Origin of the sequence: Teredinibacter purpureus, assembly GCF_014217335.1 — a bacterium.
In the GTDB taxonomy this organism is placed as follows: Bacteria; Pseudomonadota; Gammaproteobacteria; order Pseudomonadales; family Cellvibrionaceae; genus Teredinibacter; species Teredinibacter purpureus.
Genome location: NZ_CP060092.1, coordinates 4,478,186 through 4,535,856 on the forward strand (window position 1 = coordinate 4,478,186; position 57,671 = coordinate 4,535,856).

Sequence of the window (57,671 nt, forward strand, 5' to 3'; positions counted from 1 at the left end):
ACAACACTCATGGTAACCCACGATCAGGCTGAAGCGTTTTGTATGGCAGACAATTTAGGAGTCATTATGGACGGCGTACTACAACAGTGGGATAAGCCCGAAAAAGTCTATGCACAACCGGTGAGCCGAAAAATTGCCAATTTTGTTGGTGAAGGCACTTATATCCCAGGCCATGTCACTGAAGATGGACATGTGGAAACCTGTTTAGGCAAGCACGCGTGCTTCAAACATACATTTACTACTGCTGAAAACGTGCACGTACTGATTCGCCCAGAAATGATTTCGTTCAATCCTCACAGCAGTAATGAAGCCCGAATAGTAGAAAAAGAATTTCGCGGCGCCGATAGTCGGTACACCGTCGAACTCTCGAGTGGCCTAACACTTAGAACCGTAAGCGCCAACCACCTAGATTTTGCCATTGGCGAATCTCACGGTATTAGCTTGCACAAACAGCCCGTTACGTTACTCCGCTAACCAGCGCTACTCTCTTTTATTTAAGAATGTATTAATTTCACATTGATACATGCGCACAGTTAAAACAAAAAAGGGCCTATTCTGGGCCCTTGTACTCACTAATCAAATTGCCACTTAACGCCAATTTTAATCATTCTCGGTGCATTAGGTCGTGCGGCGTAAGGTCGTCGAGACACGATTTCTTGTTCGTCCGATAAATTCTGGCCAACAAGCCGTACACTCACATCAGAACTCAGCGCATAACTCACCGATACATCCATTGTGGTAAGTGCTTTTGTATAAGCACCGGCCTCCATCTCACCGCTACCGGCAATTTCTCGCATTTCTCCGCTATAATTTACGGCGAAACTCGTCACTATTTTGTCTGACTCTAAACCCACCGAAATACGGCCTTGATGCTCCGGTAAATACGGCAATTGATCGCCTGCGTTTACGGTTCCCCAAATATCGAAACCAGATTCGAAACCCGTCGCAAAGCTAGCATCGGTAAACGTGTAAACAACGCTCACCGGAAGCTGCCATCCACCGCTCAAGGCATGATTAAAGTGCGCGCTAAATTCAAGGCCCGACACATCAACTTCGCCGCCGTTAAATTCTTCTCCTGCACAAGGATCTGATGCCCGGCAGCGCCCAAGTAAATTACTGTAATCACTGAAAAACCCAATAGCATCAACGCTTACGCTATCCGTTCTATAACGTAAGCCGTATTCGTAATTGATACTTTCTTCTGGTTCAACTTCGGGGCTCGCGGATGCTGACTTTGCGGAAAAGCCTTTGTTAATACCCAACAGAACCCCAAAGCCCTCAGTCACGCTATAGAACAAGCCGCCTCCAGGCATAACGACCTCTTGCGTATGACTAAACGCGTCGCCGGCACCGGCCTGCTCTACAAACGTTGACTCAATACTCTCGTAACGTACACCTGCATTTAATTCCCAGCGGCCAATGTTTATTTCATCACGAATAAAAAGGGCATGCGCCGTTGCTTCACCACGGTTTAAGGTTTTGGGTAAGCGTGATAAGTCGCCATCAAATTCGAGTTCGCCAGCCGTCATAAAATAACCACGCGGCCTGTGGTCCCGTTCAACCCAATCACTATGAAGGCGAATACCGCTATTAATTTTGTGGTTCCAGCCTCCAAGCGTTAGCTCATACGCCCCTTCAACTTGAACACCATCCACACCGTAAACGCGGCTATTATTGGTAATATCCAAACGTTGGCTACTGGCACGGTTACTGTCCACCGTGCCGCTTAACAATTGCATTTGTGTCGCAAAAATTTCTGGGCTTTCCAATATAGTACGCAAATCAACGCCGTTAATAATCCCGTCAAACTTATTCCACGCACGATCATATTCATGATGATAAGCTCGCGTAACCACTTTTAAACCACTATTAAATTCTGCGCTGTGTAAAAACTGTAACTGCTGGTGTTCAGAATCAAACTGATCGAGTTGGCTGGCAGAATAACGGCGCAGTGGCGTTTGTACAAAATCCGATTCTGTTAACCCCAAATAAGTTTCATGAGACATCTCATCGGCGTAGCCGGCCTTTATAAGCAGCTCCTGATAAACATTTGCACTAACAGACGACTGCCAACTTAACTTAGCATTAATATCATTACGTACAAAACCTGTATCGCCACCGTTATCAAGTTCTTTAAAACCATCCGACCCGTAACGCAACGCATCAACAGAAAAGCCCCATTGATCAACGCGATTACCGTAATAGGCACGGTATTTTTCCGAGCCATAACTGCCAAGTGTCGCGCTTAATTCGCCGTGCTGAGATTCAGGCACCGAGCGCGTTACAAAGTTAATAGCGCCACCGACAGTATGCGGGCCGTACTCAATTGCTGCAGGGCCTTTATAGGCTTCCACTGCCGCCATCCTCGCGATATTGGGAACATAATAAGCTGCAGGTGCCGAGTAAGGTGCTGGGCCAATAAGAATGCCGTCTTCCATCATGGTGATTTTGGAACTACGCTCACTGGACGTTCCCCGCAACCCTATATTAGGACGAAGGCCAAAACCATCCTCTTGGCGAATATACACGCCCGGCACATCTCGCATTAATGCGTTGATGTCAGTAATTTCAAATTTCGCGATTGCATCTTCGTCAATAAAAGTTGCGGACCCGCTTAGGGAGTAAATTGCCTCCGCTCCACCAGTGACCAGCATTTCTTCCACCAAGCCTGAAGGCGCAGCATTTTGCTCATCCACAATTGTTTCAGCAATACTCACTTGCGATAACACACACGCAAACGGCAAGATGGCCCCAACATACAATTTTATTTTCATAATGATCTTTTTATAAAATTTTTAATAAAGTTTCCGCATTGGCTAACATTTTAGCTAACGGCAATTAAATGGTTATCCCAACGCAAACCACTATGGATCTGCAAAGGTGTAAAGAATAGTCGGTTTTTATCAATGCGTATGGTTCCCACGGTGCCATCACCACTACTGTAAATAAGTGTATCGCTTGACCTCAATCGCGCGAGACCCGCAACGTCTCGTACAGCTGCAGACTGTAGTAATGTGTTTTTGTCCCACAAACTGACTCTATTCGCTTTTGGGCATGACACAAGTGCGCCCCCCTCTCGAAGCGAACAAACACTTGCCGTATATTTCGCGTGGGCAGCATTAAAATTATTATTCACCGCTAACGCTTTCATGTCAGAATGTTCGGATGCACTAAATACAAGCGGAACATCGTCGAGAGCAGCACCTTGATATTGTGCCCCAATCGTTGCCACACCCTTTTCAACCGATAAGTGACGTAAACTTAATTGATTATTTGGAGGCTCCCACTGACTCAGCAAACGGTCTTCTTGCCATTGAATAAAACTAATATTGGGCTGCATCGAATCGATATTTTTTGGCACACGCGATAATTGCGGATGCGTGAGCAAACCACCGTTCGCGACAACGAGTTTATCGGTAGCTCCGCTATCATCCGAGACAAAGGCCAATTCATGTGGACCAATACCATGGCTGGGAATTTCGTTAATTAACCGATAACCCGCTTTTGCATCCCGAATAGAAATAACGCCTCGACCCGCTTGATAGTCATTTTCAGTTGCCAATAAATAGCGGTTATCCGCCGACAATATACCGTGCCCATAGAAATGACGTCCCGGCTCACTATTAACCGTTGCAACCCCTTTTTTACCCAACCCCACCACATAAAGCTCTGTGCCTGGCCTGCGGCTAAAAAATAGCGCCTGCTGCTTATCCGGATTGTAGACAGCCGCGTGTGCGCGCGAAGGTAATGCTGTCTGCTGTAGTATTCGCCCTTTCGCATCGAGCAATACGCCGTAGTGCTTATCGCCAATTGAGGCAGCGCTGAGTAACGCAACCTCTTGGCGGCGATAAAATACTCCCGCACCACCAACAGAAATTAAAGCCCCCGCACCTAAACCCCAACCAATTAATTGCCGGCGATTCATGGATTAGTCTCCATCGGCACCGTTAAAGCCAATATAGATGCCGAGACCGTCCGCAATATCACTAGCGAAATATTCCAATACTTGGTGAGTGGCTTCGGCAATGGAATCTATTTCGACTACGCCGTTCTCCGTTGCAGAAAGAGCGGCCAAGGTGGTGTCGCTACTCCCTGCCGCGGTGTAAAACTGAGAAAGCCGAGATGAAAAATCGACACTCAACGATGCAAGATCGCTACTCACTAATAAATAGTCCAAACCACTGGTGTCACCCATGGTGTAGATTGACGATAAGCTATCAATATTTTGAATAATATTATCACGCGAGACCATGGCAAACGGCGACTCAAGATTATCCGTATTACCTGCCGAAACTTGCCGCAGCTTACTGTCTTCTACCACCTGCAATTGCTCTGTTATACCACCAAACCAACTTTCTAATGAGGTTTGAGCATTCGCCACAGATGAAAAATTATCGCCATAGCTACCCACCCATTCAGAATGAATGGGTGTAACCAACGACACAAGATTTTGGCTGACAGCTTCGATAAACCCACAATAACGAACGTTGTCGGAGGGAACATTAATTAGCTCTAATGCATTTTCCCGAAACAAAACATACTCTAATGCCGGAAAGCCTTGCAGCTCAGCCGCACTCGCCGGAATTGCCTCTGCAATATTTTGTGACCCCAAAATAAGGGAAGCCACCCGCTCACTTAGACTCGCGTCATCAATAGGATAGAACGCAATAAGGTAACGACGATTACTGTCATTCGCGGGGCCAAAATTAATACCCTGCACGCTCTGCCAACTGCGTTGCGCGGCGACCCAACGTTGTTTCACATCATCAAACAAGGTCGCGCTGCTGGAATCGGTACAAAACTCTGATGCGGCAGTATTTAGCGCCGCAACATCGGTATTCAATTGTAAATAATTTTCTCGAATAGAAGCGGTTAAATCTGAAGAGAAATCAGCAAGAGTATAGGCGGTTGTACTAACCGATGAAGCACTACTCGAGGAGCTGCTACTAGTGGCCGTGGTTCCACCACTCCCTCCACTACTACCGCCACAAGCAACGAGCGCTAAACTCGCGCATAACGATAAACTCTTTACCACTATTGATACTGTATTTAAGTGTTTCAAAACTGCGTCCTCTTTTTGGTCGCTATGAATATGTGCTTATAATGTAGTTAAAAATTGAATGAATGCTTTTTTATTCGGCGGCGTTAACTGCAAATAGCGCTGCCTAGCTTTTGCTGCCTCACCACCATGCCAGAGAATTGCCTCTTCGAGCGTTCCTGCACGACCATCATGAAGCAGCTGCACTGGCGTATGCTGAAGCTTGCGCCCCAAACCTCTCAACGGCATGGTTCGCCATTCGCGCGCGGTAGCCTGCCCTACTGTTCTACCATCGCTAAGGCCTTCTCCCATATCGTGCAATAACAAATCACTTCTTATAGCTGCCGCTTCAAAATTACGATGGCAGCCATCACAACCACTACCTACAAACAGCTGGTAACCCGCCATTTTTTTATTTTCTCCACCCGACGAGGCTTTCAGCCAACGAGAAAAATCTTCAACTAACGCTAATTTTTCACGGCTAATTTCAGTATTTTCGTCTTCCGAATTGCCGTTCACCCTTGCCCTGCATTGGGTTTGCACAACGGAACAATTTTGCGCGGGATAGAGCCACGAACTAATACCAACATCTTGAAAAAATGCCGCTGCAATTTGTTGACGTAAATTTGGCTGCTCTGCTTTATGGCCAAAACGGCCTACCGCTAACTTCCCCGTCGCTCGATCTAAAACGCGGTTAGCCTTGCCGGAAAGACCATCGCCATCTCCATCAGCAATATCTTCGTTGGCCACTATAGCCGCTTCACTTAACGCTTCGAGTTCACCCAAACCAAACAAGGACGGCGCCAACCGTAGCGATTGCGGCAAACTTTTACTTATTGCCCCGTGTGACCAGTACGTATAATTAAGCACGGGTTTTTTTAACGAATAGATTTGCCCTGCCAACGGCAGGCTAATGGGCTGCCATTGCACCCCCCACAAAACTTCTGGTGGTATTTGTTTGCCGCCCGTTACGCTATCGATAGACAACGGCTGGAGCTGTTCACCGTATACGCTGCTGTTGTTGCCACCCATTTTGTCGACATGGCCTAGGCGAATAACGGCACCAAAGCCATGCTCGGGTAAATCACCTTGCGCCCCATTGTGATGGCAAGCATCGCAAGAACGCGCATTAAATAATGGCCCTAACCCATCGCGACCTGTCGTTGAGGCGGGAGCGGCTACCCAAGGGCTACGAAACAGTGAAAATCCTGTCCAAAAACGTTGTTGTTCGGCAACGCTTAAACCGTCGATAGGTTTCACCCATTGAGGCGATGCGTACGCAATAACATTAACGCTACACAGTACCGCCCCCCAGACTAAACGCTGCAACAACCCCAACATTAAAGAGAACGCAAATACGCTAATAACTTGTTACGGTCTGCAACAGGCATAGCAATAAAGGCTTGCTGCGAAGCCTGCGCTTCGCCACCGTGCCAAAGAATGGCCTCTTCAATGGTGCGCGCTCGGCCGTCATGTAGAAAACCGGCTTTTGGGTTCACGGTTTGGGTTAAGCCCAGCCCCCATAACGGTGTGGTACGCCATTCGGTGCCGGTGGCCTCGCCGTCTGGACGACCATCCGCCAAACCCTCACAGCGCTTTACCCAAAGACAGCTTTCGCCTTCGGTGCAGTTCTCGCCTTGCAAAGTTTCACGCACAACCGTATTACAGTGTCCTCCCATATCATGAAGGAGTAGATCGGTGTGTGGCCAAATATGCTGCTGGCTAAGCACCTCAATAGGCTCTTCAGATGGAACCAACACCGAAAGCCCCTCAATAACACCCAAAATACTTGGCTGTGCATTGCCCGTTTGATGATGGCGAACGTGGCAACTATTACAGCCGCTCGCATCAAATAAATGTTGACCTGCCGCTACATCGGGCTCCCATAACTGGGCAGCCGCATCATAGCCACGCCGTTCCGGTACCGCCAAAAGCCGTGAATAGAACTCTACAAACGCTAGCTCCAACTCGCTGATATCAACATCTTCTCCGCGTTGGTTTTCAGTGTCAGACGCATGAACACAAGAGAGCTGTACGGCAGTACAGGATTCACTCACATTGAACTGATTGGTTAAACCAATATCACCTAAGTAAGCGCCTGAAGATTGCTGCAACACACTACCCGTTGACGCTTTCCAACCAAAACGGCCTAGCTCTGTTGCTCCGGTCGTATTGTTGGTAATCATGCGAGCACGCCCCGAAATACCATCATTATCCCGATCATCAGGATCGGCCAAGGCCATTACCACAGACGCGGGAATAGCCTCGAGTAACCCCAAACCAATCATCGGTGAAGCCACACGCGGAGACATCAACAAACCCTCCGCAAAACCGCCATAAGCGGGGTTTTTCACATAATAAAGCGGTTTTTGAAGTGCATAGAGGCTGCCATCAGCAAACGTCCCGGCGACAGTCTCATACGAAATAAACGCATAAGCTTCGCCAGTTAAGCTTTGGCCATCTAACGCGCCTTGATAACTCGCTTCAACTAGCTCGCCACTGGGTAATGCCCCAAATGTTTGTAGCTGTGTTCCGTAAATGGGGTCGGGTATTGGATTTCCTTGCGCGTCGTTACCCAAACTTAATCGCACCAGCATGGAAGTAAAAGCCTCATCCGAACTTGCCGGTGGATGGCCTCTGCCATCTTTGACATGACAGCCTTGGCACGTTTGATTATTGAGTAAGGGCCCTTCGCCAGCATGCGCATTACGAAAAAGAAAGTTGCCTTGCTTAAAAACAGCATCGTCGTTAAGGTTTTGCGTAACGCTATCGGGGCTTTGGCTAAACGCATCCTCATCAAACCGGTCAATACTCGCATCGCCACCCGATTTGTATTCATAACGCAGGTATTCCGGCTCCGATGTAGGCGTTGGTTCAAGAGTAGGCGTTGGCTCAAGAGTGGGCGCGAGCGTGGGAGCCAACGTAGGCGCAGTAACGTTTGAAGCACCAGAACCTCCACCACCACAAGCGGCGAACACTATGGAGGTAAAGCAAATTAGAATACGAGCAATTTTCATTTGTTTTCTCATAACGGTAAAAACCGTTACTTTACGCTAAGTGTAAAAACACAAAAAGCCCGAGGCTAAAAGCGTCGGGCTTAAGTGTCAATTTATTGATTTAGACTAAATGTCTTCTTCAGTATCTTGCCTCAAATCTTCTGTTGTTAGGTTCAACACTTGAATAACATCTTCAATTACGGCTGTCTGGGCAGCTAAACCAGCAATCGCAGCCGATATAGCAGCACGTGCAGACGCGGTCTGAATTTGATTATCAAAGGGCAAACCCGCTTGAGCGGTTTGATCAATAACATCCACTTTAATCATGGTGTCTTCTAATGCTGCACGAAGCTGATTTTCTAACTCAATCTCGCCACTTGCGAGCAATAAAGTACCAATACCTGCACCACTGACAACGTCACCATCAACTTGGGTGTATTCCCCATGGAAGCTGTTATCAATACCTTTAGCGTTGAGGTAAATATCACGATGAGTGTTGTCACTAAAACAAGAATGCTCATCCTCTTGAGAATCTTGCAATAACGCGATATTCATGCGCTCACCGGCAAGTTCACCAAAGCCCAACCGACCCATGCTCTCTAGAATCGCAGCAAGGCTCGCATTACCACCGGCAACAAAATCGGCATAGTGGTTGTCAGCAATACTGGGGTTCCAAGCTTCTACGAGCGCCTGTAAATCATCTATAAGCAAATCGCCTGCGGCCAACAAGTAGTCACCGCGTCTCTCACAAATACTGGCATCTGCGCTATCTGCACCACTGGTACAGGAAATACCGGTAACATAATCGGTATAAGGACGCTGCCCCGCTGACGTATCACGTTCACCCGTACCGGCAAGATCTTCATTTAAATCCTGACCCCACAGTAAAAACTCAATGGCGTGATAACCGGTCGTCACGTTGCGTTCGTCGCCACCCAGCTCGAAATTAGCGGTGAGCGTGTCGGCGGTAATGGAAGGAAAAGAATCAACATCGGCAATAATATTAAAACTAATATCTGCAGAAGAGCTGGAGCTTTCTGGACGCGAATCACCATCGACTTGGTTAGCAACATAATCGATAAGGGCTTCGCCTAGCGGCCACGCATTGATACGACCTTCTGGACCATCGCCGTCGCTTCCCATAGAACCGTCACCATTAAGGGCATCGATAGGGCCTTCACGAAAACGGTAAACCTCCGTCTGGCCATAAGGCTCTCGTGCCGCCAGCCAAGCTGTTTTTGCGTCCATCAATGTCTCAGCAGACGGAGCATCCACTAAAGCTTCTAGTTTTTGCTGCAATGCTACAGCGGTAATGAATGAGTCACTGTAACTTGCATACGCAATATTGGCGTTGGTTCGTACAACATCCGCTGTGGTTACAAGCGAAGGTATGCCGTTTGCGCCATCGTTTCCGTCAACGCCATTTACACCATTAGTACCGGCAACGCCGTCTTTGCCGTCGTCTCCACCACAGGCTAGCAACCCAAATGACAGGCTAGCTGCCAACGCAATCTTATAAAAACTCATCAAAGCCCCCAAAAAGCCAGTTATCATAAACAATAACTGCGAATGATATAGGTTATCATTTAGATTGACAACTTAAGAATCATAACCGGAAGTTTGAGCCTAAGAAAGGCGTAGAGGTTAGTGCGTTGCGGTGTGGGGAAAGAGGTGGATAGGTGGGGCGCAGCCAAACGCCCTTACTCTGCTAGATCAGGCGCCAGTATTGAGCTTATGCATTTTTAAACGCACTTTTTTAACGTAATTTTGCGTTTCGGAGTACGGTGGAATTTGATTGCCATAACGCTTAACCGCAGCCTCACCTGCATTATAAGCGGCCAACACCAACTCTAAGTCGTTATCAAACATTACCATCAAGTCACGCAAATACTGCACGCCACCTTCTATATTTTTTATCGCATTTCGGCGATTAAAAACGCCGTAACGGCGTGCCGTAGCAGGCATTAACTGCATGAGACCCATAGCGCCCGCGCGTGATACGGCTTCTGGGTCGAAGTAACTTTCTACATGAATAACCGCTTCGGTAAGAACCGGTGAAACCTGATATCGCTCTGAAATACTCACAATAAACGGGCGATAAATATCACGATGCTTTTCGTAATCATGTGCGCGAATGGGCGTTTGCCAACCTCTCACTGTCTTCACGAGTTTTACATATCCATCGTGCATCGCACGATCGGAATAATGGGTTCGCCCCTGCGGGTCAACATACTTATGCATTTCCACAGAAACGAGCGTTTGAGAATACGTATTAACCGACAAAAGCAGTGCGCCCGCGGCAAAGAATGGCGCCACAAACACGCGGTGGCGAGAAGATATAAGCATGAAAAAAACAACCCCAATCGAGGACAGAACCCAGCGTGAACCAAGCATAGCAGGCAAAACATACAACAGGCGATTTTGTGACGCCCATCACAGCAAGGGGCATAATACAGCATTCTCATTAAGATTCTAGCCGCTATACCCTGCCTGCCAATCACGCGCCTAAAACGCCCTCTATGCTCTATATTTACCTCTTAAGTTAAGCCGCTCACCACCGAAAACATGGGGATCGAATAATGAAAGGAAGCTGTCTGTGCGGTAATGTTCACTACGAAATAACCCCGCCTTTTAAAATGTTTCAATATTGTCATTGCAGCCGTTGCCGAAAATTCACGGGCAGCGCGCACGCCGCAAACATTTTTGTTGCGCCTAGCCAATTTCGTTGGCTGAAAGGCCAATCTTCTATCCAGCGGTTTCAAAAACCCGATGCGAAATACTTTGCTACGTGCTTTTGTACAAGGTGTGGCTCATCTTTACCCTGGCAAGCTCAAGGCGTACCCAATATTGTTGTACCTGCCGGCACGTTGGATGAGGAATTAATGGAACAACCTCAACAGTGCATTTTTTGGGGGTCTCGCCCAGCGTGGTTTGTGGAAACACATAACCTTAAAAAACATAACGCATTACCCCTCAAAACATAAAGTATTACTCGGCGTTTCCTCTAGTTCGCGCATTTTAAAAAAACTCTTCTAAACTCAACGTATCGTCAATTAATTTGACCTTCCTTTAAAGTAGAATCGATGTGAAGCAAACGGACCAAAGCCTTTTAGAGCAAATGCGTATAGGAGAGTTCGAAGTCGAACACAGGAAGCGATTATTCGCTCTTTCCGAGGAAGATATAACCGCATTAAAATCCGTTAGGCCTATTCTTGACGCGAATATCGACATTCTTGTATCGCAGTTTTACGAATCTCAAACCAACATTCCAGAAATATCCCTTCTTATTGGTGACAGCGACACGCTAATGCGATTGCGCATTGCACAACGAAAATATGTTGTCGATTTGTTCAGTGGTTTTTACGATCTTGAGTACGTCAACAATCGATTACGGATTGGCTTGGTACACAAACGTATTGGAGTAGAACCCAAACTATACCTTTCAGCTATATTCACCTTAAAAACACTCCTAAACGATATGTTAAAAAACGCCATATCGGATACGGAGCATTTAACAAAGGTATTGCTCGCCCTCGAAAAAATCCTGCAATTTGACGTTACACTAGTGTTTGATACCTACATACGGAGCCTATTGACGGAGATAGAAATTTCCAAAGAAAAATCTGATCAATACGCTAGAGATTTGGAAGATAAAGTGCGGGAGAGAACAGCACAGTTAGAGCGCCTTTCACGAACAGACCCGTTAACAGGTTTGTTAAACGTACGTCATTTACACGACACGCTCACCGGCACTTTGCGCGCGGCCCAGCGCCGCAATGAACCCATCTGTTTTGTTTACTTTGATATTAATGATTTTAAGCACATTAACGATACTCATGGCCATATGAAAGGCGATGAAATATTGCGTGCCGTAAGTGATACGATTAAGTTAGTCTCACGCTGTGAAGACAGTGCCTTCCGATACGGAGGCGACGAGTTTTGCGTAATTTTACCCAATTGTACTGAAGAGCACGCTAAAACCATTTACTCTACTCGTTTTGCGGAAGAACTTAAGCAGTACCCTGAGAATGTTTCGGTGAGTATCGGTATTATTCAAACAGGGCCCGAAAGTTTTTTAGATGCTGACAACTTAATCCAGCAGGCGGACCATCGAATGTACGTCGAAAAACAAAAAATGAAGTTAACCGTGGTAGGGAAATAGAGCGCAAAGGCCGACCCCCTGCGCTCTATTCATTACTATCAACTTTAGGTTTTAAAACAAATAAACCGCTCCAGAATCTTGCGCTGCATTACTATTTAACACTGCATCCACCCCTACGTGATGGCTATCTTCGCCTTCAGCCCCCACCACAAGAGTGTTGCCCGAGGCATCGATAACAAGAGATTCACCAAAACGGTCTCCGGCTCCAGCGTTCGGTGATTTTACATATTTTACTTGCTGCCATTGCTCTGCCAACTCAAAAGCATACACCGCGCCGGCATCAACAGCAGCGTTATCGCCGTCATGGCTATCGACTTCGGTGTTCCCACTGTCCTCGTTCGGCGCGCCCACCATTAACAATGTTCCCGTTGCGTTTAACGCTAAGGCATCACCAAATTTATCGCCAATATCCGTGTTCGAGGCTTTCACATAGGCTTGTTGCTGCCATGCCATTTCGTTGCCACGCGTAAAGACATACACCGCACCACTGCTTTCAGCCGAAAAATCTGCTTGGTCGCCGTTAAGGCCAACACTACTACTCGATTCGCCCGGCGCACCCAATGCAATTGTATTTCCAAGCGCGCTTATTGAAACGGCCGCACCCAGTAATTGATTTCTGTCGGTATTGGAGGCTTTTAGATATGTATCAAACACCCAATTTGAACCTTGCCGAGCGTACACATAAGCAGCCCCCGCAAACGGCGTATTATTGTCGGTCTGATCAAGGTTGACACCCACGCTGTTGGACGACTCTCCTGGCGCACCGACAACAAGCATATCGCCTGCCGCGCTTAAGGATATTGATGCTCCGTAACGATCCCCACTTTCCCCTTGCGGTGCCCTTAAAGCTGCTTCCACTTGCCAGCTTTCACCGTTAACGGTATACACGTACAAAGCGCCTAACTCATTAGAGTGCTTTGGTGCACCAACGGCAATAGTGCCGCCATAAGCGCTTATGGCAACCGATGAACCAAATAAAGCCTGCGCCGTGGTGTCCGAGGCTTTTAAGTAACTACGCTGCAACCACACATCACCCAAGCGTTGATACACATACGCCGCTCCCGCATGTTCCGCAGAATTATCGCCACCATTTCCACCAACGCCCATCGCAGAACTTGATTCATATGGCGCGCCTACCACCAACACATTGCCATCACCACTTAAACTTAACGCTGTACCAAAGCCATCACCCGCGCCAACATTATTGGCCTTAAGATACGCTTGAAAATACCAATCCATTCCACTCTTTTTATAGACATAAACAGCACCGGAGCCACTGCTGTCATTGCTGCCCCTGTCACCATTAATCTGTGCAGTACTATCTTCACCTGCTGCGCCAACCGCAAGGGTATTGCCATCGGCACTGATTGCGACAACGCCAAGCCCGTCAAAGGCTTCCGTATTATCCGCTTTAATATACCCAACCGCTTGCGCACGCAAACTGGCTACATCTATAGCCTGCGTAAAAAAACAATCGTCGTCTATGCAGGCTTCGAGTTTAAACTGAGCATTGAACCAATCAAATCGGTGTAATGGTATCTCGACTCGCGTGGAGTGAATGGTGCCATCAAAATCTCGACCAACTTGCTCGTATTCAGCATCTCGCTGCAACTGCCCCCACAAACGATAATGTGTGGCAGTGCTGACGCTATTCCAATAGAAGGTCAACCCTTTAAAACTGTGCCGCGCATAGAGCGACAACGAGGCGGTTCGGCCACTAAACGTATCAGCGACCTCCCCAATTGTGAGTGTCGCCGACACTGAGGTGTACAATTCATTTGACGTGAATACACGCACCGTGACATTTTGTCCGTCAACAATGGTGCCGTCTTCACTCGTAAATTCACCTCCATTAATCGAATACTCTCCCCCTTCAATGCTAACGGCGATTTCAACATCAAAACCCGATACTTCAATAATATTAGACTCGGCATACACGCCTAATCCAAGCCCGTACTGGTCGGTGAAATAAAAGGTGTCAGGCGTTGAATCGTCTTCGGATTCACTCTCCGTGTTGTCACTGCCACCACATCCTTGTACCAGAAACACCATAAGTACACTCGCTATCACTCGCCACGCATTCTTCATTCAAACCCCTTTAGTTAATCATTGATGAGATACCGCTTGTCAGCGGTAAGACGCGACTAGTGTGGGAGATGTATTCGATAAGTTGGGTTAAGCCAGCGTAAAGAACCGTTAATTCGCGTTAAGTTCTGTAAAGCATACCTTCGGGAGCAACGGCTCAATTAGTGACGCCATCCCCTCTGCCATTGACCTCTATCAACGGCCCAAATGCACAACCATAATAAAGTGCCGGTAAACAGACCCTCTTCAACAACTGACAATATAGGATTAGAGCAATGAAAAACCGCTGGCTTATCGCGCTATCCGGGGTAGGCATTCACGTGTCTATTGGCTCCGTGTATTCATGGAGTGTCTTTAATTTGCCACTAGCCTCTACATATTCGTGGGAAAACACATGGGCTGGGCAAACTTTTGGGGAAAGCTCCGCTATCGCGATGACGTTCAGCCTTGCCATTTTCTTTCTCGGCATGTCGGCCGCTATCATGGGCCGCTTTGTAGAACGCAGGGGGCCGCGCGTATCAGGTTCGGTTGCCGCCTTATTTTTTGGCTTAGGCATGATTACAGCAGGCATAGGCACATGGGCTGAAAATATTTACCTTTTATGGCTGGGGTATGGCGTACTAGGCGGTATAGGTTTGGGAATTGGTTATATCACGCCGGTATCGACGCTCGTTAAATGGTTCCCAGACCGCCGTGGCTTGGCAACGGGCTTGGCCATTATGGGCTTCGGCTTCGGCTCAACAATCGCCAGCGTAAGCTTCAACAGCATTATTGAAGCAATCAGTATTCCCGCCGCATTTATCATAATGGGAGCCGTTTATTTGGCCGTCATGTTAATGTCCGCATCCTACCTGCAACGCCCTCCCGAAGGCTGGATGCCCGACGGCATGAAAGAAGCCATTAGCGCCGGAAAGAAAACACTCACAGAAGATCTCTCCCAGCAAACCGCTAACGAAGCCGTTAAAACAGGCCCTTTCTGGGGGTTATGGACAATGATGTTCATAAATATCAGCTGCGGTATTGGCGTTATTTATTCAGCTTCACCACTCGCACAAGAAAGTATTGGTTTAACCGCCGCCGAAGCTGCCGCAGTAGTAGGGGCTATGGCGCTGTTTAACGGTTTAGGTCGAATTGGATGGGCATCGTTTTCGGATTATCTCGGTCGAGGCAACACCTATCTCGCGTTCTTTATTCTACAAATCGCACTGTTTTGGGCGCTCCCCAATATTACCAGCGTCGTACTCTTCCAGATCGTGCTGTACACCATTTTGACCTGCTATGGCGGTGGTTTTGCAACGCTTCCCGCATTTATTGGCGATTTATTCGGTACTAAAGAGCTCGGCGCAATACACGGTTATGTACTCACTGCATGGGCGCTTGCCGGTATTGTTGGCCCACAGCTTACCGCACAATTACACACCATGACCGGCAGTTACGAAACAACGCTCTACATTTTTGCGGGTGCGTTTGTTGTTGCCTTAGCCGTCTCCCTTTTAATGAAAGCGTATATTGCGCGAGCAACCGGCTCGGCACAACCAAAACACTCGCCGCTGGCCAACCAGCCTACCGGCTAACATTCTCTACACTCTAAAAAAGGCGTCTATTACAGACGCCTTTTTTAGCTGTCCACGCTTAAATACCTACCGACCTTGACCTCGACCTCGACCTCACTCTCACGCCCCTTCACCCGCGCAATAACCAGCGCTCATCCGGCCAACTCAGCACCGTGTGCTATGCTAAACCTACAGCTCTAAAAGAGGGCTCCAGCGACCGCCGTTCCAAGCTAGCAGCCACATTCTATGAGACCATTCCGCCCCAACAGCTTTCGTTTAGCGGCCTTTATCCTAACTTTGGTGGTATTGTTTGGGCACAGCTATTTACCCCAACGCATGCTGCAGATACACCCCAACACCAACAACATTATTGAAACCTACACAGATTCACCCGCTGGCGGGAAAAGCGTTATTGAGTGGCTGGATAAAAGCAACTTCCGCTGGAAATGCACCATCACACAAAGTGATACCTATCCCGTTTGCGGGCTTTCGATTATCTTTTCCCAAAAGCCCTACAAAAGCGTAGATTTCTCACGTTATTCCTCGGTATTTTACCGTATTGAATATGAAGGCAGCGCGTCAAAACTTCGTTTCTTCCTGCGTAATTATAATGCTGCCTACGCAACCAGAGTGGAGCTAGAACCCGCTAAATTTCAGTCCGTTGCAGTACGCACCACCGACTTTGACTCCAGCTTAAAACTCGACATTGCAGAGTTTTCTGTGGCCGACTGGTGGAAAGATGAATTTGATATTCCGCGAGAACTGTCACGGCCAGAATCAAATGCCATTGTCGCCTTTGGTATAGATCAAGCCTCGCCTATAGCGTATGGCGAACATACTTATCAACTCAAGTCAGTAGAGCTGATTGGAGAATGGATTTCCCGAGAAACACTTTATCTTGCGATTATTGTTAGCTGGACAATTCTACTGGGGTGGGAAACAAAAACACGACTCGTGTATTGGTACCAATACGTGAAGCGCTCTTCTATCAATTTAGACGAAGCCCGAGCCGAATCTGAAAAATATAAAGAGTTGATGAACACCGACTCACTCACAGGCGTTCTGAATCGTAATGGCTTGATACAAATGCTAAGCCAACTTAACAACAGCCCTAAAAACCTTTCGGATTACAGTGTGCTTGTCGCCGATATTGATTTTTTTAAGCAAGTAAATGATCTTCATGGCCATGTGATTGGTGATGCCGTTTTAACACAATTCACCACGCTTTTATCAGACAATATCAGAGCCGATGATGTAGTTGTACGGTGGGGAGGAGAAGAATTCGTTCTACTCCTTCAAACCTCCGTTGTGGAAGAGGCGAAAAGTGCAGCAGAAGTGATTCGCCGAAAAATTGCGCAACACGAATTTATGGGCAATGGCCCGTTACACATTACTGTCAGTATTGGCGTTAGCTTTCCTGCACCACACGAAGACTTCGAAGCGGCCTTTATTCGTGCAGACAAAGCGCTATACACCGCCAAAATTAAAGGTCGTAATCAAGTCATTCTCCATCAATAACACCATGCCTCTAAGGTACCCCGCAAGCAACACGTTAACCAATCTGCCGCATTAGACATAGAGACTATGGCACTCGCAATCACTTAACATTCCGCCAAAATTTGCCATACTCCTTGTAGATTCGTATCATTCAACTTCTTTTAGTCATAGAGACCATAACAAATGAAAGCTTTTCTTCTCATCGTCTCAAGCCTATTGCTCTTTATTACTGGCTGCTCAGAAAACAACCAAACCGCTTCGGGCGCGCCGCCAGCGTATACAAACACTTCGCTACCCGTGAACGAACGTGTTAACGACTTGGTGTCGCGCATGACGCTGTCCGAGAAAATAGGGCAGCTTTATAACGATGCTCCTGCAATTAAACGCTTAAACGTTCCTGCTTACGACTGGTGGAATGAAGCCTTACACGGCGTTGCCCGCGCAGGTAAAGCGACCGTGTTCCCGCAAGCAATAGGCCTTGCCGCCAGTTTTGATGAACAGCTTATAGGGGCGGTTGCGACCGCTATATCCGATGAGGCTCGCGCCAAGCATCATTACTTTGCTGCAAACGATATACAAGCGCGTTACACCGGCCTCACGTTTTGGTCCCCAAACGTGAACATTTTTCGAGATCCCCGATGGGGACGCGGCCAAGAAACCTACGGTGAAGACCCTTACCTCACCTCTGCGCTCGCCATTCAATTTATTCAAGGGCTACAAGGTGACGACCCCCGTTACCTAAAATCCGCCGCTATGGCAAAACACTTCGCCGTACACAGCGGGCCCGAAAAATCGCGGCACTCCGACAATTACCACTCCACCGCAAAAGACCTTCATGAAACTTACTTACCCGCGTTTAAAGCGGCCGTACAAGACGCCAATGTGGAATCTATCATGTGTGCCTACAACCGGGTCAACGATCTACCCGCTTGTGGCAGCGACCCCTTGTTAAAAGAAATTCTACGCGGCGACTGGGGGTTTGAAGGCCATGTTGTCTCGGATTGTGGTGCTCTCGCTGACTTTTATGGCCCCAATGATCATGCACTCGTCTGGGCCCCCGCCGAAGCCGCTGCGTGGGCACTAAAAAGTGGTACCGATCTTAACTGTGGAACAGGTCGTTTAAGCACCTTTGCTAATCTTAATTTTGCCCTTCAAAAAGATATGGTTAGCATCAATGATATTGATACCGCCGTAAAACGACTCTTCACTACTCGTTTCAAACTAGGTTTTTTCGACCCCGCCGAACATGTGTCTTACACACAAATCCCCAAAGAGGTTATAGGCTCGGATAAACATCAAGCGCTTACATTAAAAGCCGCCGAGCAATCGCTGGTGCTACTAAAAAATGATGGTGTGCTGCCACTTAAAGAAGGCACGCGTATCGCGGTGATTGGCCCCAACGCCACTAACCCATCAATATTGGTCGGCAACTACCATGGCACCCCCATTCAACCCGTACTGCCTTTAGACGGCATTCGCGCTCGCGCCGGCGATGACCTCGTCTACTACGCACCAGGCTCGCCGCTCATTGCCGACCAATATGGCCATTACCGCGTGATCTCCGCCAAACACTTATTTCATTACGACTCCAATAATGCTTTAACACCAGGCCTTAAAGCCCACTACTACAAAGCCGATTTACAAAAAGGAAAGCTTCCCAACAGCGCGCAGGTCGACCAAATTGCCGCGCGTGTCGGCGAGCCGGTTATTAGCCGTATTGATGACAAAATTGATTTTTATTGGGAGCGCTCACCGGTCGACAATCAGGTTCGTGGTGAATTCGGCATCACCTGGGACGGTATTTTGGTGCCCCAAAAATCGGGCGTTTACCTCTTTAAAACCGATTCAAATGCCACACTCCAAATTGCCGGTGAAACCATTACAGGCCCGATAGAGCTCTCAGCAGGCGAACGCTACACACTACATTTGCATCGCACTTATTTGCGTACAACATGGGGAAATCCCGTAGAACCGTCACTCCAGCTTAGCTGGGTAAACAGCTCTGAAAGCTACACCGCAGACGCGGTAACCGCCGCTCAGAAAGCCGACGTGATTATTTTTGCCGGCGGAATTTCCGCCGAACTTGAAGGCGAAGAAATGGACGTGGAGCTCGAAGGTTTCGACCATGGCGATCGTACAGACTTACGTTTGCCCACCGAGCAACGACAGCTACTCAAGATACTGCACGCACTCGGCAAACCGATTGTGATGGTTAATTTTAGCGGAAGTGCCGTTGCGCTTAACTGGGAAGATAAAAACCTTAATGCCATTGTTCAGGCGTTTTATCCTGGAGAAGGTACCGGCACAGCATTAGCGCGCTTACTCTGGGGAGATTTCAACCCCAGTGGCCGATTACCCGTAACCTTTTATCGCAGCGTAAAGGATTTACCAGACTTCAAAGACTACTCCTTTGCTAACCGTACTTACCGCTATTTTGACGGCGATGTTCTATACCCGTTTGGTCACGGGCTGAGCTATACCCCTTTTAGCTATAGCGACCTAAATACACCAAACACACTAAAAAGTGGCAATGACCTCTCCCTTGATGTGAGTATCACGAACAACGGGGCCATGAGTGGTGGCGAAATAGCGCAACTCTATATCGCCATGCCTGACGCGCCAGTCAAAACCCCCATTCAAGAACTGAAAGGCTTTCGCTATGTCAGCATTACGGCAGGAGAAACCACTCAAGTCGCCTTTACCTTAACCGCCAAACAACTTCAGTTCGTAGACAACGATGGTAATTTCCGCCCCTATAAAGGCCGCCTAGAATTGAGCGTGGGCTCTGGCCAACCGAATTACGCAACAAACGAAAGCATTCTAAAAACCAGCATTCAAATCGACTGAACACAAAAAAACAAGCGATTAAAATTGAATGATTAGATCTAGATAAGTGAGAGATAAGATGATGTTCACCTCCTATATGCGCACCGCTGTAGCGATTGTGTTATTGGCACTAGTCGCCAATAACACAATCGCGCAATTTCATTTCAACGACGAAGATGGCTATCGCCTTTGGCTAAAATACGACGCCCTTAGTGATACTCCTATCGCCAACACTTATGCCAAAAAAATCACCACGGTTAATGTAACAATGCCCTCAGCCACAGGCACGGTTATTCAGCAGGAGCTACGCTATGCTCTTGGCGCCATGCTTCCTGGCACGCTTCATTTTAGGGACAGCATTAACGACAACCAGCTACTTATCGGCACCCCGGCATCATCCTCTGCCATTAAAAAATCACTGTCCAAAAAAGACCTAAAACACGTTGGTGATGAAGGTTTTATCATTCGCAGCCAAACTGTCGCAGGGAAAAATGTAACTCTCATTGCGGCAAACAGTGACATAGGCGCCCTTTACGGCACCTTTCATTTTTTGCGCTTACTACAAACCCATCAGTCCATCGCTCGTCTCGATATAAGCGAATCGCCCAAAGTTGATGTTCGCATGCTTAACCATTGGGACAACTTGTCTCGATACGCCGAACGCGGTTACGCAGGCCAATCCATTTGGAACTGGCATAAGCTCCCCGACTATCTCGACCAACGCTACTATGACTATGCTCGCGCTAATGCATCTATCGGCCTTAACGGCGTGTCGCTAAATAATGTCAACGCCACGCCCGAGATACTGACACCACAATACCTCGAGAAAGTTGCGGCGCTTGCCGACCTATTCCGGCCGTACGGCATTAAAGTTTATCTATCCATTAACTTTAGCTCGCCCCATATTATTGGTGGTTTAGATAACTCCGACCCCGCCAACCCCAAAGTGGGACAATGGTGGAAAAACAAAGCGAACGAAATATACCAACGCATCCCCAATTTTGGTGGATTTCTCGTAAAAGCAAATTCAGAAGGGGAGCCAGGCCCAGGAGACTATGGCCGCTCTCATGACATGGGGGCTAACATGCTAGCCGATGCGCTCGCGCCGCACGGCGGTATTGTAATGTGGCGAGCCTTCGTTTACGCCCATGAAAGTGGTGAAGAGCGATCCAAACAGGCCTACTCTGAATTCAAACCACTGGACGGAAAGTTTCGCGATAACGTTCTTATCCAAGTTAAAAACGGCCCTATCGATTTTCAACCTCGCGAACCCTTCAGCCCGCTTTTTGGCGCAACGCCCAAAACCCCCATGATGATGGAGTTTCAAGTTACGCAAGAATATTTAGGGTTTAGTACCCACCTTGTGTACCTCGGCACGCTCTACGAAGAAGTCCTTAAAACCGACACATGGGCGAAAGGACAAGGCTCAACGGTAGGCCGAGTCGTGGATGGTTCATTATTCAACAACAGTATTTCCGGTATGGCGGGCGTGTCTAATATTGGCGCCGACCGCAACTGGACCGGCCATATCATGCTTCAATCTAACTGGTATGTGTTTGGTCGCATGGCATGGGATCACGAACTCACCGCACAAGCCGTTGCAGAAGAATGGGCCCGCATGACGCTTTCAAATGACTGGGAAGTGGTCAATACAGTTACCCAAATCATGATGAATTCACGCGAAATTGCGGTGAACTACATGACCCCTCTCGGCCTCGCCCACATGATGGGCACTGGCCACCATTACGGCCCAGCGCCTTGGGTTAGCGAATTGGGTCGTCCAGAATGGAACCCTGTGTATTATCACCGCGCCGACAAAAACGGTATTGGTGTAAACCGCACACCCACAGGCGAAAGCGCTATCGAACAGTACCACGAGCCTGTGCGTAAACTTTATTCCTCTACTGAAACAATTCCCGAAGAGTTTTTATTGTGGTTCCACCACGTACCTTGGGACCACACCATGCGCTCGGGTCGTCCACTGTGGGACGAATTGGTTCACCATTATTACCAAGGTGCAGAAGATGCCGCAAAAATGAAAACCACATGGGATGGTCTTGAAGGCAAAATAGACCCATACCAGTTTAAACAAGTACAAATGGCGCTGGGTATTCAAGCCAAAGAAGCCGATTGGTGGAGAAATGCGTGCGTTCTATACTTCCAAACATTTTCCGACATGCCCATTCCCGAAGGGTTAAAAGCACCGAAAGGAACACTCGAAGACTATAAAGCCATGCGTTTTCCGTTTGCACCGGGAAATACGGAACCTAGACGGCATTAAACGACTTTGTACTTAAAAAAATAAACCCCTCTCGCAAACAACCTAATCGTTTGCGAGAGGGGTTTTCTTTTTACGCTCAAGCATACGCCGCAGCCGAAGAACACACCCCTTTACACCAAGCCCGCCCAAATAATCCAGCATACGCTTTTAGTTTTTTTCCGCTTCCGGCGCTAGCACCATAATGCTGATTAAAGTGTCGGACGTGATCAATCCACTTGTCGGGGTTAATCCCTAATTGCGGTATTAAAGGGGGGACATCGGCCTTTATAAAGCCGCGTTTACCGTCACATATTAATCGGCCTGTTGCATCAACCAATTCAAAATAATCTTCGCGCGTAAACGGTAAAGCCGTATGAATAACGGTATGGGAAGAGCCACTAAAAGGCATAAGCGGTGCTTCTGATTGTTTATCTAAAACCAACTCGGCTTTTAATTCTCGCTGCTGCTTAACACGCTCAACCACGGTATGTTCAACACTTGATTGTGTGTGTTTATACTTTGCGTAATCAAAAATACGCTGGTGTATAGAGGTGAAATCACTACTGGCAAGATCGGGCTCCATAGCTGCACGTATAGGGTTTAAATCGACATAGGCCATACAACTGAGTAACGCCGCTTCATCCAACAAGGCTTGGCTTTTAAAACGCCCTTCCCAAAAACGGCCTTTGCAATTTTCTTCTTCGTTTGCCATACGGGCAATGGTTTCATTTACGCCACGCATAAACCAACTAATACAACTTAAGCGTGTGCGCCACATTTTAATAATTTCGTTAACCTTTTCAAGCACCGCCACATCAAGGCTTTCGGGGTTTTCTAGCCAACGATCCACTGCTTACGGTGATCGAAATTTTCACCCGTCGAATAATCATCACCACACAAAAATGCACGCCGAACGCAGCGCACATAACAGTGATAAAACGGTGTGGCCTCAAGGGAGACCTGTTCAATTCTGGCTTGGGTCATGGTTTTGCCTTTTGGACGAAAGGGGAAGAGATGTCAAGTTTATGGATGTCCTTTATTGTTTCACTTGCACTTGTACTATTGGCGAAACACGGTTTCTCGGACACGGTTTCTCGGACACCCACACCACCGCTTGATCCAAGAAAAACAACACTGTATATTAAAGGGTCTTCCCCTATTCAGGTGGCTTTCTAGCCTTTCCTAATAAACTCCCCTAGAATCCCAGCCTTTTATTTCTTGGTTTTCAGTGATGGACGAGCTTTCTCTTTACGAAAAAATATTATCAATCTCTTCTCCTTGGTTTGTCGAATCAGTTCAGCTAGATGAGCGTGACAACACCGTTCACGTCCACGTTGAATACGATTGCGACAAACATTTAACCTGCCCTTTGTGTGAATCCAGATGTAGTCGCCATGACACCAGAACAAGAACATGGCGCCATCTCGATAGCTGTCAATTTCGCACTCTCGTTCACGCGAATATCCCTCGCTCTAAATGTCGCACGCACGGTGTATTGCAAGCTGATATCCCCTGGGCTGATAAGCGATCAAGTTTCACCTTGATGTTTGAGGCTTATGTAATCTCCTGGCTTCAAGAGGCGAGTATTAATGCCGTCAGTAAGAAGCTGGCGCTTAGCTGGAATGCTGCCGATGGAATAATGAAGCGGGCTGTAGAGCGAGGCCTAAAAAGACGGTCTCATCTACATATTCAAAACCTAGCTGTCGATGAGGTCTGCAGCAAAAAGGGACATGAATATGTGACCATTGTTTCTAATGATCATGGGCATGTAATAGATGTCCAAGAAGATCGCAAAAAATCGAGTTTAAACGCATTTTTTACAGGATTAAGTGACAAGCAAATCCAATCAGTTGAAACGATTAGTATGGATATGAGTCCGTCCTATATTTATGCCACCAAAGAGTATATTCCTCACTGGGAAAGAGCGATATGTTTTGATAGGTTCCATGTTGCGATGGACTTAAATAAGGCTCTAAATAGTGTTCGTAAAAGTGAAGCCAATATGGTCGCGCAACAACACAAGCTAGAGCTCCATAGATCGAAATTTGCATGGCTGAGATCACGTGAAAATCTAAAGGATATTCATTCTGTACAGATTTCAACATTAAGCGTTGTAGCAAAGAAGACTGCACGCGCATGGGCGATAAAGGAGTATGCCATGGAGCTCTGGAATTATGATGATCGTATATGGGCTGAAGAAGCTTGGAAGCAATGGTACAGCTGGGCGATAAGAAGCCGCCTCAATCCTATAAAATCGGTAGCTAAAAGCATAAAGAAGAATCTATGGGGGATAATAAACGCCATCGTAAATAAAAAGAATAATGCTGGTGCAGAAAGTATAAATAGCAGAATAAAAATGCTAAAAGTAAAAGCGAAAGGTTTTAGGAATAAGGCCCGTTTTAAGGCTGCAATTTTATTTCATCTCGGCGGGCTGGACCTGATGCCAGAAATCTAGCCACCCGAATAGGGGAAGGCCCATATTAAAACAGCAAAAGTTAACTCAAGGAATGAGCCATGCCCCGCCCAAGGAAGCAACAAATCTCACTAGATGCCACACCCTACTATCACTGCACATCTCGCTGTGTGCGCCGCGCGTTTCTTTGCGGCCTAGATGCGTTAACCGGTAACGACTACGAACACCGCCGACAGTGGGTTGAAGACCGTATTGTATTCCTGGGGGAAGTGTTTTGCATTGACATCTGTGCTTACGCCGTAATGAGTAATCACCACCATCTGGTATTGCATATTAATGCCGCAGAGGCTCACACGTTAAGCGATTTAGAGGTGGCCAAACGCTGGCACACCCTTTACAAAGGTACCCCCTTAACGCAAGCGTTTGTAAAAGGTGGGCCGTTAGATGACGCCCAGCGGCAGGCCGTGAAAGAAAAGCTGGACCAATGGCGCTTGGAACTCGCCAGCATAAGTCGTTTCATGTGGGCTTTAAACGAACCCATTGCCCGCAGGGCAAATGCAGAAGACCACTGCACAGGTCGCTTTTGGGAAAGCCGGTTTAAATCACAGGCGTTACTGGATGAAAAAGCACTCGCCGCTTGCATGGCTTATGTCGATTTAAATCCTGTTCGAGCCAAAATGGCGACAACCCCAGAAAGCTCGGAACATAACTCTATAAAACGGCGTATTGAGGCCCTTAAAGTGGCTCACACTCACCCCTCAACCCAACCTTTAAAACTGGCTGAATTTGTAGGCAACCCAAGAGAACCCATGCCCCAAGGCTTACCCTTTCACCTGAAGGATTACATTCAGCTCGTGGACATAACAGGCAGAGCGATTCGAGAAAACAAACGTGGTTTTATCGACAACAACTTGCCACCCATTCTAGAGCGATTGAATATAACCAGCCGCGAATGGCTCACACTCACCACCCAATTCGAATCCACATTCAAAAGCTTAGTCGGCTGCAAAGCAAAACTCATGCTCGCTGCCAAAGTTCTAGGATTGAAAAGAAGACCGGCCTTCGCGAATTGCGAAGCCATTTTCCACTAACACCCCATCCTGCAATAAACCCTACCTTTCTCGAACCTAGAGAGCGGCTAGACTCGTCTGAAATTCAGAAAAATCAAATATTTCACGCCAAAAACAAACAGTAATGAAATAGCGCCTATGGCGTGATGGGTTTAATAAAAACCACAACTAAACTGATTGTTTTTCACTTAACGTGGCTGTCCGATTATTTGGGTTATCTTCAAACTCATATCACCGCCACTTAACGTGGCTGTCCGATTATTTGGGTTATCTTCAAACTCATATCACCGCCACTTAACGTGGCTGTCCGATTATTTGGGTTATCTTCAAACTCATATCACCGCCACTTAACGTGGCTGTCCGATTATTTGGTAATTCAACAAGCGTCTTAGCGACTAAGGAGAAAACAAAAAGCCCCAGTCATTGACTAGGGCTTGGGGTGGAAGGCTCGGTTATTTCTTTAAAACAAAACCCTAACCACCTCGGCTTCATTAAGTATATATAAATTTTTCCCTACGCTTTCAGTCGAGCGTATAAACTCCATCAAAGCCTCTCCTTCACCAGAGTCTCTCTTCACAAACTCCAGCGTTCTGCTAATGCTACATTTTTTTATAATGCCATTAGCCACAGTAACCAAATGATCCTTCGAGTATTTAGAGCTACTTAATTCAATATATCCAACCAAAAATGGGTGGCTCTGCAGTGTCCTATCAAAATCCAAAAACACAGCTTCTATACCTACTTTTTTCGGCAAACTAATCAACCGTTCTCTCACATCGACTTCACATGTCTGTAGAACGGGAACTCTCACAACAACATCTTTAGTTGCGCATGCAGCTGAAGAAAAAACAACTGCAAATAAAGTCAATATGTGAAATTTAATGTTATTATTTTTCATAAATATGTCTCTCAATTGCTATCGCTGATCAAAAGGCACGCTGTCAGAGCGTACGACAACACCAACATCATCGACTGAAAATACTCTTTCACTATAAGTATTTACATATTCCGTACCACTCCTACAACAGATCGTCTCAATAGTCCTAACAAAGCTTCCATCCGCAGTAGTTAAATTAACATTTAATTCATATGACGCATGATACTCAGTGCTTGTAGTCGTCAACTCCATGACATCAGTATATTTAATATAAGCGGCATCATTGGCAATGACTGAGCCTGCGTCTACCAAATAAGATAACGGCGATAATTTTTTAACTATTTTTCCCGCAGTCAGAAGGGTAGGAGCCCCTTCATTTATCAATCGTCCATATCTAACTCGCTCCGCGTACTCAGTCTCAGTACGTTTATTTCCAGTGGGATCACCTAAAGATCGTCTTGTAGTAACAAGCTGTCTCTTATGTGCAGGAGGCTACTTAAGGTTAACAAGTACATCGGGGTTAGATTTAGCCATGAAAGCAGACAAACCCAAAAAACAATAGCTTGGATAGAGTCCAAAATTTAAGGAACCTCCCCCCTTTTTGTATACCATAATTCGGTAATCACTATTTGCTTTGCCAAAACTTAGGGTATTGATATTTTTGTATGGAAGCACAGTATTAACAAAACCATCGCCAACCCTAACTCCATCGCCACCAAATGAAAATTCTTTTTCACTGCGCAATCTGAGAGAAGACAAAATACCGGATGTGTTTTCTCTGGTTAAAACATAATAGTTTTCTGTTCCATTACACTGAATTTCTGAGTAATTAGAGTCGCGGTATTCGTGAGTCAACAAAATAGCCGGAGTAACAAGTAGTAATACCGCAAAAATAATTATTATTGTTTTAAGTTTCACTGTTTTATGCCCTGTAACTTAGATGCGATTTCATCTGGGCTAAACTGGCCATGACTACCACGTACATCAATCACTCCACCATAATTCAATGAATTAAATACAGAGCCACTTAACGTGGCTGTCCGATTATTTGACGTGGCTGTCCGATTATTTCGTCGCGCCTATGGCGTGATGGGTTTAATAAAAACCACAACTAAACTGATTTTTTTTCACTTAACGTGGCTGTCCGATTATTTCGTTCCCACCACTTAACGTGGCTGTCCGATTATTTCTTCGGTCCGATTATTTAGGTTGCTGGCAGGCCGTGAAAGAAAAGCTGGACCAATGGCGCTTGGAACTCGCCAACATAAGTCGTTTCATGTGGGCTTTAAACGAACCCATTGCCCGCAGGGCAAATGCAGAAGACCACTGCACAGGTCGCTTTTGGGAAAGCCGGTTTAAATCACAGGCGTTACTGGATGAAAAAGCACTCGCCGCTTGCATGGCTTATGTCGATTTAAATCCTGTTCGAGCCAAAATGGCGACAACCCCAGAAAGCTCGGAACATACCTCTATAAAACGGCGTATTGAGGCCCTTAAAGCGGCTAACACTCAACCTTTAAAACTGGCTGAATTTGTAGGCAACCCAAGAGAACCCATGCCCCAAGGCTTACCCTTTCACCTGAAGGATTACATTCAGCTCGTGGACATAACAGGCAGAGCGATTCGAGAAAACAAACGTGGTTTTATCGACAACAACTTGCCACCCATTCTAGAGCGATTGAATATAACCAGCCGCGAATGGCTCACACTCACCACCCAATTCGAATCCACATTCAAAAGCTTAGTCGGCTGCAAAGCAAAACTCATGCTCGCTGCCAAAGTTCTAGGATTGAAAAGAAGACCGGCCTTCGCGAATTGCGAAGCCATTTTCCACTAACACCCCATCCGGCAATAAACCCTACCTTTCTCGAACCTAGAGAGCGGCTAGACTCGTCTGAAATTCAGAAAAATCAAATATTTCACGCCAAAAACAAACAGTAATGAAATAGCGCCTATGGCGTGATGGGTTTAATAAAAACCACAACTAAACTGATTGTTTTTCACTTAACGTGGCTGTCCGATTATTTGGTGCTGCTCGCCTTCGGTCAGGTAACGCCACTCACCGCTGACAGTCCCCTTTTGTGCAGAAGAAAGTTAGTGGTTAAGTCCAAGCTGCTGAACAATACTCTTAGAAAGAAAATCATTTCTATCAACAATCTTCAAGTACTTATTATCATCAAACACAACCACAATCGGACGAGAATTCGGGATATAGTGAGTCCAAACATGAAAGCCATCACCCAGAGTTAATTTATCAATTTTCATTTTAAACCCTCCTTTCTCATCCCTGCACAGCATACAATCCTCAACCTTCCCAGCATCTATAGATCCGTATAAAAACTGTCCACCTTTAAAATCACAATTAAAATATGACTCTAATCCAGTGGAATGGGTCACTAACGAAACCCCTTCTCGACCTTTCCTCATGCGAACCATGAAGCGGTTTGGTAGATAAATTGTTTTATCCCAAATACTTAATGGAATTAACTTTTCTAAATCCTCAGGTCCAATGTTTTTAAGGCGAACATTCTCTTCTTTAAACAAAGTATCAGATTCACAAGTATCAGAAAATGCTGCACTAGAAAATGCAAACATCAGTAACGTAGTCAATATTGTCATTGTTTTCATAACAACTAACCTATACAAAATTAAAATGGATCTCTGGCAAGCCATTGATCGCCATAGAATTGCAATACAGTCATATTCTTTGTAGATGCTCCATCACTTAAACCTTTCGCGGCACCTGCCAATCCTCCCGCCCGCTTTAACCAATTGTCTGCTTTAAACGCTCGATAAACTTTTAGATTAAGAGGGGCATACTCTTTGATAGCTTCAACGCTAGCATCACCGCCCATTAGCCCCATTAAAGATTTGCTATCAACATATGAATCACCCATAACTTTTATGTAGGCTTCCATATATGGTGCTGGCATAGAAGCCATTTCAGGAAACATATTTTTTAAAATTGCTATCCCCTCAGGAGAACTCAACAAGTCCGCAGCAAGAGCCATAGAGTTTTGGATATCAACACCATCTGCCCCAATACTCTTTATAAATTCCATTCGCTCAGACCGAGAAAGTAAGGGGGTATCCTTATGTGCAACCTCACCCTCCACAACCTCCAACGCCGACTTCAGCGTCGGATCTTCTACCAAATTTCCACTTGGCCCATTATCCGAAGCCAATAAGGGCTCGCCCTGTTCGTTAAAATACCCCGTAACGTTTCTACCAAACCTCCCCCCAGAAGCATCAACCACCGCATCGGCCCAGCCCTGGTCCACTTCACCAGTAGCCGAATCAACAAATGAATCAGACAAAAAGAAGGTTTGTGGAGAACCATCGTCATAAGTCAGGGTGACATCATACCCGCTTGAAGATTCGCTATACACGTCATATATCGGCATCGCCCGTTGCATATCCGGTGGCACACGACACCCCATATATCCACTCGGGTCGGTCATGTTTAGCGGATTGTTCCACACATACGAATAACGGTTCAAGCTGCCCAGTACTTCTGGCGCCTGTATGATCGGGTCGGCCTGAACAAACCTTGCCAGGTGGCTGTCGTAGATGCGCCCGTTCATGTGAATAATGTCGGCGCCATCAATCATTTCATGCCCAGTAAACCCGCGGGAGGTGATGGGCTTGGCGGCCTTGGCAAAACTGTTCAGTCCCCCTTCTTCTAACGCTGCCCAGTCGCTTGCATTTCTGCGCTAAAGTTTCTCGGACACCCACACCACCGCTTGATCCAAGAAAAACAACGCTGTATATTAAAACAGCAAAAGTTAACTCAAGGAATGAGCCATGCCCCGCCCAAGGAAGCAACAAATCTCACTAGATGCCACACCCTACTATCACTGCACATCTCGCTGTGTGCGCCGCGCGTTTCTTTGCGGCCTAGATGCGTTAACCGGTAACGACTACGAACACCGCCGACAGTGGGTTGAAGACCGTATTGTATTCCTGGGGGAAGTGTTTTGCATTGACATCTGTGCTTACGCCGTAATGAGTAATCACCACCATCTGGTATTGCATATTAATGCCGCAGAGGCTCACACGTTAAGCGATTTAGAGGTAGCCAAACGCTGGCACACCCTTTACAAAGGTACCCCCTTAACGCAAGCGTTTGTAAAAGGTGGGCCGTTAGATGACGCCCAGCGGCAGGCCGTGAAAGAAAAGCTGGACCAATGGCGCTTGGAACTCGCCAGCATAAGTCGTTTCATGTGGGCTTTAAACGAACCCATTGCCCGCAGGGCAAATGCAGAAGACCACTGCACAGGTCGTTTTTGGGAAAGCCGGTTTAAATCACAGGCGTTACTGGATGAAAAAGCACTCGCCGCTTGCATGGCTTATGTCGATTTAAATCCTGTTCGAGCCAAAATGGCGACAACCCCAGAAAGCTCGGAACATACCTCTATAAAACGGCGTATTGAGGCCCTTAAAGCGGCTAACACTCAACCTTTAAAACTGGCTAAATTTGTAGGCAACCCAAGAGAACCCATGCCCCAAGGCTTACCCTTTCACCTGAAGGATTACATTCAGCTCGTGGACATAACAGGCAGAGCGATTCGAGAAAACAAACGTGGTTTTATCGACAACAACTTGCCACCCATTCTAGAGCGATTGAATATAACCAGCCGCGAATGGCTCACACTCACCACCCAATTCGAATCCACATTCAAAAGCTTAGTCGGCTGCAAAGCAAAACTCATGCTCGCTGCCAAAGTTCTAGGATTGAAAAGAAGACCGGCCTTCGCGAATTGCGAAGCCATTTTCCACTAACACCCCATCCGGCAATAAACCCTACCTTTCTCGAACCTAGAGAGCGGCTAGACTCGTCTGAAATTCAGAAAAATCAAATATTTCACGCCAAAAACAAACAGTAATGAAATAGCGCCTATGGCGTGATGGGTTTAATAAAAACCACAACTAAACTGATTGTTTTTCACTTAACGTGGCTGTCCGATTATTTGGTTTTATCGACAACAACTTGCCACCCATTCTAGAGCGATTGAATATAACCAGCCGCGAATGGCTCACACTCACCACCCAATTCGAATCCACATTCAAAAGCTTAGTCGGCTGCAAAGCAAAACTCATGCTCGCTGCCAAAGTTCTAGGATTGAAAAGAAGACCGGCCTTCGCGAATTGCGAAGCCATTTTCCACTAACACCCCATCCGGCAATAAACCCTACCTTTCTCGAACCTAGAGAGCGGCTAGACTCGTCTGAAATTCAGAAAAATCAAATATTTCACGCCAAAAACAAACAGTAATGAAATAGCGCCTATGGCGTGATGGGTTTAATAAAAACCACAACTAAACTGATTGTTTTTCACTTAACGTGGCTGTCCGATTATTTGGTGATGAAATAGCGCCTATGGCGTGATGGGTTTAATAAAAACCACAACTAAACTGATTGTTTTTCACTTAACGTGGCTGTCCGATTATTTGGTGCTGCTGCAAGCTCAACAGGGTTACTTTCGGCGAGGTGCTCATAAAAGCCTTCTAAATCTTTGAACTCGCCGTAAAGGGAGGTCTCCTTATGTGCACAAAGTTGTCCTTTACTATTATTGTTGTCTCAGGTGTGGCTATCTGGTAATTCCAACTTATGCTTTACATCACAATCCGGTAATTTTTCACGTAGTTGCTTTATTCGCTGCAATTCCTTATAAATCCACTCTTTTCGGTCCTTTGTTGTTTCTAAACGAACACTGTCTTTCTCCATTGTTTGGACAAAATCGTTTACGTATTTCGCACACGCGTCAGGCAATGAAAACGATGGAGAAGAATACAAAATAAAAACAGTAAAAAAATAGATCACGAAAATTTTCATAAATTATCCACAATAAAATTACACCAATTGCTCAATTGGGCAAGTCCATGTACAGGCTTTTTAATAACACTTATATTTTTCACAAGACTGACCACGTGACGAGCCCGGCTGAACACCCAAGGACTGCGCCCGCGTTCTGCTTAAAGTTTTCATTCCCGCCCCGGATTGATAAAATCGAAGTTCATTTTGATACCTTAAAGTTACTCTCATATTGGGGAAAGCCCGAAGATAGATAGGATCACCAGAAACACTTATGTCAGCGGGTGAAAATATTGCAGTCGCCGTGTGGTGATGATGAATTACCTCAACGGTATAACCCGCTTGATAAACTTTGGTCGGATTAAACGTTACCCCATACGCATCATTAGTTGTCCCTACATCAGTCATAAAATATTGCCCATCACTATTTTTAACAACAAATCCCATATATTCGTATTGGCCGTTTGTTTTATTGTATTCGTTTTGAACTACAGTATCTAACGCCCTCATTGCGCCTTCTTCCGTAGCAAACGGTATACTTGTATCAACAACTGGTTCAAATTTTCCCTTTTGTGCAACCTCACCCTCCACAACCTCCAACGCCGACTTCAGCGTCGGATCTTCCACCAAATTTCCACTTGGCCCATTATCCGAAGCCAATAAGGGCTCGCCCTGTTCGTTAAAATACCCCGTAACGTTTCTACCAAACCTCCCCCCAGAAGCATCAACCACCGCATCGGCCCAGCCCAGGTCCACTTCACCAGTAGCCGAATCAACAAATGAATCAGACAAAAAGAAGGTTTGTGGAGAACCATCGTCATAAGTCAGGGTGACATCATACCCGCTTGAAGATTCGCTATACACGTCATATATCGGCATCGCCCGTTGCATATCCGGTGGCACACGACACCCCATATATCCACTCGGGTCGGTCATGTTTAGCGGATTGTTCCACACATACGAATAACGGTTCAAGCTGCCCAGTACTTCTGGCGCCTGTATGATCGGGTCGGCCTGAACAAACCTTGCCAGGTGGCTGTCGTAGATGCGCCCGTTCATGTGAATAATGTCGGCGCCATCAATCATTTCATGCCCAGTAAACCCGCGGGAGGTGATGGGCTTGGCGGCCTTGGCAAAACTGTTCAGTCCCCCTTCTTCTAACGCTGCCCAGTCGCTTGCATTTCTGCGCTTACCCCAGGGGTCGAAGGCCATGCTCTGCACCGGCAGCCCGAACTGATCAACAATATGGGTGATAGACCCGAGGTGATCACGCAGCAGGAAGTGGAGCTGCTGGTCTTGTTCGGAGGTTTCGGTAAGATCCAGCGTGTGGGTGACTTGTGCAATGCCACCTATTGTCCGCTTCCACTCAACCGCATCGCTGTAATAGATTTTTTCTGTACCTCCCAGGTACAGGGTGGTGGTGGTTTTATTACCCGCAGTGGTATCGACCCGCTTAAAGCGCTGCCTGTCCGGACCATAGCTGAATTGCACCCTTCCGGCAGAGGTGCTGATTTGGCTTATCTGGTCTGCAAGGGTGTAGCTAAAGCTACGTTTAACTTCGTTATTTTCCCTTTCATATAGCAGATTACCGTTGTTGTCCTACCGGTAGCTAACATTGCCTATCGCCGTGACAGCATGGGGGCCGGCATCGTTGGCGGCGCTAGTGTTGCCTGTTCCGTAGCTGTATTGCGCGCCCCCGGCAACGTCTGTTTTGCTGAGGATGTTGCCAATGGCATTGTAGGTAACTTCCTGAGTTCCGCTCGCATCGCCGCTTAGTGTGTAGTACCGGAGACGATTGAGGTTATCGTATTGGAACTGCTCCTTAATGTTTTGCGGCCTGTCTACGCGTTCTCCCCAGCCGGTTTCCTCCCGGTATACCACATTGCCCACTGTGCTCCAGCGCACATTCAGGTTTTGTATGGGATTGCCAACGGCTGTGCCATAGAGGTTGCTGGCCGTTATATTTTCCACCCTGCCCGTTCGCGCATTGTAGGTGGCGTTGGTGGTTATCACGCCTTCACGTAACACGGCTTGCGTTACATTACCACGGGCGTCGGTTTCCTGAATTTCATAGTAATGGCGAACGCCGTTTTTACCGGAAAATACGGAACCTAGACGGCATTAAAGCTTTAGGTTTTTTGCTATAAAAAAAGCGGCTTAATTGCCGCTTTTTTTATTTTGAATTTCCTACATTATTGTTTGTTTTTACCGACCCAAAAATCAGCATTTTTGATCCCCAACTGTTCAGGGTCAAACGAATATTTTTCTACACCACTTTTCTTCTGTTCTTCATAATCTTTCAGCGCTTTTAATGCAGGCTTGGCCATAAAAAATATAATAATAATGCCAACAATATTCAGCCAAGCCATTAATCCAACGCCAATATCACCCAGCCCCCACGCAAGATTAGCCGTCTTGATAGCGCCATAAAACGTTGCACCCATTAACAATAACTTAAGCGCAAACGTTAACCCCGGAATATGAAACACGCGGTTAACATAGGCAACGTTTGTCTCTGCAATGTAGTAGTACGCCAATATTGTGGTAAACGAGAAGAAAAATAAGGCTATAGCAACAAACGGATTGCCAACACCGGGCATCACACTCTCAATCGCCATTTGAGTAAACGCAGGGCCGTTCGCCGGTATATCCGCGCCTATATTTTGAATAAGAAGTGCGCCGTCACCGTGTACATTGTAAGCACCCGTAATAAGAATCATAAAAGCCGTAGCGGTGCAGATAAAAAGCGTATCAAAGTACACTGAAAAAGCCTGTACCAAACCCTGCTGCGCTGGGTGTTGCACTTCTGCCGCTGCAGCCGCATGTGGCCCTGTACCTTGTCCGGCCTCATTGGAGTAGACACCCCGTTTTACCCCCCACCCAATCGCGGCACCAACACCCGCCATGGGAGTAAAGGCATCTCCCAATATCATTCCTATAATACGCGGTAACTCACTTATATTTAAAAATACGACCACTAACGCAATTAAAATATAGGCAAGTGCCATAAAGGGAACAACCACCTGCGCAAAATGCGCAATGCGTTTAACTCCACCGAAAATAATAAACCCTAATGCCAACACAACAACGGTACCGCTAATAATTTGCGCTTGGCTTAACGCACCAAAACTGGTTTGAATGATATCACCTGAGCCAAAGGCCATTGCTGCCGCTTTACTAATGCTGTTCGCTTGTACGCCGGGCAATAGAAACCCACAGGCAATGATTGTCGACACCGCGAATATCCATGCGTACCATTTTTGTCCCATGGCTTTTTCGATATAAAATGCAGGGCCGCCACGATACTGGCCGCCATGCTCCTCTTTATAAATTTGGGCAAGCGTCGATTCTGCGAAAGCAGTAGCAGCCCCCAAAAACGCCACAACCCACATCCAAAAAATGGCTCCTGGGCCACCAAACCCAATAGCGGCCGCAACACCGGCGATATTACCGGTACCCACTCTCCCCGAAAGCGATACAGTTAAGGCCTGAAAAGACGAAATGCCCTGCGCCGAGCTTTTGCCCGACAGTAGTAATGCCCACATTTCAGAAAATAGTCGTACTTGCACGAAGCGCGTAAGGATGGAGTAAAACAGGCCTGCGCCTAAGCATAAATAAATTAAAGCCCGGCTCCAAATGATCGAATTAATAACGTTAACCGCTGCTTCCACAAAGCACTCCCTACAAGAATTAAGGTGTTTACCTGTCTCAAAAACGACGGGCAAAAGGATTGGGACACTATAAACGGGGATAACGGGAAAATTCAATGCCGGTGCAAGCAGAACAGAATAAAGTGAGCGGGGAGCGAATGGCTACGTACTCTTAAAAAGCAGTAGCCCAACACCTAAAACGTAGAAGAGACGTATGGAAGAGTGTCTTACACGTCGGCTGCGTTGATCACACGAACACGACGCCATCCATTTTCAAAGGCCTCATCAATTTTAACTGGGGTCCCCTTCCTTAAACGATCAACAATATTGTTATCCGTAGAAGAGTCAGTTGTTCTGCGTAGTTTGAAGCCGCTGTCTAGAGTGACTATTTCACCCACACGTCCTTTTTCGAGATAGATCCAACCGCCTTGCTCAGCGATTATTATTTCTATTTTGGCTCCCATGGTAAGCGTGCTGCCGCTCTCAGGGCTCATACTAAAGACATGCCCCACCTCAACATCAGCATTCGCTTCGCGACTAAGGCTCACCACTAACCCTAGCGCTTCTAACTGTTCCACCGCTTGCGCTTCCGTTTGACTCATAACATTGGGCACTTCAATTTTATTGGCCACGACATGCAAAGCTACATCACTAAAACGCTTAATCGATGTGTTTGCCGCAGGCGTCAGTTTAAACACAGTACCGGCTTTACCCGCGACATGCTCAATATAAATCATGTCTACGGACACAAACTGATCGCTGAGTTTAGACTCAACAATTTCGCGCGGCTGACCTATCAACGCTTCATCTAACACAACGTGAGACCAATGGTTTTGATAGGTAGTGTACCCGCCATAACCTCCACCCAGCACTATCGCTATGAGCGCAGCAACTTTGGCCAACGCCAATACCTTGTGTGGCTGAAATGAACGACGTCGTTTCTCTGCTTTGCGTGCCACGGTCTTGTCATCGAGAATAGATTCAACCAAACGCCCTATTCCCTTTTCAAAACTATCCGTAAACTCAATGCGCTGTAAACTCGCAATACGCATGGGGACATTACATTCATGCAACAACACGGGAATAATATGCTTATCGTTTTCTATCGCAAAACTCCATTCGTCTCCAACATTTGAGGACGCGACGGAAGCGTCAGACAAAATAACAACAACAACTCGACTTTTCTGAATACCCTCTTCGATTTGAACGTCCCAACGAGAACCGGTACCAATATCATCTTGGTCAATCCATACATCGATTCCGCGTCGCTCCAAAGCTTGGCGTATCCTTAAAACGTCTTCTAAATTCTTACGAGAATAACTGAGAAATACCTGCGACATATCCACCTCCTTATTGACGCAAAGAGAATAAACGGACATTCAAATATTGTCTAGCATGCTAACTGGCGCACATCATTTTTCATTCAATAGCGCTAGTTAATTCTAAACAAAGACATACCGCGTGGCCGCGCCGCCCACAAAGAATGCACACGTTAACCGTGATGCTCGGCCACATAAAAGCCTACTAAAATAGCGGCCAAAAAAAACCGGAGAAAAAGACTGCTCCGGTTTGGCGACTATTCTTGTAAATACATTAACGCGTTAAAAAGGTGTGTTCACCCTTGTTTTAATGCAGCGACGGCGTTATAACAGGCTTTACGCTTGTATTCTCGGTCAAATAGCAACGGGTAGTTAGTACGGCCAATAACAGGGAAATCATTTTTCCATGATTCTCCATCGCCAGTGCCCCAAAGCGTAATTCGCTCAATTTTGTCCCGATGCTTGAGAAATAATTTAAAAAACTCAACATATCGGTCGTTAAGTTGCTGTTCTATTGCGGCGGGCATGCCTTTCGCATAAGGGTTTAACTCATCTGAGTATTCAAAATTTGTGGATATTTCGGCACCCATAAATTCCCATGCCACAGGCAATACGTCAACATCAAACTCCGTAACATGAACACGCATACCCTCTGCCGCATAGGCCTCAATACTCGCTTCAAACTCCTTGATATCGGGAAAACCTAACCCCACATGCCCCTGCAACCCAATGCCCTGTATTGGTACGCCCCGTTTTTTAGCCTTGCGGATATAGTCCACTACAAACTCACGTTTCGCAGGGTTTTGCATATTGTAATCGTTGTAAAGTAAATGCGCTTTAGGATCCGTCTCGTGCGCAAAATTAAAGGCGTAGTCCATAAAATCTTCGCCGATAATGTTGAACCAAGGGCTCTTACGCCACCCCTTGTCTTCATCAACGGCCTCGTTAACGACATCCCAGGCATTCATTTGGCCGGCATAACGCCCTGCGAGGGTATTGATGTGGTTTTTCATCCGCGCCAACAATTCCTTTCGACTTGCGGGTTTTCCTTTGCCGTTTTCAAACACCCAGCTCGGCACCTGAGAATGCCAAACCAATACATGGCCCAGCCGATACATTTCGTGTTGTTCACCGAACGCCATAAACTTATCGGGAAGATCCCACTCCCACTGCCCCGGGGTAGGATTAACACGCTCCCATTTCATGTCGTTTTCCATCGTAATCGCGTTAAATTCTCGGCTCACCAATTTTAAGAAGTCAGGCGATCCGGCCTTGAGCTTACTTGCTCCAATCGCCGTCCCTAGATAGAAATCGTCTTTATATAAATCCTTCAACCCCGTTTCAGCCAACGCGGTAGACAACGCATTCGCTTTAATGGAGTGGAGTGCAGCGTACGCCGCCGTAGCCTGAAGAAAAAATTGTCGTCGAGAAATCGCCATGATGATTAGTATTACCTCAATTTAACGGGAAAATATTGCAAAAAGTATAGCGCAGAGAAAGGGAAGGAACAGAGAATGAGCCTGCGCAGATAGCACAGGCTGAACAATGAGCAACTAAGGCTACAGCCGCATATTTCGATTAATATTTATGAATGAATACGGCGTACCTTGAAGAACCGTTAAGATTCGGCGTCGTCTTCTGGATCGGGCGCTGCGGCTTCGATAATGGGTTTTAATTCACCCGTTTCGTGCATTTCGAGAATAATATCGCAGCCGCCAACGAGTTCGCCCTTCACCCACAACTGCGGGAATGTCGGCCAATTGGCATATTTAGGGAGGTTTTGGCGAATTTCTGGATTCGAGAGGATATCGACATAAGCAAATCGCTTACCACAAGCCATTACCGCCTGAGAGGCTTTCATCGAAAAACCACACTGCGGTGCATTCGGAGAGCCTTTCATATATAAAATGATATCGTTTGATTCAATCTGACCTTTGATGGTTTCCATGACGTCCATGGGTGTGTGACCTCTATTACATTAACCGACGAAATTAGTCAGGTATTGTACCTCAGGCTCCGAGCGGTTCCCACTGCTAATTGGCCGGCTAAGCGGCTCGTCGCATAGGCACAACCTCGACTCACTCCAGCCTATCAACGCTATTCGGTTAGTTTCTTTTTATGCTCACCATGCTTACACTCCATTAATATGGCGCAAGGCTAATCGGTTACATTAGGCCGAGTATTTCCCACTATGCTCTCACCATACGGACCCAACCCGATGAAGCGCCTTTGAACAAAAAACACGCGCAACTTATCGATTAAACCTCTCCCCTTTGTGTTGCCTTTTTGTTTAACGTGCATCTAACCCTAAACACGTAAAAATACACTGTCATCATCATTTTACAAATGGCGTGTTTGTTTATAGAATGATCGTTTACTCAGGCAGCTTTCGCTGCCTGTTTTGTTTTTGGAGAGTATCAAAATGTCGGCGTCCGCACTTATGAACACATATGGTGAAAGAACAACCACCCTCATCAAAGGAGAGGGTGCTTATTTGTGGGACAGTGAGGGCAACCGCTATTTGGACGCACTTTCTGGAATCGCTGTTTGCGGCCTCGGCTATAATCACCCAGCCGTAACCAAGGCTATTACAGAACAAGCCGAAAAATTGGTGCACTGCTCCAATCTATTCTTAATTGAGCCACAACAAGCACTTGGCCAATTATTGGTGACGCTATCCGGCATGGAAAAAGTATTTTTCTCCAACTCGGGTGCAGAAGCCAATGAAGCGGCGTTAAAAATTGCTCGTAAATTTGGCCAACAAAAAGGTATTGGGGAACCGGAAGTCATTACCGCTGAAAACAGTTTCCATGGCCGCACAATGGCGACACTATCCGCGACCGGAAACCCCAAAATCAAAGCCGGCTTCGAACCTTTAGTCAGCGGTTTTACTCACGTGGTTTATAATGATATTGATGCAATTAAGTGCGCAGCAACCGCCAACACTGTCGCGATTATGGTTGAGCCAGTTCAAGGAGAAGGCGGCGTTAATGTGCCCGCCGATGATTATTTGAATCAATTAAGAACGTTGTGTGACGATAATGACTGGCTCTTAATTTTGGATGAAATCCAAACGGGTAATGGTCGCACCGGAAAATTTTTCGCCTATCAACATAACGGTATATTGCCCGATGTTGTCACGACGGCAAAAGGACTGGGGAATGGCGTGCCCATAGGGGCCTGCATAGCAAAAGGAAAAGCGGCTGAGATTTTACAACCGGGCAATCACGGCTCTACTTTTGGTGGTAACCCTCTCGTGTGCAACGCCGCCTTAGCGGCAACACAAACTCTCGTTAACGAAAACCTTATTGAGCGCGCAGCGGCGCTCGGCATTTTCTTTTTGGAAGCATTTAACGCTAAATTAGCGTCGTCTGAAAAAGTCAAAAACATTCGCGGTAAAGGCCTCATGATAGGCATTGAACTCCATCGTGATTGCGCCGAACTCGTTGAGCTTGCCAAAGCACAGAACGTACTCTTAAACGTTACCGCCGGCAACACCATTCGCCTCTTACCTCCACTTATTATATCCAATGAGCAAGCTCAGACCATTGTAGATACAGTGGCCAAACTCATTGAAGAGTTTTAATCATTATGGCTATTCGACATTTTTTAACGTTACTCGATTTATCGTCAGACGAACTTTCTTCCATCATAGACACCGCTATTCAACAAAAAGCCGCGCTAAAAGAAGGAACTCTCTACGAACCCTTTAAAAACCAAGTGCTAGGTATGATTTTTGAAAAATCCTCTACGCGCACCCGAGTATCCTTTGAGGCGGGCATGACCCAATTCGGCGGCAGCGCTATTTTCTTATCACCACGCGATACGCAACTGGGCCGAGGAGAACCTATCGAAGACTCTGCGCGCGTGCTCTCGCGAATGGTCGATATGATTATGATTCGAACTTTCGAACACGAAAAAATAGAGCGCTTTGCTCAGTACTCTAAAGTCCCAGTTATTAATGCGCTCACCGATAGCTATCACCCTTGTCAGCTATTAGCCGATATCCAAACTTACGTTGAGCACCGTGGCAGCCCAAAAGGCAAAATTGTGACGTGGATTGGCGATGGCAATAATATGTGTCACTCGTATATAAACGCGGCGCGCCTATGCGATTTTGAACTGCGCATTGCATGCCCCGAAGGTTATGAGCCCTCCCCTGAACTCGTACAAGCAAATGCCGATCGCGTTACGATAATACAAGACCCTAAAGAGGCCGTTAAAGATGCGGACTGGGTGGTAACCGATGTGTGGGCGAGCATGGGGCAAGAAGAAGAGCAGCAAGCTCGAGAAGGTGAGTTTACGGGCTACCAAGTCAACCATGAGCTTATGTCCTTGGCCAAGTCAGATGCTGTATTCATGCATTGCTTACCGGCCCATCGCGGTGAAGAGGTTAGCCATGAACTGATGGAGGATACCTCTATTTCCGTGGTATGGGATGAAGCCGAAAACCGGTTACACGCTCAAAAAGCCCTTATGTGCTTCTTACGCGAGAACAGCCAATAGGCTGCTCTCGCAGTCATTTTTTAAAGGCCACCGTTATTCAAACTGCACCAGCTGTGCTCTACCGTCGCAAAAAGTGTAATCGAGAGAACAAACCTGGACAAAGACATGCAACGTTTGTGGAATAACATAAATAAGAGGCGCAACATCCGCGACATAACTTTCGCCTGTTTCACAGGCAACATAGAAATCTGACGTGTACTGGCAAAACTGCATGCCATCCGTATCGCACGCCAATCCTTCCCCGCAAAGTTCAGAACCCACATACGTTGCATCGTCAATTAGCGCGCTTTCACCAATATAAAATTCTACCCAATAATCGGTGTAGGCCTGTGCGTACCAATAAATTTCGAACCACCCTTCATCGATAAAGGGGTTTATCGCAAGAAACGGCATGGTCATTAGCGCTGAATCGTTGCCGTAGCTATCCACCACATCAAACGTTTCTAATAGGGGAATATCGACCGTATCGGTTATCACAATGGGAGCCGGCTCAATCGGCTCCGAAACCACAATGACGGTTTGCTCTATCACGACGGTGCTCGGCGCCTCCACTGCGGTATAAGAAACTGAGTGGGCGGCATGATCGCTACCGTAAACATCGATATGTTCACCCCCGCATGCCGATAACGCCAGCGCTACCCCACCACAAATACTGACTCTTGAAACCGTGTTCATATCCTCATCCCCTTAAAGGTAAATTCAAACGTTCTTCATTCCGTTGCCAAACAGTGTGCGCTTGCGCAGATGAACGCGTGCTGAACTCATTTTTCAGCACTTTCTGCGAGACCACTAAAGGTGACCTATCTCACAGTTGCCCAGAAAGTCGCCACACCGCTATAAGCGAATCCACCTTTAAGAGGAAAATATTATAAATTTAAGTCAACTTTATGACGGAACATTTCAAGGTAACACAGCCTTTATACCGCTTGGCATGGACGGTTAGCGCTCACTTATCCACACCTTTACACACGTGTTACCCACGGATTACCCACAGGAAAACACTCGCGTTTCAATCTTGCAAAATAGTCAAAACCGCATTATCTTGTATTGAATTCTTTCACAACCCCAACATATGGTGTTTTTAGCTAAATCAAACCCAACACGCGCTTAACGGATACTTAGCGCACACGGTTAAAATTTAGCTGATTTGAAACGCCAGCCAAGCAATGACGCGGAATGGCCCGTCAGCTAGAGCTTGGGGTAACGGTGAATTAGCAAGGAGCAGTCCGATACAACCATCGTCTCGTGGATACAGGGCGAATAACACAGGACTGCAGCGCAGTACTCAGCACACAAATTTCACACGTCGCTTAACAGTAGTTCGCCTGCGTTAAGCGACGTAGCAATGATGCAGTACTGTAGACACAGCTGAAACAATACACATTTAATTACTACAACTAACTGTTTTCCTTAAAAGGAAAGCTGGGCTTATTTTATATGCAAAGCACTGAAAACCAGATCCCTGCAACACCGCAAAGCTCTCCTGCGATCAGTACAAGTACTGCCGACACCGGCGTAAACTCAACTGCACCTGGGCAACTGCGCGTCATAAAACGAAATGGGACTCTGGTGAGTTATACCGACGATAAAATTGCCATTGCTGTTACGAAGGCATTTCTCGCCGTTGAAGGTGGTACCGCCGCGGCGTCTAGCCGAATACATGAAACCGTCGCGAACCTCACCGCGCAAATTACGGCTACATTTAAGCGACGCATGCCCTCTGGGGGCACTATCCATATTGAAGAAATTCAAGATCAAGTCGAACTCACAATGATGCGTGCCGGCGAGCACAAGGTTGCGCGCGATTACGTGCTATACCGTGCAGAACGCGCCAAATTACGTGAATCGAAAGAAATTCTATCGCAGTCAAACATTAATTATCCCGCAATCAATATCACTCTCGCTGACGGCTCTAGTGCGCCGCTGGATGTATTGCGTATTCAAACCGTTGTCACTGAAGCCTGTGCAGGCCTTAAAGGTGTCGACTCAGAAGCGATTCTGAACGAAGCCATGCGTAACCTTTATGACGGAGTTTCACTCGACGACGTCAATGTGTCATTGGTTATTTCAGCACGAACGCTCGTAGAAAAAGAACCCAATTACAGCCAAGCAACCGCCCGCTTGCTGCTCGATAAATTGCGTGCAGAAGCACTCAATTTTTTGAACATAGCACCGCAAGCAACGCTCGCCGAAATGGCCGTATTTTACCCGCAAGCGCTGTCGGCCTACATTAAACGCGGGGTTGAACTTGAGCTACTCGCGCCAGGCTTACTCGATTACGATTTAGACTTACTTGGTAAAGCCCTTATCCCTGAACGCGATGCGCAGTTCACGTACCTTGGCCTTCAAACGCTTTACGATCGCTATTTTATTCACAGCGACGACACCCGGATTGAGTTGCCACAAATATTCTTTATGCGTATTGCGATGGGCCTTGCTGAACGAGAAGATGACAAAAACGCACGTGCGGTTGAGTTTTATCGCCTACTGTCCTCCTTTGATTATATGAGCTCCACACCAACGCTATTCAACGCAGGCACCTTACGCCCACAACTTAGCTCCTGTTACCTCACTACCGTTCCCGATGACTTACATGGCATCTACGGTGCCGTTCAAGATAATGCCATGCTGTCGAAATGGGCAGGAGGTTTAGGCAACGACTGGACTCCCGTGCGAGCACTGGGATCATACATCAAAGGTACCAATGGAAAATCACAGGGTGTGGTGCCCTTTTTGAAAGTTGCCAACGACACCGCTGTAGCCGTTAACCAAGGCGGTAAGCGCAAAGGTGCCGTCTGCGCTTACTTAGAAACATGGCATTTAGATATAGAAGAATTTCTCGACCTGCGTAAAAATACCGGTGACGATCGCCGCCGAACGCACGATATGAACACGGCTAATTGGGTGCCCGATCTATTCATGAAGCGTGTTTTCGAAGACAAAGACTGGACACTGTTTACACCCTGTACCGTACCAGACCTACACGATTTATTTGGCCAGGCATTTGAAGAACGCTACAACCATTACGAGAAGGAAGCCGAAGCGGGCAACATCAAACCTTTCAAAAAAGTGCGCGCCTTAGACTTGTGGCGAAAAATGCTCGGCATGCTATTCGAAACGGGACACCCGTGGATCACCTTTAAAGACCCTTGCAATATACGCAGCCCGCAGCAACATGCCGGCGTCGTTCACTCTTCCAACCTGTGTACCGAAATCACACTCAACACAAAAGCCAATGAAGAAATCGCGGTGTGTAACTTGGGTTCCATTAACGTTGCGCAACACATAGAAGACGGCCAATTAAACCAAGAAAAACTGCAACAATCCGTTAACACCGCCGTACGTATGCTAGACAATGTCATCGATATAAATTACTACTCGGTGGAATCTGCGCGCACCTCCAATATGCGCCATCGGCCCGTCGGTTTAGGCATAATGGGCTTTCAGGATGCCCTCTACAAAATGCGCATTCCCTACAGTAGCGATGCCGCGGTGGAATTCGCCGATAGATCTATGGAAGCTGTAAGCTACTACGCCATTTCGGCCTCGAATCAGCTCGCCCAAGAACGAGGCGCCTACTCAACATTTGACGGTTCCCTGTGGAGCCAAGGCATACTCCCTATCGATTCTATTGCGCTATTAGCGAAAAACCGAGGCGAACAATTTATTGACCAAGATCGCTCGACAACCTTAGATTGGAACAGCTTGCGAGCAAAGGTTCAGAGCCAAGGCATGCGAAACTCCAATGTCATGGCCATAGCGCCCACAGCGACCATTGCCAATATTACCGGCGTATCTCAATCTATTGAGCCTACCTACCAAAATCTTTACGTAAAATCGAACCTCTCTGGTGAATTTACCGTTGTAAACCCCTACCTTGTGCACGATTTAAAAGATCGTGGCCTTTGGGATTCCGTAATGGTTAACGATCTTAAATATTATGAAGGTTCTGTACAAAAAATTGATCGTATACCCGATGATTTAAAGCTTCTTTATGCCACAGCCTTTGAAGTTGAACCCCGCTGGATAGTGGACGCCGCTAGCCGTCGTCAAAAATGGATCGACCAGGCGCAAAGCCTTAACCTTTATATCGCCGGTGCAAACGGCAAAAAACTTGATATCACCTACCGAATGGCGTGGTTCAGGGGGTTAAAAACGACCTATTACTTGCGTGCACTCGCCGCCACTACAACTGAAAAATCCACCATCGATACCAACTCGCTTAACGCGGTGTCATCTGGTTCTGCAGAACCAGCCGCAGCGGCAGCTGTACCGCAAGCTTGCTCGCTGGACGACCCTGACTGCGAAGCTTGCCAGTAACGCAGAGACCCGAATGGACCATTGGGAATGTCTGACAGGCGGGGGCTATGACCCCCGCCGCAGACTCCTTCCAATCACGCACACCCTATTAAAAAATTAAACCATTAACGAGATCATTACACATGTTAAGTTGGGACGACTACACAGACGATACCGCACCACTCACACAAACACTTAACCAGTCTGCCCTCGACTCGTTACGTACTAGCGCTAGCGACATCACCCCCGAACCATCCCCCCACAAGGACGTTGCACAAGAAACGGGCGCAGTAAACGAACCCTTGGCAACTTATAACGCCGAAAAAAATAACGCTCCTGTATCGGCGGCGCCCGAAGCACTCGCTACGGTACCAGCCACGTTTAAGCCAGAAGGCAACCCTGTAGAAAAAGCCCAACAGGCCATCGCCAACTTAGACCCTGCACCCGGTTTAGAAGAACTTGAAATGGGCGCTAATCGTATTGAAGTTGACGATAAGCGTATGATCAATTGCCGAGCAGATTTAAATCAACTTGTACCTTTTAAATATGAGTGGGCATGGCAAAAATATTTGGATGGCTGTGCAAACCATTGGATGCCTCAAGAAGTCAATATGACGGCCGACGTTGCCTTATGGAAAAGCCCTGAAGGACTGACTGACGACGAACGCACCATTATTATGCGCTCGCTTGGTTACTTTTCAACGGCTGATTCGCTCGTTGCCAATAACCTCGTCCTCGCTATCTATCGTCATATTACCAACCCAGAAGCTCGCCAATATTTATTGCGTCAAGCCTTTGAAGAGGCCATTCATACACATGCGTATCAATATTGTATTGAGTCACTCGGCATGGACGAAGGCGAAGTATTTAACATGTATCGCGAAGTACCCTCTGTAGCAAAAAAAGCAGCATGGAGTATTGCGCACACACAAGACATTGGCAAAGCTAGCTTTAACACGGGAACGCCAGAAACTGATCAAGAGTTATTGCGAAACCTCATTGGTTTTTATGTCATCACTGAAGGTATATTCTTTTACTGTGGCTTTACCCAAATACTCTCCATGGGGCGCCGCAACAAAATGACCGGTGTCGCTGAGCAGTTCCAATATATTTTGCGCGATGAATCCATGCACCTTAATTTTGGCATCGATGTTATCAACCAAATTAAACTCGAAAACCCGCACCTTTGGACCGAGAGCTTCCAGCAGGAAGTTAACCAAATGGTGCTCGAAGGTACCGAGCTGGAAATAGCTTACGCTCGCGACACCATGCCTCGAGGCGTGCTAGGTATGAACGCCGCCACAATGGAAGAGTACCTGCACTTTATTGCCAATCGCCGATTAGCGCAGCTGGGCCTGCCAGAAGCCTATACCGGCGCGCAAAATCCATTCCCATGGATGAGTGAAATAATGGATTTACGCAAAGAGAAAAATTTTTTCGAAACGCGAGTAATTGAATACCAAACAGGTGGTGCGCTGAACTGGTAATTGCGCTCTCGGCGCCCATTTAGATGGGCGCCGAGACGTTAAAAACCTCAAGACACAGAAAGCCCCTGCTCCAGCTTCACCCTTTTGCACTCTAACTCATAAGGTACCGGTCATGGCCCGACGTTCTTATTGCAATGACAATAATAAAATTGATTCAACCTCAGATGAACCGACTTCGGTCAAAGAGATAAATGCAGCAATCAGTGAACTTAATCATTCAATGTCAACGTTAAATCGTGCAATGCTGAAACTTCAGCAACACGTAACTCGACTGAACGCCGCCAACACCAACGATTCGATCTCTATCCCCAAAACATTGCATTAAGGGGAGCACCCCATGAGTTTTCAGCCACGAAGAATAATTGAACCACTCAATAACACAATGCAGGCAGCCATTGAGTTACGTGTCGGGCGAGCACACCCCCCTCAGGCCCCATCATCAACGTCGCAACACGAGATTCTCACACAAAATAACACGCGTAGCCGAGCACACAAAAATTTCGTCAACACATTGCGCATATTAGGTGCAGACTTAACCGCAAAACACCCACAACTCTCTTCCCCACCCAGCTGGTTGTTAAAGTCATGGGTAGATTTATACTTCATTCAGTTGGGTCACTCACCGCACCCGTTCGAATGCGCTTCGGTTCAGCACCTAACCCATTTTTTTAGAAAAATAGTTTTTCTAGCGGCGCCGGCCTCAACGTCTTCGGTGGGTATTCATAACGCGAAGCTTGTTCCGCTGCACGCACCTTTTTCTCTAGCCAATGCCCACGCGTTTGCGTGTATAGCGCTAGATTACTTACATTCTATTCGTCATTAATCCAGTTTCTGTAGAACAACTGGGCCCACAACGAGGAACAATTTTCCGTTGACACTCGTATCCGTCAGCAATTGTGCTCGCATATCCTATACTTGGGTCAAATCGTCGTAATAGCTCCTATCCCCCATGACAAAAGTACTCGTCGTTGACGATGTTGAAGATAATATCGTATTGCTCACATTCGAACTTGAAGACGAAGGTTTTGAAGTCGTGTCTGCGAGCAGCGGGCGCGAATGCCTGGAGTTAGTACCCAAAACCGAGCCCGATATCATTCTGCTCGATATCCGTATGCCCGGCATTAGCGGCCTCGAAACCTTAGAACAATTAAAAGCCAACGAGCTTACCCGAGAAATACCGGTCATCATGGTGTCGGCGAATACATCAGACAATAGTATTGTGCGCGCGCTAGATCTCGGCGCCCATGATTTTGTCCCCAAGCCCATTGAATACCCTGTACTGTCAGCCCGTATGCGCTCAGCCTTGCGCTTAGTGAATGCTCGCCGAGCCTTGGTAAAGGCAAACGAAGAGCTTGAACGCCTAGCCACACAAGACCCTCTAACCGATAGCTATAACCGACGACATTTCTTTACGTTATCTGAGGCGGAGTTTTCCAAGTCTTTGCGTTACGGACGACCGCTGTCGGTTTTAATGATTGATGTCGACCTCTTCAAAGCCATTAACGACACCTATGGCCATGCTGCTGGTGACCACGCCTTGCGCGTATTAACGGACTGCTGTAGAGAAGCAACCCGCGAATCCGATATTCTCGGGCGCTTGGGAGGTGAGGAATTTGCCCTCACCTGTCCCGATGCAGATCTCGAAGGCGCCTTCGCATTAGCAGAGCGCATTCGTCAAAATTGCGAACAACAAAAAATTTCTACCGAAGCGGGGGAAGCCTTTTCGATCACCCTCAGTATTGGGGTTACAACCATAGCGGAGACCGACACACGGTTTGACAACACATTACAACGTGCCGACAACTTGTTATACCAAGCAAAGGCTCTTGGGCGAAATCGCTCTGTAGCCTGCTAGCCACAAGGGTTTAAATAAAGTGCTACAGAGTCAATCGTCGCCTGCTCGCAACCACTATAGTCAATCTCCTACACGCACTAGCGAACCTTGCCACTATTGTTGGAAGGCCCAAATCAGCACAATACTCATCAACAAGGACGTACACAGGGAAGCGACAGGTGGCCAGGAACGGTCAAAGGAAGCGCACCAACCGCACTAACATGGATGTATTCACGGATGTGCAAGTGGCCAGGACGGTCAACGGAAGCGCCTTATTCACAGGAAGTGAATAAGTAGGAAGTCAGGGACGGTCAGGGAAGACGTGTAAAAAACCGAGTGCTTCAGGAAGAAGACCGGTGGGGTAGTTAACGGGACTGGACTTGAATTTTCGACAGGAAGTCGACCATTTTAAATGGTTAATTACGCGGTCACAACTTAGCAGCAATGCTCGAGTTGTGACCGCGTCTCTATTGGCGCATTTTTATTATGCCGCGCTCATTCCTTATCAATCGCGCCTAGGTGGCTCGAAGTCAATACAACACTACAGTCTATCTAAAGCAATGCGCAGTAATCCCGCTACCGATAGCGCATCAGTTATCTCTCCAGATTTCACCATACCTATGGCTTGCGAAAGCGGCATTTTATGCACGGTAATATCTTCTGTATCTTCCAACTGCTGTTTACCCTCATATAACCCCTCAGCGATGTAAACTTTTGCGATCTCATCAGTGACCGAGTTGGACTGATGAAGCGTCAGCAATTCACGCCATTCGCGCGCGCGCAAGCCCGTTTCTTCTTCCAGTTCTCGCGCTGCCGCCTGCTGCATATCCTCACCATAAGGCGCGCCCCCCTCAGGAATTTCCCATGTGTAACAATCGAGTGCATAGCGGCTTTGGCGTACCAGCCAAGTATTGTCATGTTCATCAATAGGTATAACTCCCACCGCACGATTTTTAAAATGAACAACCCCATAAATACCGGGTGTCCCACTGGGCGTTAATACCTCTTCATGTGTAACTTTTATCCAAGGGTTTTCGTACACAGGCTCAACGCTAAGTTGCTGCCAACCGCCCTCTTTTTTAACCGTCATGAACACCCCTTTACATTATCAACGTCATATTTACCCTCGAGAAAATCTCGATTAATAGCGGAGCCGCTGCGGCTCAACATCATCGGGAGGCGATTCCCCATAGTGTACGCGCCCTTCACTATCTTGCCATTTAAACAAAACTGCCGGCGGCTCTACGGCCTTCTCTGTCGGAACAATGCTGGGCTGTTCAAAAGAAGGTAAGCCCGAAGAGTATGCGCGGCCATCTACACTCGTATCATTGTCAGTCTCCAACACTCGCCCCAATAAAACCTGTACTTTTGGATGCATTAACAGGGCCGGAATATTACGCGACTCTATCAGTGATTTAACATCGGAATCCGCCAAAATCGCTTTGATCTCAGGCTGCTCTCGCAAAGTATTCATACGACGCCACGCTTGGCTCAATCGACTAGCAAGATAAATATCGGCCATTTTCAACGTCGCCTTTTCATCGCGCCGGCGCACTTCTTCTAACGCCAGTTCGCGAAACGGAGCCATTTCTGGTTGGGTAATTAGTTGTTGAAAGTGCCCACTCTCAACCAAGCCCTCAAGATTGCCCGTATGTAAATACCGCTGCACATCGCCATTAGTCACAAAAACCCGTAAAGCCTGCGATTGACCTAACGCCTCCAAACGCTGAATAACGTGTTGAGGTGAACGCACAAAGCTCTCGAAAAGCCTCGCTTGAACAATATCCATACCTAACGCCTGAGCGCCCACAAGCGACGCTTCCGCCACGAATACGCGTGCGGCTTTACTTACTGGGTCGCTCACATTGGATATATCCACCCTATTAACCTTTATCGAACCGGCAACCTCAGGCCGATTCAACACTAACGCTGTTTCCACTAACGATATCACCCACACAAAGATCAGGCCCGAAACAACACCTACCCCCATACCTAATACCGCACCAGGCCATACCCATTGCGCACGCAACCATCGCGCAAATATCACGCTGGGTAACTCCGCTACCATGACATACACTAAAAGATAGACACCCAAAAAAGCGGCGCAGTAAGCCAGTAACGGGTGCCAGCCCCGCTCAGACAGCTCCGAACTAACGAAAGGCCCCCAGCTATAACAACTAAAATAGGCAGCCGCGAGGCCCACAAGAGATAACAGGGTTAATCCGAGCCCACGTTTGTAACCTCGCCAAGCGTTATACGCAACCCATACGATAAAAAGAGGGGTAATCCATGACATAAGCGCTAAAATCTTAATGAGGGAACCTCAAATTTAATTAAAGGCTCCTTATGTGATTGAAAAGTTATTCGGCAATTGCTGATAGGGGTGCACAATTGCTATATTGCGCGCTTATCTCCCCACCCAAAAAACATCAGATTTCAGTGCCTGATATCGATTGTACGGAATTCCTTTTATGCCGCATACCGAGCAACGCAACTTGCAAACCGATTCTCTCGAAAACCTTCGTTACGACAAGGAATTTATTCATCGACATATCGGCCCTAACAAATCGCAAACCAGCGACATGCTCGCACGCCTCAATGTTGGCAGCTTAGACGAACTCATCGAAAAAACCGTGCCCGCCGCTATCCGCAGCGAACAAACAGCATCGCTCGCCAACCCGCTCAACGAACAACAAGCGTTGGCCGAATTAAAGACCATCGCCCAGCAAAACCAATTATTCAAACACTATATTGGTCTTGGCTATCACAGTACCTACGTACCCCCTGTCATCCTACGAAATGTCATGGAGAACCCCGGCTGGTATACCGCCTACACACCTTACCAACCCGAGATTGCCCAAGGTCGACTCGAAGGCCTATTAAACTTCCAACAAATGATCACCGAACTTACGGGCATGGAATTAGCCAACGCCTCTATGCTCGACGAGGCCACTGCTGCGGCCGAAGCCATGGCAATGGCCAAACGCGTTGCACGTAAAAACAAATCCGATACTTTTTTTGTAGACCAACAATGCTTACCTCAAACACTAGCCGTTTTACGTACCCGTGCAGAGCACTTTGGTTTTAACATTATTGTTGGCGACCCACGGACAGAACTCGACAATTACGAGTACTTCGGTGCATTACTGCAAAACCCCGGTGCCGACGGGGCACTACTCGATATTGCACCACTTACCGATATTATCCACAGCAAAGACGCCCTTGCGATTATAGCCGCCGACATTATGAGCCTTGTGCTACTCGACGCGCCCGGCAAACAAGGCGCCGACATTGTCGTGGGCTGCAACCAACGCTTTGGCGTCCCGATGGGGTTCGGTGGCCCACACGCGGCTTTTTTCGCCTTTCGAGAAAAATATAAGCGCTCCACTCCCGGACGCATCATTGGGGTATCCATCGACTGCCGCGGCAAACCAGCATTGCGTATGGCTATGCAAACGCGAGAGCAACATATTCGTCGAGAAAAAGCTAACTCCAATATTTGCACGTCTCAAGTACTTTTGGCCGTAATGAGTGCCTTTTACGCGATGTATCATGGCTCTGAAGGTGTTGAACGCATTGGAAAACGAATTCACCTTCTCACCAAAATATTAGCCCAAGGCTTAATATCACTGAATTATAAATTACGGTACCAGCACTATTTCGATACCCTGTGTATTGAGGTAGGCGACCAGCAAACAGCACTGTACCAGCGTGCGCTCGACGCCCAGATCAATATGCGCCTTATTGGAAAAAATGCGCTGGGCATTAGCTTAAATGAATGCACAAACGCCAACGATATCGATGCCCTGCTGGCAGTATTTGCCGGCGGCGCATCCCCCCTAGATTTCGTTAACCTTGAAAATAAAGCCGCGCAGGCCAGTACCATACCGGCCCGAATGAAGCGCAATGAAAGAGCACTGCAACATGAAATATTCGAGCAGTATCATTCGGAAACAGAAATGCTACGGTATTTAAAACGCTTGGAATCCAAAGATATTGCACTCAACCACGCAATGATTCCGCTCGGTTCCTGCACGATGAAACTTAATGCTACGGCCGAAATGATTCCCGTAACATGGCCCGAGTTTGGCGAACTACACCCCTTCGCGCCAATGGAGCAAGCACAAGGTTACGCCACGCTATTCCAACAGCTGCAAGACATGCTAAAAGCCTGTACCGGTTACGATGCCATCAGCTTGCAGCCCAATGCGGGTTCCCAAGGTGAATATGCGGGCCTTGTAGCCATTAAAAAATATTTTGAAGCCAAGGGCGAACATCAACGTAACGTGTGTTTAATTCCGCAATCCGCACACGGCACCAATCCTGCCTCTGCGCAAATGGTCTCCATGCAAGTGGTCGTCACTAAATGCGACGAGCAAGGCAATGTGGATGTTGCAGACGTAAACGCAAAGATCGAACAATTCGGTGACCGCATAGCGGCCATTATGATTACCTACCCCTCAACACATGGGGTATTTGAAGAAAACATTAAAGAAATTTGTGGCCTTATTCATGCGGTCGGCGCACAGGTATATATCGATGGGGCTAACATGAACGCCCTTGTTGGCTTAGCCGCACCGGGTGAATTCGGTGGCGACGTATCCCACTTAAACCTACATAAAACATTTTGCATTCCCCATGGCGGCGGCGGCCCTGGCATGGGCCCTATTGGTGTAAAAGAACACCTGGCCCCTTATTTGGCCAGCCACCCCTTGCAAACAATATCCGGCACAGAAATAGGCAACGGTACAATATCCGCAGCCCCTTGGGGCTCAGCCAGCATTTTACCCATTAGCTGGATGTACGTACGCATGATGGGCAATCAAGGCGTTAAGCTCGCAACCGAGTACGCCATACTTAACGCAAACTACATTGCCAACCGCCTGCAAGAACATTACCCCATTTTATATACCGGTAAAAATGGATTTGTGGCACACGAATGCCTATTAGATTTACGGCCACTAAAAGAGAGTTCGGGTATTACAGAAGAGGATATCGCCAAACGATTAATGGATTTTGGTTTTCACGCACCAACCATGTCCTTTCCCGTTGCCGGTACTTTAATGATCGAGCCCACAGAGTCTGAAAGCCAAACAGAATTAGACCGGTTCTGTGATGCCATGATCGCGATTCGGCAAGAAGTCGCACGCGTACAAAATGGTGAGCTACCACGAGACAACAACCCGTTGTGTAACGCCCCCCATACGCTCGACGACGTATTCAATCCAAACTGGGACCATCCCTACAGCCGCGAAGAAGCATCGCGGCCTTTGCCTTACTTAAAACACCACAAAGTATGGCCCAGCGTTAACCGAATCGATAACGTGTACGGCGATCGAAATCTTATTTGTTCGTGCCCTACAATAGAATCTTATTCAAGCGAGTAATATTCGCCATTAGCGGCCTAAGCGAGAGGCAAAAAATGAAATCTACGCAAACCTATTGGAATCCACTTGATACTTCACATTCGGGCCAATGGAAAGCCGTTGATGGTTCCAATGGAAATATTTTAGAGCTCACGATTGCTGAAGACCCTATTACGGGTGATTACACTCGGCTGACCCAATTCAAAAACGGTTACTCTACAGAGTGTTTTGGTGCTAAAAGCCATGATTACCCAGAAGAAATATTTATTGTATCGGGTAGGGTTTATGATCAAGCCTTTGAACAATGGCTTGAAACTGGTACCTATGCAAGCAGGCCGCCCGGCGAAGTTCATGGGCCCTTTATTGCTGATGGCGATGTCCTTATCATGGAAATGTCATTTCCTAGCCAATCGATCCACAACAACTAGCAAAACAAAGCACTACCCTACGGTTTAAAATGTTACGCCACTACACATCCATGGCAAAATGAGGCTCTCGTGCTAAGCTTAAGACATAATTATTGTTAAGCTGCGAGCATTCCGTAAGTAGCTCCGCAGCCAGCACCTTTTGGAGCATGTCTATCCACCACTCTACTGTGCTCAAACTTCCTACGCTCAACAGGCTTAGCGGTTTAGTACGTATTGCTACCTGCTTACTATCTCTGCTGGCCTATACATCATTAGCCTCAGCCCCATCTTCGGGCGTCTGCAAACATTATCGGCTTACTCACCCCGTTATCGACATCCGCCATTTTCAAGATGTTGATCGATATTTCCTCGAAATGTTACACCTTGCCATGGAGAAATCGGGAGATTCCTTCGTTATTATTCCTGAAAAACAAATCACCTTGTTTAACGAGAAACGCAGCGAGATTCACTTGCAGCTTAACCACTACAACGTGCATTGGCTGAATACATCACAAGAACGGGAGGCAAATCTTATCCCCATTCGTATTCCGTTATTTAAAGGTCTAATTGGCTGGAGATTAATGTTTATTCGACGCGATGACCAAGCACTGTTTAGTGAGGTGAATACCGCGCTAGCACTAAGAAGCTATACGGCGGGGCAAGGCCACGACTGGCCAGACAATAATATTTTACAATCCAATGAGCTGCCTTTGATAACGTCTAGCAATTGGGAAAGCTTATTTAAAATGCTCAGCAAAAAGAGAATTGATTACTTTCCACGCTCGGTGGTAGAAATTTGGCGAGAAAATGACGGGCTAACCGATAAGAGCTTAACAATAGACAAACATTTGGCCTTACACTACCCCGCCGCCTATTACTTCTTTGTAAACAAGCAGCACCCTAATTTAGCCAAGGCCATTGAACGAGGGTTAAATAGCGCCATTAAAGACGGTTCGTTCGACGAACTCTTTAGTCGCTACTTTGACCCATTAATCGCACAAGCAGCGCTGAATACCCGCACGATAATACATTTGCATAACCCGCATATCGCAGTCCCAAATCGACCCGAGTTATGGTACCAACCTGCGTTTATCGCTCGCCATTAACCCGCACTACGCAAGGCCTTTTTTCTCGGACATATGTTCAGCCAATAAGAACGCCGTTGCGTCTTCGGCATTCAGTGGCCTCGCCATTAAATACCCTTGACCAAAATCACACGCATAGCTTGCCAAAATATCCCACTGTTCTTGCGTTTCAATACCTTCAGCGACTACTCGAATATTAAGGTTATGGGCCAACGAAATCGTTGCACGAACAATTTCCTGCGCACCGCCGCTTTCGTCTTCATTATCCACTAACCCATCAACAAACTTTCGATCGATCTTAAGTACTTGTACCGGCAACTGGTCTAAATAACTGAGCGACGAATAGCCAGTACCAAAGTCATCAATGGCTAGCTCAATATCTCTGTCGCGCAGCGCCTCGAGTATCTGGTTAACGCTATCCGTATTTTCCATTAGCGCCGTCTCGGTAATCTCCAACTTCAAATGATGGCTATGCACACCCGTTTTTTCGAGAATGGCATCGATTGATTCAATAAGGTCATGTTGACCTAGTTGATGAGGAGAAAGGTTAACGGCAATACTCGGTAAACGTGTCACTGCGCTCATATTCCCCCATCGCTCTAACTGAAGACAGGCTTGCTCCAATACCCAGAGGCCGAGTTCCAAAATGAGCCCCGACTCTTCAGCCACGGGAATAAATTTGTCCGGTGGAACCATGCCTCGCGTGGGATGCTCCCAACGCAATAAAACTTCAAACCCCGTAAGGCTGCCATCTGTGAGTTCTACAATGGGCTGAAATACAATAAAGAACTGATGCTGCTGCATTGCCTTATATAAATCGGCCTCTAGCTCGGCCAATTCTAACGTTGTTTCTCGCATGGCAGAGTCGAATACCTGAAAAGTACCACGCCCATTTTCTTTTGCGCGATACATTGCAATATCTGCGTCTCTTAGAATTTGTTCAGGTTTCGTATACTGCCCTTCGCACAGCACCATGCCGATACTTACGCGAAAAAACATTTGGGTCTGATCGATGAAAAATGCGTTGTCAAACGCGACAATAATGTTCTCGGCAATTTGGATGAGACTTTCCTCAAACAAGACTTCATCCACCAATACCGTAAATTCATCACCACCCAAGCGCACCGC

45 protein-coding genes and 1 pseudogene (2 of these 46 running past the window's edge) are annotated in these 57,671 nt (G+C 47.1%); 21 read left to right on the forward strand and 25 right to left on the reverse strand.

Annotated features, from left to right (window positions below; genetic code table 11):
- Positions 1-474: the 3' portion of an ABC transporter ATP-binding protein gene (locus tag H5647_RS19995; protein ID WP_045860773.1), read on the forward strand. The gene continues 555 nt to the left of window position 1, outside the view; 474 of the gene's 1,029 nt are visible here — the last part of the coding sequence; the start codon falls outside the window, past its left edge; its stop codon occupies positions 472-474.
- A 98-nt stretch (positions 475-572) separates the two neighbouring features.
- Here the strand turns inward: H5647_RS19995 and H5647_RS20000 are convergent, their stop codons facing one another.
- From H5647_RS20000 to H5647_RS20030, 7 genes are all read right to left on the reverse strand, one after another.
- On the reverse strand, positions 573-2,774 hold the full coding sequence (locus H5647_RS20000) for a TonB-dependent receptor family protein (protein ID WP_052692232.1): 2,202 nt from the start codon (positions 2,772-2,774) through the stop codon (positions 573-575).
- A gap of 50 nt (positions 2,775-2,824) precedes the next feature.
- Positions 2,825-3,925: a DUF1513 domain-containing protein gene (locus H5647_RS20005; RefSeq protein ID WP_045860774.1), complete on the reverse strand. Its 1,101-nt coding sequence runs from the start codon at positions 3,923-3,925 to the stop codon at positions 2,825-2,827.
- Positions 3,926-3,928: 3 nt separating this feature from the next.
- Positions 3,929-5,062, reverse strand: a complete 1,134-nt coding sequence (locus tag H5647_RS20010; protein ID WP_045860775.1) for an imelysin family protein — start codon at positions 5,060-5,062, stop codon at positions 3,929-3,931.
- Between the two features lie 36 nt (positions 5,063-5,098).
- A complete protein-coding gene (locus tag H5647_RS20015; RefSeq protein WP_052692233.1) occupies positions 5,099-6,379 on the reverse strand; it encodes a di-heme oxidoredictase family protein in 1,281 nt (426 codons plus the stop codon).
- Entirely contained in the window at positions 6,379-8,055 is a 1,677-nt protein-coding gene (locus H5647_RS20020) for a di-heme oxidoreductase family protein (RefSeq protein WP_045860776.1), read from the reverse strand. Before H5647_RS20020 ends, H5647_RS20015 begins: the two co-directional genes overlap by 1 nt.
- 105 nt (positions 8,056-8,160) lie before the next feature.
- Positions 8,161-9,561: an imelysin family protein gene (locus H5647_RS20025; protein ID WP_045860777.1), complete on the reverse strand. Its 1,401-nt coding sequence runs from the start codon at positions 9,559-9,561 to the stop codon at positions 8,161-8,163.
- 186 nt (positions 9,562-9,747) lie between these two features.
- Positions 9,748-10,380: a lytic transglycosylase domain-containing protein gene (locus tag H5647_RS20030; protein ID WP_045861581.1), complete on the reverse strand. Its 633-nt coding sequence runs from the start codon at positions 10,378-10,380 to the stop codon at positions 9,748-9,750.
- 233 nt (positions 10,381-10,613) lie between these two features.
- Here H5647_RS20030 and H5647_RS20035 point away from each other — a divergent pair, with 233 nt between their 5' ends.
- Both H5647_RS20035 and H5647_RS20040 read left to right on the forward strand, forming a co-directional pair.
- Positions 10,614-11,018, forward strand: coding sequence for a GFA family protein (locus tag H5647_RS20035; protein ID WP_045860778.1), 405 nt, complete (start codon positions 10,614-10,616; stop codon positions 11,016-11,018).
- A 101-nt stretch (positions 11,019-11,119) separates the two neighbouring features.
- Complete coding sequence (locus tag H5647_RS20040) at positions 11,120-12,196, forward strand: GGDEF domain-containing protein (RefSeq protein WP_045860779.1); 1,077 nt, start codon at positions 11,120-11,122, stop codon at positions 12,194-12,196.
- A gap of 51 nt (positions 12,197-12,247) precedes the next feature.
- Here the strand turns inward: H5647_RS20040 and H5647_RS20045 are convergent, their stop codons facing one another.
- On the reverse strand, positions 12,248-14,284 hold the full coding sequence (locus H5647_RS20045; protein ID WP_045860780.1) for an FG-GAP repeat protein: 2,037 nt from the start codon (positions 14,282-14,284) through the stop codon (positions 12,248-12,250).
- 272 nt (positions 14,285-14,556) lie between these two features.
- Here H5647_RS20045 and H5647_RS20050 point away from each other — a divergent pair, with 272 nt between their 5' ends.
- The 4 genes from H5647_RS20050 to H5647_RS20065 all read left to right on the forward strand — a co-directional run bounded on the left by H5647_RS20050 (position 14,557) and on the right by H5647_RS20065 (position 22,438).
- The gene (locus tag H5647_RS20050) at positions 14,557-15,855 is read left to right on the forward strand and encodes an L-lactate MFS transporter (protein ID WP_045860781.1); all 1,299 of its coding nucleotides are present in this window, start codon (positions 14,557-14,559) and stop codon (positions 15,853-15,855) included.
- Between the two features lie 225 nt (positions 15,856-16,080).
- Complete coding sequence (locus H5647_RS20055) at positions 16,081-17,352, forward strand: GGDEF domain-containing protein (RefSeq protein ID WP_045860782.1); 1,272 nt, start codon at positions 16,081-16,083, stop codon at positions 17,350-17,352.
- Positions 17,353-17,514: 162 nt separating this feature from the next.
- Positions 17,515-20,178 (forward strand): glycoside hydrolase family 3 C-terminal domain-containing protein, encoded by a 2,664-nt coding sequence (locus tag H5647_RS20060; RefSeq protein WP_045860783.1) that lies wholly within the window; start codon positions 17,515-17,517, stop codon positions 20,176-20,178.
- A 58-nt stretch (positions 20,179-20,236) separates the two neighbouring features.
- Positions 20,237-22,438 carry an alpha-glucuronidase family glycosyl hydrolase gene (locus H5647_RS20065; protein WP_236074991.1) on the forward strand — a complete coding sequence of 734 codons (2,202 nt, stop codon included), beginning with the start codon at positions 20,237-20,239 and terminating at the stop codon, positions 22,436-22,438.
- A 76-nt stretch (positions 22,439-22,514) separates the two neighbouring features.
- On the opposite strand, the gene H5647_RS20070 is transcribed toward H5647_RS20065, so the two are convergent.
- Both H5647_RS20070 and H5647_RS20075 read right to left on the reverse strand, forming a co-directional pair.
- Complete coding sequence (locus H5647_RS20070; RefSeq protein WP_052692235.1) at positions 22,515-23,267, reverse strand: hypothetical protein; 753 nt, start codon at positions 23,265-23,267, stop codon at positions 22,515-22,517.
- Positions 23,252-23,401 carry a hypothetical protein gene (locus tag H5647_RS20075; protein ID WP_200911609.1) on the reverse strand — a complete coding sequence of 50 codons (150 nt, stop codon included), beginning with the start codon at positions 23,399-23,401 and terminating at the stop codon, positions 23,252-23,254. The genes H5647_RS20070 and H5647_RS20075 overlap by 16 nt, the downstream gene beginning before the upstream one ends.
- A 247-nt stretch (positions 23,402-23,648) precedes the next feature.
- Between H5647_RS20075 and H5647_RS20080 the strand changes: the two genes are divergently transcribed.
- Together H5647_RS20080 and H5647_RS20085 are read left to right on the forward strand one after the other, a co-directional pair.
- Positions 23,649-24,872, forward strand: coding sequence for an ISL3 family transposase (locus H5647_RS20080; protein WP_045858420.1), 1,224 nt, complete (start codon positions 23,649-23,651; stop codon positions 24,870-24,872).
- Positions 24,873-24,931: 59 nt separating this feature from the next.
- Entirely contained in the window at positions 24,932-25,921 is a 990-nt protein-coding gene (locus H5647_RS20085) for a hypothetical protein (RefSeq protein ID WP_045860784.1), read from the forward strand.
- A gap of 439 nt (positions 25,922-26,360) precedes the next feature.
- Here H5647_RS20085 and H5647_RS20090 read toward each other — a convergent pair whose 3' ends face one another.
- Complete coding sequence (locus H5647_RS20090) at positions 26,361-26,798, reverse strand: hypothetical protein (RefSeq protein ID WP_045860785.1); 438 nt, start codon at positions 26,796-26,798, stop codon at positions 26,361-26,363.
- Positions 26,799-27,269: 471 nt separating this feature from the next.
- Entirely contained in the window at positions 27,270-27,695 is a 426-nt protein-coding gene (locus H5647_RS20095; protein WP_045860786.1) for a hypothetical protein, read from the reverse strand.
- Positions 27,696-27,990: 295 nt separating this feature from the next.
- Between H5647_RS20095 and H5647_RS20100 the strand changes: the two are divergent.
- Positions 27,991-28,614 (forward strand): annotated as a pseudogene (locus tag H5647_RS20100) (transposase); the annotation flags it as partial.
- A 257-nt stretch (positions 28,615-28,871) separates the two neighbouring features.
- Here H5647_RS20100 and H5647_RS20105 read toward each other — a convergent pair.
- Together H5647_RS20105 and H5647_RS20110 are read right to left on the reverse strand one after the other, a co-directional pair.
- Positions 28,872-29,405, reverse strand: coding sequence for a hypothetical protein (locus H5647_RS20105; RefSeq protein WP_162926444.1), 534 nt, complete (start codon positions 29,403-29,405; stop codon positions 28,872-28,874).
- Between the two features lie 20 nt (positions 29,406-29,425).
- A complete protein-coding gene (locus H5647_RS20110) occupies positions 29,426-30,448 on the reverse strand; it encodes an RHS repeat-associated core domain-containing protein (protein WP_328286800.1) in 1,023 nt (340 codons plus the stop codon).
- Positions 30,449-30,581: 133 nt separating this feature from the next.
- Here H5647_RS20110 and H5647_RS20115 point away from each other — a divergent pair, with 133 nt between their 5' ends.
- Positions 30,582-31,559: a hypothetical protein gene (locus tag H5647_RS20115; protein ID WP_045858334.1), complete on the forward strand. Its 978-nt coding sequence runs from the start codon at positions 30,582-30,584 to the stop codon at positions 31,557-31,559.
- Between the two features lie 797 nt (positions 31,560-32,356).
- On the opposite strand, the gene H5647_RS20120 is transcribed toward H5647_RS20115, so the two are convergent.
- The 7 genes from H5647_RS20120 to grxD form a co-directional block, all read right to left on the reverse strand.
- The gene (locus H5647_RS20120) at positions 32,357-32,611 is read right to left on the reverse strand and encodes a hypothetical protein (RefSeq protein ID WP_045858332.1); all 255 of its coding nucleotides are present in this window, start codon (positions 32,609-32,611) and stop codon (positions 32,357-32,359) included.
- Between the two features lie 60 nt (positions 32,612-32,671).
- Positions 32,672-34,081, reverse strand: coding sequence for an RHS repeat domain-containing protein (locus H5647_RS20125; protein WP_045860789.1), 1,410 nt, complete (start codon positions 34,079-34,081; stop codon positions 32,672-32,674).
- Between the two features lie 108 nt (positions 34,082-34,189).
- Complete coding sequence (locus H5647_RS20130) at positions 34,190-34,603, reverse strand: hypothetical protein (protein ID WP_162926445.1); 414 nt, start codon at positions 34,601-34,603, stop codon at positions 34,190-34,192.
- Positions 34,604-34,782: 179 nt separating this feature from the next.
- Positions 34,783-36,261 (reverse strand): alanine/glycine:cation symporter family protein, encoded by a 1,479-nt coding sequence (locus H5647_RS20135; RefSeq protein ID WP_045860791.1) that lies wholly within the window; start codon positions 36,259-36,261, stop codon positions 34,783-34,785.
- 206 nt (positions 36,262-36,467) lie between these two features.
- Entirely contained in the window at positions 36,468-37,580 is a 1,113-nt protein-coding gene (locus H5647_RS20140) for a toll/interleukin-1 receptor domain-containing protein (RefSeq protein WP_045860792.1), read from the reverse strand.
- A gap of 275 nt (positions 37,581-37,855) precedes the next feature.
- The gene (locus H5647_RS20145) at positions 37,856-38,998 is read right to left on the reverse strand and encodes an endo-1,4-beta-xylanase (protein WP_045860793.1); all 1,143 of its coding nucleotides are present in this window, start codon (positions 38,996-38,998) and stop codon (positions 37,856-37,858) included.
- A gap of 179 nt (positions 38,999-39,177) precedes the next feature.
- On the reverse strand, positions 39,178-39,516 hold the full coding sequence (grxD, locus tag H5647_RS20150) for a Grx4 family monothiol glutaredoxin (RefSeq protein WP_045860794.1): 339 nt from the start codon (positions 39,514-39,516) through the stop codon (positions 39,178-39,180).
- Positions 39,517-39,981: 465 nt separating this feature from the next.
- On the opposite strand from grxD, the gene H5647_RS20155 reads away from it, so the two are divergent.
- Positions 39,982-41,145: an acetylornithine transaminase gene (locus H5647_RS20155; RefSeq protein ID WP_045860795.1), complete on the forward strand. Its 1,164-nt coding sequence runs from the start codon at positions 39,982-39,984 to the stop codon at positions 41,143-41,145.
- Positions 41,146-41,150: 5 nt separating this feature from the next.
- Positions 41,151-42,065: an ornithine carbamoyltransferase gene (gene argF, locus H5647_RS20160; RefSeq protein ID WP_045860796.1), complete on the forward strand. Its 915-nt coding sequence runs from the start codon at positions 41,151-41,153 to the stop codon at positions 42,063-42,065.
- Positions 42,066-42,098: 33 nt separating this feature from the next.
- Here the strand turns inward: argF and H5647_RS20165 are convergent, their stop codons facing one another.
- Complete coding sequence (locus H5647_RS20165) at positions 42,099-42,740, reverse strand: hypothetical protein (RefSeq protein ID WP_052692236.1); 642 nt, start codon at positions 42,738-42,740, stop codon at positions 42,099-42,101.
- A gap of 762 nt (positions 42,741-43,502) precedes the next feature.
- Here H5647_RS20165 and H5647_RS20170 point away from each other — a divergent pair.
- The 5 genes from H5647_RS20170 (at position 43,503) to H5647_RS20190 (ending at position 49,706) form a co-directional block, all read left to right on the forward strand.
- Positions 43,503-46,385 (forward strand): ribonucleoside-diphosphate reductase subunit alpha, encoded by a 2,883-nt coding sequence (locus H5647_RS20170; RefSeq protein WP_045860797.1) that lies wholly within the window; start codon positions 43,503-43,505, stop codon positions 46,383-46,385.
- A gap of 122 nt (positions 46,386-46,507) precedes the next feature.
- Positions 46,508-47,851 carry a ribonucleotide-diphosphate reductase subunit beta gene (locus H5647_RS20175; RefSeq protein ID WP_045860798.1) on the forward strand — a complete coding sequence of 448 codons (1,344 nt, stop codon included), beginning with the start codon at positions 46,508-46,510 and terminating at the stop codon, positions 47,849-47,851.
- A gap of 112 nt (positions 47,852-47,963) precedes the next feature.
- Entirely contained in the window at positions 47,964-48,176 is a 213-nt protein-coding gene (locus H5647_RS20180; RefSeq protein WP_162926446.1) for a hypothetical protein, read from the forward strand.
- A gap of 12 nt (positions 48,177-48,188) precedes the next feature.
- Positions 48,189-48,674 (forward strand): hypothetical protein, encoded by a 486-nt coding sequence (locus H5647_RS20185; protein WP_045860799.1) that lies wholly within the window; start codon positions 48,189-48,191, stop codon positions 48,672-48,674.
- A 126-nt stretch (positions 48,675-48,800) separates the two neighbouring features.
- The gene (locus H5647_RS20190; protein ID WP_045860800.1) at positions 48,801-49,706 is read left to right on the forward strand and encodes a diguanylate cyclase; all 906 of its coding nucleotides are present in this window, start codon (positions 48,801-48,803) and stop codon (positions 49,704-49,706) included.
- 520 nt (positions 49,707-50,226) lie between these two features.
- Here H5647_RS20190 and H5647_RS20195 read toward each other — a convergent pair.
- Together H5647_RS20195 and H5647_RS20200 are read right to left on the reverse strand one after the other, a co-directional pair.
- Positions 50,227-50,775: an NUDIX domain-containing protein gene (locus tag H5647_RS20195; protein WP_045860801.1), complete on the reverse strand. Its 549-nt coding sequence runs from the start codon at positions 50,773-50,775 to the stop codon at positions 50,227-50,229.
- Positions 50,776-50,826: 51 nt separating this feature from the next.
- Complete coding sequence (locus H5647_RS20200) at positions 50,827-51,981, reverse strand: CvpA family protein (RefSeq protein ID WP_045860802.1); 1,155 nt, start codon at positions 51,979-51,981, stop codon at positions 50,827-50,829.
- A 175-nt stretch (positions 51,982-52,156) separates the two neighbouring features.
- Here H5647_RS20200 and gcvP point away from each other — a divergent pair, with 175 nt between their 5' ends.
- From gcvP to H5647_RS20215, 3 genes are all read left to right on the forward strand, one after another.
- A complete protein-coding gene (gene gcvP, locus H5647_RS20205; protein ID WP_045860803.1) occupies positions 52,157-55,072 on the forward strand; it encodes an aminomethyl-transferring glycine dehydrogenase in 2,916 nt (971 codons plus the stop codon).
- A gap of 35 nt (positions 55,073-55,107) precedes the next feature.
- Entirely contained in the window at positions 55,108-55,479 is a 372-nt protein-coding gene (locus tag H5647_RS20210) for a cupin domain-containing protein (protein ID WP_045860804.1), read from the forward strand.
- A gap of 146 nt (positions 55,480-55,625) precedes the next feature.
- Entirely contained in the window at positions 55,626-56,564 is a 939-nt protein-coding gene (locus H5647_RS20215) for a type 2 periplasmic-binding domain-containing protein (RefSeq protein ID WP_052692237.1), read from the forward strand.
- 6 nt (positions 56,565-56,570) lie between these two features.
- Here the strand turns inward: H5647_RS20215 and H5647_RS20220 are convergent, their stop codons facing one another.
- Positions 56,571-57,671, reverse strand: the final stretch of a protein-coding gene (locus H5647_RS20220) for an EAL domain-containing protein (RefSeq protein WP_045860805.1). Its footprint extends 2,856 nt past the window's final position; the window shows 1,101 of its 3,957 coding nt (coding positions 2,857-3,957); the start codon falls outside the window, past its right edge; its stop codon occupies positions 56,571-56,573.

Coding starts and splice junctions, on each gene's coding strand:
- H5647_RS20000 (WP_052692232.1), bottom strand. CDS start 2,774: ATGAAAATAAAATTGTATGTTGGGGCCATCTTGCCGTTTGCGTGTGTG.
- H5647_RS20005 (WP_045860774.1), bottom strand. CDS start 3,925: ATGAATCGCCGGCAATTAATTGGTTGGGGTTTAGGTGCGGGGGCTTTA.
- H5647_RS20015 (WP_052692233.1), bottom strand. CDS start 6,379: ATGTTGGGGTTGTTGCAGCGTTTAGTCTGGGGGGCGGTACTGTGTAGC.
- H5647_RS20020 (WP_045860776.1), bottom strand. CDS start 8,055: ATGAAAATTGCTCGTATTCTAATTTGCTTTACCTCCATAGTGTTCGCC.
- H5647_RS20025 (WP_045860777.1), bottom strand. CDS start 9,561: ATGAGTTTTTATAAGATTGCGTTGGCAGCTAGCCTGTCATTTGGGTTG.
- H5647_RS20030 (WP_045861581.1), bottom strand. CDS start 10,380: ATGCTTATATCTTCTCGCCACCGCGTGTTTGTGGCGCCATTCTTTGCC.
- H5647_RS20035 (WP_045860778.1), top strand. CDS start 10,614: ATGAAAGGAAGCTGTCTGTGCGGTAATGTTCACTACGAAATAACCCCG.
- H5647_RS20045 (WP_045860780.1), bottom strand. CDS start 14,284: ATGAAGAATGCGTGGCGAGTGATAGCGAGTGTACTTATGGTGTTTCTG.
- H5647_RS20050 (WP_045860781.1), top strand. CDS start 14,557: ATGAAAAACCGCTGGCTTATCGCGCTATCCGGGGTAGGCATTCACGTG.
- H5647_RS20055 (WP_045860782.1), top strand. CDS start 16,081: ATGAGACCATTCCGCCCCAACAGCTTTCGTTTAGCGGCCTTTATCCTA.
- H5647_RS20060 (WP_045860783.1), top strand. CDS start 17,515: ATGAAAGCTTTTCTTCTCATCGTCTCAAGCCTATTGCTCTTTATTACT.
- H5647_RS20065 (WP_236074991.1), top strand. CDS start 20,237: ATGATGTTCACCTCCTATATGCGCACCGCTGTAGCGATTGTGTTATTG.
- H5647_RS20075 (WP_200911609.1), bottom strand. CDS start 23,401: ATGACCCAAGCCAGAATTGAACAGGTCTCCCTTGAGGCCACACCGTTT.
- H5647_RS20080 (WP_045858420.1), top strand. CDS start 23,649: ATGGACGAGCTTTCTCTTTACGAAAAAATATTATCAATCTCTTCTCCT.
- H5647_RS20085 (WP_045860784.1), top strand. CDS start 24,932: ATGCCCCGCCCAAGGAAGCAACAAATCTCACTAGATGCCACACCCTAC.
- H5647_RS20090 (WP_045860785.1), bottom strand. CDS start 26,798: ATGAAAAATAATAACATTAAATTTCACATATTGACTTTATTTGCAGTT.
- H5647_RS20105 (WP_162926444.1), bottom strand. CDS start 29,405: ATGAAAACAATGACAATATTGACTACGTTACTGATGTTTGCATTTTCT.
- H5647_RS20115 (WP_045858334.1), top strand. CDS start 30,582: ATGCCCCGCCCAAGGAAGCAACAAATCTCACTAGATGCCACACCCTAC.
- H5647_RS20120 (WP_045858332.1), bottom strand. CDS start 32,611: ATGAAAATTTTCGTGATCTATTTTTTTACTGTTTTTATTTTGTATTCT.
- H5647_RS20140 (WP_045860792.1), bottom strand. CDS start 37,580: ATGTCGCAGGTATTTCTCAGTTATTCTCGTAAGAATTTAGAAGACGTT.
- H5647_RS20145 (WP_045860793.1), bottom strand. CDS start 38,998: ATGGCGATTTCTCGACGACAATTTTTTCTTCAGGCTACGGCGGCGTAC.
- grxD (WP_045860794.1), bottom strand. CDS start 39,516: ATGGACGTCATGGAAACCATCAAAGGTCAGATTGAATCAAACGATATC.
- H5647_RS20155 (WP_045860795.1), top strand. CDS start 39,982: ATGTCGGCGTCCGCACTTATGAACACATATGGTGAAAGAACAACCACC.
- argF (WP_045860796.1), top strand. CDS start 41,151: ATGGCTATTCGACATTTTTTAACGTTACTCGATTTATCGTCAGACGAA.
- H5647_RS20165 (WP_052692236.1), bottom strand. CDS start 42,740: ATGAACACGGTTTCAAGAGTCAGTATTTGTGGTGGGGTAGCGCTGGCG.
- H5647_RS20170 (WP_045860797.1), top strand. CDS start 43,503: ATGCAAAGCACTGAAAACCAGATCCCTGCAACACCGCAAAGCTCTCCT.
- H5647_RS20175 (WP_045860798.1), top strand. CDS start 46,508: ATGTTAAGTTGGGACGACTACACAGACGATACCGCACCACTCACACAA.
- H5647_RS20180 (WP_162926446.1), top strand. CDS start 47,964: ATGGCCCGACGTTCTTATTGCAATGACAATAATAAAATTGATTCAACC.
- H5647_RS20185 (WP_045860799.1), top strand. CDS start 48,189: ATGAGTTTTCAGCCACGAAGAATAATTGAACCACTCAATAACACAATG.
- H5647_RS20190 (WP_045860800.1), top strand. CDS start 48,801: ATGACAAAAGTACTCGTCGTTGACGATGTTGAAGATAATATCGTATTG.
- H5647_RS20195 (WP_045860801.1), bottom strand. CDS start 50,775: ATGACGGTTAAAAAAGAGGGCGGTTGGCAGCAACTTAGCGTTGAGCCT.
- H5647_RS20200 (WP_045860802.1), bottom strand. CDS start 51,981: ATGTCATGGATTACCCCTCTTTTTATCGTATGGGTTGCGTATAACGCT.
- gcvP (WP_045860803.1), top strand. CDS start 52,157: ATGCCGCATACCGAGCAACGCAACTTGCAAACCGATTCTCTCGAAAAC.
- H5647_RS20210 (WP_045860804.1), top strand. CDS start 55,108: ATGAAATCTACGCAAACCTATTGGAATCCACTTGATACTTCACATTCG.
- H5647_RS20215 (WP_052692237.1), top strand. CDS start 55,626: ATGTCTATCCACCACTCTACTGTGCTCAAACTTCCTACGCTCAACAGG.